The organism is Octadecabacter dasysiphoniae (assembly GCF_021532615.1).
In the GTDB taxonomy this organism is placed as follows: Bacteria; Pseudomonadota; Alphaproteobacteria; order Rhodobacterales; family Rhodobacteraceae; genus Octadecabacter; species Octadecabacter dasysiphoniae.
Window position 1 is genome coordinate 702,050 of record NZ_JAKGAQ010000002.1, and the last position, 56,858, is coordinate 758,907.

Here is a 56,858-nt window from a genome sequence, read left to right on the forward strand (position 1 = left end):
GCAGGGCTTGCAGCATCGGTTGCCCGCGATCCAAACAGGCGAGGACGTATCCGGTGAACGTATCGCCCGCGCCCGTGGTATCGACGGGGGTCACCTTGTGGGCTGGAATGTGTGCTTTGCCATCGGGGCCGAACCAAGTTGCGCCATCCGATCCGAGCGTGACGATCACGTCTTTGACGGGCAAGTCAGCGGGCCCCTGCCCCGAGGCTGATTTCAACTGATCCGCCTCGACCTCATTCAGAATCAGAAAATCGAGGTGCGGTAGCACAGTTTGAACGGCAGCAGCATCAAAGGGCGCCGCGGCATAGGCGACTGTCAAACCCATTTCGCGGGCCAGTTTGGCGCCCTCTTGCTGGAGGTTCGTTTCGTTCTGAAAAACAAAGGTATCGCCCGTTTTTGCACGGGTTAGTGCCTGTTCAAGCGTATGTTGCGGGATCGCGACGTTTGCACCCTGGTGCAAAATGATGCTGTTTTCGCCCTGCGCATCGACGGCAATGATCGCTTGTGCTGTTTCGACATCGATCTGTTCGATGTGGGTCGTGTCGACGCCGTATTCCAACAGCCGATCAACCGCCCAGCGCCCGTCATGCCCGACAGCGCCAATATGGTTCACGCGGGCCGCAGCACGCGCCGCGGCGACCGACATGTTCGCGCCCTTCCCGCCAAGGAAAACCTTGCGATCCGTACTGGCGAGCGTTTCGCCCGGTGCAGGAATGTGCGGCACGGAATAGACGAAATCCGCATTGATCGAGCCGAGATTCCAGATCGCCATGGCTACTGCGCCGAACTTGACGCGAGAACCGCCATGTTGAGGATGTCGTTGACCGTGCTGACGGTTGAACAGATTTGGATAGGGCGATCAATTCCGGCAAGGATCGGACCGATGACCGTCGCCCCCGCCATTTCCTGCATCAGCTTGACCGAAATCGAAGCGGAGTGGCGGGCCGGAACGACCAACACATTGGCGGGGCCGGTCAAACGCGAGAACGGATATGCCTCTTGTGCTTTGGTGTTCAGGGCGACGTCGACTGTCATCTCGCCCTCGTATTCGAAATCCACGCCCCGCGCTTCGAGAACGTCGGAGGCCACGTGCATTTTGGTCGCACGTTCTGACACGGGATAGCCGAACGTCGAAAACGACAGGAACGCCACGCGTGGTTCAAGACCAAGGGTGCGCGCAACCTCTGCGCCGCGTTCAGCAATATCAGCGAGGTCGTTTTCATCAGGCCATTCGTGGACCAGCGTGTCCGAAATCAAAACGATACGCCCGTTCTGGATGATCGCAGTGACGCCAACGGCGCCATCATGCGGGCCCGCGTCAAAGACGTGATTGATCAATTCAAGCACATGGGCAGATTTACGTGTCGCGCCTGTGACCATCCCGTCAGCGTGGCCGTGGGCCAACATAAGAGACGCGAAAACATGGCGATCGCGGGACGCCATGCGGTGGATATCCTGACGATCGTGGCCCTTGCGTTGCAGACGTTCATAGAGGAAATCTTTGTAGGTTTCGAGGTGGGGCGTGTTGGCGGCATTGACGATTTCAAGCTCATCCACCGCGTCCGCAAGGCCTTCCGAGGTGAGCTTTTCACGCACATCATCTTCGCGACCAACGACAAGCGCTTTGCCCAGACCGGAGCGTTGATAAAGAACGGCGGCGCGCAGCACGCGGGTGTCATCGCCTTCTGCGAATACGATTGTGTTTTGGTTGGCTTTGGCACGGGCATGAATGCCGCGCAGGATTGACGCGGTTGGGTCCATGCGGGTTTTGAGGCCCAGTTCATAGGCATCCATATCGACAATCGGGCGGCGGGCGACGCCGGTGTCCATCCCGGCGCGGGCCACGGCGGGCGGAATGACATAGATCAGGCGCGGATCGAACGGCGTCGGGATGATATAATCGCGCCCGAACGTGAGCTTTTTGCCGTATGCCATCGCGACCTCATCGGGCACGTCTTCGCGCGCGAGGTTCGCAAGCGCGTGGGCGCAGGCGATTTTCATTTCATCGTTTATCGCGCGGGCGTGGATATCGAGAGCACCACGGAACAGGTACGGAAATCCGAGGACGTTGTTCACTTGGTTAGGGTAATCAGACCGGCCTGTGGCAACGATGACATCATCGCGGACCTCGTGGACTTCTTCGGGGGTGATTTCAGGATCGGGGTTCGCCATCGCGAAAATGACGGCGTTGGGGGCCATGGAAACAACCATGTCCTGCGTCACGGCACCTTTGGCCGATACGCCGAGGAACACATCACAGCCGTTCATTGCCTCGGCCAGCGTGCGGGTGTCGGTTGCGGCGGCGTGGGCAGATTTCCATTGGTTCATGCCCTCGGTCCGGCCTTGGTAAATCACGCCTTTGGTGTCACACATGATGCAATTGTTGTGCTTGGCACCCATCGATTTGAGCAATTCAAGGCAGGCGATACCCGCGGCCCCTGCCCCGTTCAGCACGATTTTCACATCTTCGATTTTCTTGCCAGAAATTTGCAGGGCGTTCAAAAGACCCGCTGCGCAAATAACCGCCGTGCCGTGTTGGTCGTCATGGAACACCGGAATGTCCATTTCTTCCTTAAGGCGCTGTTCAATGATGAAGCATTCGGGGGCCTTGATATCTTCGAGGTTGATACCGCCAAACGTCGGACCCATCAGTTTAACGGCGTTACAAAATGCTTCCGGATCTTCGGTATCGAGTTCGATGTCGATCGAGTTCACGTCCGCAAAGCGTTTGAACAAAACCGCCTTGCCTTCCATCACGGGTTTCGACCCTAACGCGCCTAAATTACCCAATCCAAGAACGGCAGTGCCGTTGGAAATGACAGCGACCAGATTGCCCTTGTTGGTATAATCATAGGCCAGTTCAGGGTTCGCGGCGATGTCTTCGCACGGCACTGCAACACCGGGGGAATAGGCCAGCGACAGGTCGCGCTGCGTTGTCATTGGAACAGTCGCTTTTACCTCCCATTTGCCGGGGGTAGGTTCCAGATGGAACGCCAGTGCGTCTTCGCGCGTGACCTTTGTGTTCGCCATGTCGTCCTCCAATGCGTTTCGTATTGATAAGGACGTGCCAATGCGGCGGCAACCACCCGTTTTTGCACTTTCGTCGCTAACATTGGCCCATTAGGTTGCGGGGACAGCAATCGGGGGATCGCATGAGCAGCACCGTGACGCCGATGATGGCGCAATATCTTGAAATCAAGGCCGACCATCCTGACGCGTTGCTGTTCTATAGGATGGGCGATTTTTATGAGCTGTTTTTTGATGATGCAGTGGCCGCCGCCGGGGCGCTGGATATCGCGTTAACCAAACGCGGCAAACATCTGGGTGACGATATCGCCATGTGCGGCGTGCCCCATCATGCAGCCGAGGGATATTTTCTAACGCTGATCCGAAAAGGGCACCGTGTTGCGGTGTGTGAGCAGCTTGAATCCCCGGCTGAGGCGAAGAAGCGCGGGTATAAATCGGTTGTGAAGCGAGGGGTCACGCGGGTCGTGACGCCCGGGACGTTGACCGAAGATGCGTTGCTGGATGCACGGCGTCATAATTTTCTGGCGGCTTATGCAAATGTGCGCGGCGACGGGGCATTGGCGTGGGTCGACATTTCTACAGGTGCGTTTTCCGTGCTTGAATGTGACGTGGCGGGGCTGGGACCCGAACTCGCGCGGCTGGGCCCGAAAGAGGTATTGCTGAGCGATGCTGGCGAAGGCGATTTTGGCGGAATCGTCGAGGATGCGGGCGCTGCGGTTACTGTGTTGGGCAATGCAGCGTTTGACAGCACAAGCGGCGAAAAACGCCTGAACAGTGTCTATTCTGTCAAATCTCTGGATGGGTTTGGGACGTTTTCGCGGTGCGAAATTGCGGCAATGGCTGCCGTGGTCGAATACCTTGATATTACGCAGAAAGGGAAGCTGCCGCTGTTGCGCCCGCCGATGCGTGAAAAACGTGAAAGCGCGATGCAAATTGATGCGTCTACGCGTAAATCACTGGAATTGACCCATGGGGTAAATGGGGGCCGCAGCGGATCGCTGTTGTCGGTGATTGATCGCACGCTGACCGCTGCTGGTGCCCGCCTTTTGGAACGGCGCCTGTCATCGCCGTCACGGGATTTGGCGCAAATTGGTACAAGACAGGATGCGGTCGCGTGGTGTCTGGATCGCGGTGATGTTGCAGCGCTGTTAGAGGATCGATTGCGCGAAGTCCCGGATTTGGATCGTGCGTTGTCGCGCCTGTCACTGGATCGTGGCGGCCCGCGCGACATGACAGCTGTGCGCAGCGCGATTGCGCAGGCATCTTTGATTGCGGACGCATTGCCGGATGATATGCCAGATGTTTTGGCAGCGGCGGCCCGTGATTTGACCGGGCAAGAAACGCTATTGGCGCTGCTGGATGATGCATTGATCGCGGAGCCACCAATTTTGGCACGCGATGGCGGGTTTATTGCATCCGGGTATGATGCGGAGTTAGATGAATTCCGGTCCTTGCGCGACGAAGGGCGGTCCGTGATCGCCGGATTGCAAAGCCAGTATGTTGAGCGAACCGGTGTTTCAGCCCTCAAGATCAGGCACAACAATGTGTTGGGGTATTTTGTTGAAGTCACGGCGACCCATTCAGCGAAAATGCTGGCGTCGCCGCTGTCCGAGACGTTCATTCACCGCCAGACGACGGCCAATCAGGTGCGATTCACGACTGTTGAACTGTCAGAGCTGGAAACGCGTATTTTGAATGCGGGTGGGCAATGTCTTGAGATTGAAAAGCGGCTCTATTCCGCCCTGAAAGACGGAATTTTGGATCAAGCGCCTGAATTGTTCACTTTGGCACGTGCGCTGGCTGAGTTTGATTTGAGCGCTGCGTTGGCGCGTTTGGCGCGTGAAGAAAATTGGGTTCGCCCTGTGATGACGTCCGAGCGAGAATTTGTGATCACAGAGGGGCGGCATCCGGTGGTGGAGGCGGCGTTGAAACCCAGTGGAACGCCCTTTGTCGCCAATGACACAGACCTAAGCGATGAACAAATCTGGCTGCTGACTGGTCCGAACATGGCGGGTAAATCGACGTATTTGCGTCAGAATGCTTTGATCGCTGTTTTGGCGCAGATGGGCGCGTTCGTTCCTGCGAAGGCGGCGACGATTGGAATCGTCAGCCAGATTTTCAGCCGTGTCGGCGCGTCGGACGATCTGAGCAAAGGGCAGTCGACGTTTATGGTCGAGATGGTCGAAACGGCGGCGATTTTGAATCAGGCGGATGACCGTGCGCTCGTGATTTTGGATGAAATCGGGCGGGGCACGGCGACGTATGATGGTTTGTCGATTGCCTGGGCCACGTTGGAACATCTGCACGAGGTGAACCGCTGCCGCGCGCTTTTTGCCACGCATTACCATGAGATGACGGGGCTTTCGGACAAGCTCGACGGGGTGGCGAACGCGACGGTGACCGTGAAGGAGTGGGAGGGGGATGTGATTTTCCTCCACGAGGTGAAACGCGGCACGGCGGATCGGTCTTATGGTGTGCAAGTTGCGCGGTTGGCCGGATTGCCAAAGACCGTTGTTGACCGCGCGAAGGTCGTTCTTGAGGCGCTGGAAAAGGGTGAGCGCGAGGGAAAACAGAAGGCGGTGATCGACGATTTACCGCTGTTTAGTGCCAAACCAACGCCCGCCCCACAAAAAACCGCGCCGTCCGAGGTGGAGGCGCGGTTGAAAGATGTTTTGCCCGATGATCTGTCGCCCAAAGACGCGCTTGATCTGATTTACGAGCTTCGCGGTTTGGTTAAGACTTCGGAGTAGAGGACACGCCGACCTGTGCTGCGCGCAGCAAGCGGTCGTGCAGCATGAAGCCCGTTGTTGAAACCTGAATGATGTCGCCGGCCTTGGTGCCGGGCAGGGGTGCTTCGAACATTGCTTCGTGGTGCTGTGGGTCGAAACGATCACCGACTTCGGGGACAATCGGATCGATGCCGTGCTTTTTGAACACGCCGATCAAAGCGCGCATGGTGAGTTCGACACCTTCGAGCAGGGCTTTGTCGCCTTCTTTGCCGTCTTCTTTGGCCATCTGAAGCGCACGTTCGAGGTTGTCGTAAACGGGCAGCAAATCACGGGCGAGGCGGGAGCCGCCGTAATTTTCAGCCTCTCGACGGTCACGATCTGCGCGTTTGCGAGAGTTTTCCACATCCGCAAGGGCGCGCATGTATGCGTCTTTCAGATCGGCGATTTCGGCGTGAAGATCGACGACTTTTTCATCCACTTCTTCGTTCGCCAGATCTTCGAGCGTCATCTCATCCTCGGGGCCGCTGTTCACGTCCGCCATGATGTCGTCCAGAAATTCGTTGTCTTTGTCAGCCATATCAAGCGTTCCCTATCCACGATCCGTGATCAGTTTCCCGACCAGCTGCGCGGTGTAATCTACGATGGGCACAATGCGCCCGTAATTCAGGCGGGTGGGTCCGATGACACCAACCGCACCGACAATCTTTCGATCAGCGTTCATATAAGGAGAAACCACCAAAGATGAACCCGAAAGTGAGAAAAGTTTGTTTTCAGAGCCAATGAAAATGCGCACGCCTTCGCCTTCGTCGGTCAATTCAAGGAAATCAGCGATGTCGCGCTTACGTTCAAGGTCATCAAACAGGGTGCGGATGCGATCCAGATCGGCTGTGTCTTCGTCAGAGATCAGATTTCCGCGGCCACGCACGATCAATCGTTCGGTTGATTCGCCTTTGTTTTCCCACATGGCCGCACCGCTATCGATGAGTTCACGGGCGAGGACGTCAATTTCTTGACGACGGGCGCGAACCTCGTGGGCAATGGCGCTGCCCAGTTCGGACAGCGTGCGGCCTTCGGCGACGGCATTGATGAAATTCGTGGCCTCGCGCATCGACGACGGTGTTTGACCCGGGGGCGGGGTAAAGACGCGGTTTTCGACGTGGCCATCCGCAAAAACCAACACGACAAGTGCACGATCCGCAGCGAGGCTGACAAATTCAACGTGCTTGATGGGCGCTTCTTCGTGTTTCGGGGTTAGGACCAAACTTGCGCCGTGGGTGACACCGGACAGCGCAGATCCGACACGATCGAGGAGGGTGGACACATCATCGTCGTTTCCGCCCATCGTTTGATCAATCTTGGCGCGATCGCCGCCGTCCAGGTCGCCGACCTCAAGCAGTCCATCGACAAACATGCGCAGCCCGTTCTGCGTGGGAATGCGGCCTGCACTGATATGCGGGCTACCAATCAGGCCAAGTTGTTCGAGATCTTTCATCACATTGCGAATGGTCGCAGAGCTGACCTGTTCTGTCAGCGTTTGCTGCAATGTTTGCGACCCGACAGGGGTGCCTGTTTCAAGATACCCTTCGACGACACGGCGAAACACCTCGCGCGAGCGGGCGTTCATGTCTTCGAGATTTGGAGTTTGATCAGACATCACGGCCTTCGGTTGAGCGATGACAGTTATGACGCGACATGCGCAAAGGTCAATCGGGGTTGGAATTTTGGCGGCTGGCGAGTAGGGCTTGGGAAACCCTTGAAAGGATATGCGATGCGCCCCTCTGGTCGGTCTATTGATGAAATGCGGACGATTTCAATTGAAACAGGCGTGACGCGCCATGCGGAAGGGTCGTGCCTGATCAAATGCGGCGATACGCATGTTCTGTGTACGGCGTCGATTGATGAACGTGTGCCGCCCTTTCTGAAGAATTCCGGCCTTGGTTGGGTGACGGCGGAATACGGGATGCTGCCCCGTGCGACAAACACACGGATGCGCCGCGAAGCCAAAAACGGGCAGAGCGGGCGTACGCAAGAAATCCAGCGTTTGATTGGACGGTCGTTGCGTGCGGGTGTTGATCGCGTTGCGTTGGGCGAACGACAGATCGTCGTTGATTGCGATGTTATTCAGGCTGACGGTGGCACGCGCTGTGCGTCTATTACTGGCGGTTGGGTTGCGTTGAAGCTGGCCGTTCAAAAACTGATGAAGGCGGGCGATGTGATTTCTGACCCGCTGGCCATTCCGGTGGCTGCAGTGTCCTGTGGTGTTTATGCGGGGCAATCGGTTTTGGATCTGGATTACCCAGAAGATTCCGAAGCTGGTGTGGACGGTAATTTCGTCATGACTGGCGATAAGCTGATCGAAATCCAGATGTCCGCAGAAGGGTCCACGTTTTCGCGCGATCAGATGAATGCGATGATGGATTTGGCCGACAAGGGCATCGCAGAATTGACGGCGGCGCAACTGGCGGCTGTTGGCTGATGCGGACATTCGACGGTTCTGAATTGCTGATCGCGACCCACAACCAAGGGAAGCTGGAGGAGATTGCTGATTTGCTATCGCCATTTGGTGTGGCTGTGTCGAGCAATGCGGATCATGGTTTGCCGGAGCCCGAGGAAACCGAGACGACGTTTACCGGCAATGCACGGATCAAGGCACATGCGGCCGTGAAGGCGACGGGATTGCCTGCGCTATCGGACGATAGTGGCATTACGGTTGATGGCCTGAACGGTGCGCCCGGGGTTTACACATCGGATTGGGCGGAAACGCCGAATGGACGTGATTTTGTGATGGCGATGACACGCACCTGGGATGAGCTGGAGGCGGTGAAGGCGCCTGAACCCCGTTTGGCGCAATTTCGCTGTTGTCTGGTGTTGGCATGGCCGGACGGGCACGACGAAGTGTTCGAAGGGGTGATGCCGGGCCGTTTGGTTTGGCCGATGCGGGGCGATCAGGGCCATGGCTATGATCCTATCTTTCAACCGAACGGATATGACGTGACGTTCGGCGAAATGGACCGCTGGGAGAAAAACAAGATCAGCCATCGCGCGGATGCCTTCGCCAAGTTGATTGATGGTTGTTTTGCCTGAAGGGGGCTTTGGCCTTTATATCCACTGGCCGTTTTGCCAAGCGAAATGCCCGTACTGCGATTTCAATTCGCATGTCGTTGCATCTGTAGATCAGGCGAGATGGGCGGCCGCATTTGAAGCGGAACTGGACCGGATCGCGGCCATCACGGGTGAGCGTGTCTTAAATTCGGTCTTTTTTGGCGGTGGTACGCCGAGCCTGATGTCGGTTGTGACCGTCGACAGGATCATGTCGCGTATCCAGAAAAACTGGCGATTGGCCAATGATCTGGAAGTGACGCTGGAGGCCAATCCGACGTCCATCGAGGCCGAGAGATTTAGCGGATATCACAAAGCCGGTGTGAACCGTGTTTCGGTTGGTGTGCAGGCCTTGAACGATCCTGACCTTAAGGCATTGGGGCGTCTTCATTCGGCCCGTGAAGCATTGGGCGCGATTGAGATTGCACGAACGACGTTCGATCGCGTGAGCTTTGATCTGATCTATGCGCGCCAGAACCAATCGGTGGATGATTGGACGGCGGAACTGACCCAAGCGCTGTCATTGGACCCAGATCATCTGTCATTGTACCAACTGACAGTGGAAGACGGGACCGCATTTGGCGACCGGTTCAAGAGAGGGTTGTTGCGCGGGCTGCCGGATGAAGACCTTGGTGCTGATCTTTGGAATGTGACGCAAGACAAGTGCAATGCGGCTGGTCTTGCGGCCTATGAAGTGTCTAATCATGCCAAAAATGGGCAAGAAAGCCGTCACAATCTGATTTACTGGCGGTCAGGCGATTGGGCCGGCATTGGCCCGGGGGCACATGGGCGCCTAACGATCGACGGTGTACGTCACGAAACAGTGGCCCCGAAGGCACCGGGTGCGTGGCTTTCTAGAGTTGAAGACGGGAAGGGCGGGGACGACGTTATGTCTGCGATGGACGCTGAAGCCGTGTTGGAAGAGCGGGTGTTGATGGGGCTGCGCATGACTGAAGGTCTGTTGATGCCTCAACCATGGATCACCAATAACACAAGCAAGATCAATGAGTTACAGGATAACGGGTTTGTAATTCTGTCCAGCGACCGGCTTACTGTGACGGCCGCCGGGCGCCCCATCTTGAATGCTGTAATCAATCGCCTTTTGACGTCCTAACTGCCAGACAACAACCGGAGCACATCGTCGAGCTGTTCGAGATCACGGTAGTGCAACACGACTTGCCCGTTTTCTTTGCCCGCAGAATGATCGATTTTCACTTTCATCCCCAACTGCGCCGACAGATCACCTTCGATCTGAAGGGTATCTGCATCCTTTTGTGGGGTCGATTTACGAGCCTTTTGGCTTGGCGCTGCTTTCGTTGTTTTCACTAATTTCTCAGCATTGCGCACGGATAGACCCTTTTTCACGATCTCCGCGGCAAGTTTATCAGCGTCTGGATGGCCCACCAACGTACGTGCATGACCCGCGGACAGCCGACCGTCCGCCAAGAGGGACTGCACGGAATCAGGAAGGGACAAAAGACGGACAGAATTGGCAATGTGGCTGCGGCTCTTGCCGAGGGCCGTTCCCATTTCTTCTTGGGTGCGACCAAATTTTTCCATCAATTGTTTGTAGCCCGCGGCCTCATCTATCGCGTTAAGATCAGAGCGTTGGATATTCTCGATGATTGCAACCTCAAGAACCTCAACGTCGCTAAAATCACGAACGATTACAGGAACTTGATGGACTTGCGCCCGTTGCGCGGCCCGCCAGCGACGCTCACCTGCGACGATCTCGTATCGGCCGTTGGATGACGGTTTATCACGGACGATCAGCGGCTGAATGATCCCTTTTTCAGAAATCGACGCTGTGAGGTCTTCCATCGCTTGATCGTCAAAGGTGCGCCGGGGCTGATCTGGATTGGGGTATATCTGATCAACAGCGATAAGCCGGTCCGTGCCAGCTTCAGACGGTTTTGGATCAACAGGTGCTGCAACATCGGACATGAGCGACGACAGACCGCGCCCAAGGCCGCGATTTGGTGTTTTGGGCTTGGTCATGATGCTCTCCGGCTTGAGGTGGGTTGTTCGCCTTGGATTATTTCAGCCGTTAGCGCGATGTAGGCCGCTGCGCCTTTTGACGCTGGGTCATAATCGATGACGGGCATCGCGAAAGACGGTGCTTCGCTTAGTCGTACGTTCCTTGGGATGACCGTTTTAAAAACAAGATCACCGAGGTTGTCACGCGCGTCTGCTTCGACCTGCTGGCATAGGTTATTTCGCTTATCGTACATGGTTAAAACCACACCTTCGATCCGCAATGCGGCGTTTGCGGTTTGTCGAACTTCGCGGATTGTGAGCATGAGTTGGGACAATCCCTCAAGGGCGAAAAATTCGCTTTGTAAGGGAACGACCACTGAATCTGAGGCGATCATCGCATTAACCGTCAATATGTTGAGAGATGGTGGGCAATCGATCAAGATATAGTCAACCTCGAGCGCATCGATGTCTGGCTGATGCAATGCATCATGCAGCATAAAGCTGCGTTTTTCGTTCGACATCAGGTTAATATCGGCAGAGCTAAGATCCGTTGTCGCGGGAATAATCAGCAGGTTTTCAACGCTGGTTTCAATCGCAGCGGCGGAGGGCAATGCGTCCCCCGTTAAGACATCGTATGTCGTTACATCGCGGTTTCCAAAATCAATACCGAGACCCGTCGACGCGTTACCCTGTGGGTCCAGATCAATAAGAAGAACGCGACGGCCAGCCCTGGCGAGCGCGGCACCAAGATTAATTGTCGTTGTTGTTTTGCCAACCCCGCCCTTCTGATTCGCGACAGAAATAATTTTGGGGTTTGTGGTCCGGCTAAGATTCACGGCGTTGTATCCTTGAAATTTCCAGCACACAGGCATCTGGATTTGTATGGCTGGCATGCGCTTCGTATTCAAATTGCCAATTTTCCAGCGCTGCGTCGACCTCTTCTTTGTAGGTCAGACCTTTTGAAAAAAGAGCCGTTCCCGTTGGTAGCAGTAGATCTGATGCGAAGGTCATGAGATCCGTCAAAGGTGCGAGGGCGCGTGCGGTAATGACATCGGCAGGCGGCGTGTCTACGGCGTTAATTCGTTTATTCAGGACCGTGACGTTAAGATCGAGTTCTCGACGTACGGTGTTGAGAAACAAACACTTTCTTGTATCACTTTCGATAAGCGTTACTGGCCTTTCAGATTGATCAAGAATTGAAATCACGAGCCCAGGAAGGCCGCCACCACTTCCTAGATCGATCCAGTGCCCCCAAGACGACGGGGCATATTGATAAATCTGCGCGCTGTCGGTGATATGACGATCCCAGATGTCCGGAACGCTTGCTGGTGAAATCAGATTGATCGTCTTCGTCCATTTGACGATCAGATCGCTGTAAGCACGGAGCTTTTCCATTGTTTCACGTGAAACATCGACCCCACCTATGGAAAGGGAGTGATCATTCATGATGCAGCTGCCATCGCTTGTGTCTTTTTGATTTCGGCGGCGACAAGCATCAAGGCGGCGGGTGTAATTCCATCAATGCGCGCGGCCTGGGCGAGGTTGTCAGGCAGTGCGGCCTTCAATTTCGCCTTAAGTTCATTCGAAAGACCGTCAATGCCATCATAGCTGAGCGTGTTGGGGATTTTCTTATCGCTGTCGCGACGAAGTGCGGCAACATCATTCTTTTGGCGTTCAACATAATTGGAATACAACGCATCGCGTTCCAGCTGAACGGCGATTTCTGGTTTGATTTCAGAGACCTTGGGCGACAAAGAGGACAGAAGGCTCAACTCTGTTCCAGCGATTGTAAGGGCATCGTAGAGGGTTCTTTTTGGCCCATCTGCGCTGACCCGCACACCGAGACGGTTAAGTTCGCGAGACGTTGCAGTGATGCCATTCAGCTCCTCCCGACCTGCTTCGAGAGCCATGGATTTTTCGCTAAATGCTGCCCAACGCGGTTCTTCCACACAGCCGATATCATAGCCAAACTCGGTTAGACGTTGATCGGCGTTATCAGCCCTTAGGGACAGACGGTATTCAGCCCGCGACGTGAACATGCGGTAGGGTTCCGACACGCCCCGTACCGTCAGATCATCGACCATAACACCAATGTAAGATGTTGATCTTTCGAACAAAACAGGATCGGATCCGTGAACAACTGCAGCAGCATTTAGTCCGGCAACCAAACCTTGCGCGGCCGCTTCTTCGTAGCCTGTCGTTCCATTGATTTGCCCGGCCAAATACAGACCTGGCATTGATTTAAGCTCCAAGGTGACGCTGAGCCCTCTTGGGTCAATGTAGTCATATTCAATCGCGTAACCCGGTTGCAGAATTTCTGCCTTTTCCAGACCGACGATGGAATGAACGTAATCCTTTTGCACTTCGACCGGCAAAGACGTCGATATCCCGTTGGGATAAATTGTGTGGTCGTTCAAACCTTCCGGTTCTAGAAAAATCTGGTGGGAGTCTTTGTCGGCAAAACGCACGACCTTGTCTTCGATAGAGGGGCAGTATCTTGGCCCAACCCCATCGATATGCCCGCCGTACATAGCCGAGCGGGAAAGGTTTTTTTCAATGATGTCATGCGTTTGTGCATTTGTATGGGTAATACCGCAGGAAATCTGCTGTGCAAACGGTGCCTTGTGCAAAAACGAAAACATCTCTGGTTTGTCGTCCGCGGCTTGTTGATCCAAGCCAGCCCAATCAATCGTTCGACCATCCAAACGCGGCGGCGTGCCTGTTTTAAGACGACCCATTCGGAGCCCATAGGACGAAAGGCGTATTGCCAAAGCTTCGGAGGGATCATCGCCCATGCGGCCCCCGGGCTTTGCGACATCACCGATATGAATAACGCCGCGCAAAAAAGTTCCGGAGGTCAGGATAACCGCACGACTGGTGATTTTGGACCCGTCTTTCAGAACGACGCCAGCGGCACGTTCGCCATCCATGATCAAATCAACAACTTCACCCTCAAGAACGTCGAGGTTTGTCCGCGCTGATGTCTGTTTCTGCATTGAAGCACGATATAAGGAACGATCTGCTTGAGTTCGCGGACCCTGAACGGCAGGCCCCTTTTTTCGGTTCAAAAGGCGAAATTGAATTCCGGAATGGTCGGCCACCCGGCCCATAACGCCATCCAACGCATCAATTTCACGTACAAGATGCCCCTTACCCAAACCACCGATTGCGGGATTGCACGACATTACACCGATGTCGGAAGCCCTCAGAGTGATCAAAAGGGTGGATACACCCGAACGTGCGGCCGCATGCGCAGCTTCACAGCCTGCGTGACCACCCCCGATAACAATGACGTCGAACGCATGTTTCACGTGAAACAATCCTTATTTACCGATGCAGAAGCTTGAGAAAATCTCACCTAGCACGTTTTCAACATCTACGCGACCAATCAAGCTGTCGAGAGATCTAATAGCCAGATGGAGATCTTCGGCCAACAGATCAACAGGAGTCTCATCAATCGTGAGGCCCTCGGCAACCGCCTCAAGCGCCGTACCAGCCTTCAATAGCGCTGCTTCATGACGTGTTCTTGTCGCTGTACCGGCGCCGGCAACGCGTTTACCCAAGTAATCAGTTATTTTCGCCAAAAGAAGATCAACACCGAGCCCTGTCTTGCCCGAAATGCCACCTTCGCCATCAACGCCCCGGGTGTCTGATTTCGACAGGATCCAAATATCCAATCCGTCTTCTCCAGTTTCCTTTTGATTCGACAGATCATCCACCAAATGCACCCGCACGTCAGCTGCCTTAGCGCGTTCTTGACCGCGCGATATCCCGATCTCCTCCAAGACATCGTCAGAGGCCCGTAATCCGGCAGTGTCCAATATCGTGACGGGCAGGCCGTTCAGGTCCATCTTTACCTCAATGACATCCCGCGTGGTGCCTGCAATATCCGACGTGATTGCAGCATCACGACCCGCCAACCGATTGAGAAGCGTAGATTTTCCAGAATTTGGCGGCCCGACCAATGCGACCTCAAACCCGTCGCGCATTCTCTCTCGGACTTGAACACCTGCGGCCTCTTTGCGCACATCACGGCCAACAGATTCGACCAATTCGCGCACTTCCGGATATACATCTACCGGAACATCCTCATCGACAAAATCAATCGTCGCTTCCAACAACGCAGCTGCACGCACCAACTTTTGGCGCCAATCAGCCGCCAGATCGCCCAGCGCCCCATTGAACACACGAACGGCTTGGCGCCTTTGGCTTTCTGTTTCAGCTTCAATGAGATCGGCCAGCCCTTCGACCTGCGCCAAATCCAGCATTCCATTTTCCAGGGCGCGTCTGGTGAATTCACCTGGTTCAGCCAGGCGTAACCCCAACTCCCCCAGTCGGCGCAAGACTGCCGCCACGATTGCTGGCGACCCATGGGTTTGCAGTTCAACAACCTGCTCACCCGTAAAGCTACGGCCAGGCGCAAAACTGATCGCGAACGCCTGATCTATCAGGGTTCCATCTGCGTCCAACAACCGAACCAGTTTGCGGTCGTGTTCAGCCACAACTGCACCAATGCGCGCGCTGCACGCTATGGCATCGGGCCCAGATATCCGGATGATTGCAACACCGGCTTTACCAGCGGCAGACGCGAGGGCAAAAATTGTATCCATATCATTAACCCATTGTTTTAAAACAATAAGTTACGTGTTCATTGAATCGAAGAAATCTGAATTTGTCTTCGTTTGTTTCAGCTTCGAGATCAGGAATTCGATCGCATCCGTCGTCCCCATTGGATTCAAAATCCGTCGCAACACATACGTTTTCTGAAGGTCGATTTTATCAACCAAAAGATCTTCCTTACGTGTACCGGATTTCAAGATATCCATCGCCGGGAAGACACGTTTGTCCGCAATCTTACGATCAAGAACGATTTCAGAGTTACCGGTGCCTTTGAATTCTTCAAAGATAACTTCGTCCATCCGGCTACCGGTGTCGATCAGGGCCGTTGCGATAATCGTCAGCGATCCGCCTTCTTCAATGTTACGTGCCGCACCGAAGAAACGTTTCGGACGTTGCAGCGCGTTTGCATCAACACCACCTGTCAGAACCTTACCAGACGACGGCACTGTCGTGTTAAACGCCCGACCCAGACGCGTGATCGAATCCAGCAAAATCACGACATCGCGTTTATGTTCGACCAGGCGTTTGGCCTTTTCGATCACCATCTCGGACACAGCCACGTGGCGTGTTGCAGGTTCATCAAACGTCGATGATACAACTTCGCCCTTAACAGAGCGCTGCATGTCCGTAACTTCTTCAGGGCGCTCATCGATCAACAAAACGATCAAATAACACTCGGGATGATTGGCAGCGATTGAATGGGCAATATTCTGGAGCAGAACGGTCTTACCCGTCCGTGGTGGCGCAACAATCAAGGAACGCTGGCCCTTACCAATAGGTGCAACCAAATCGATGATCCGCGCGGATCGGTCTTTGGTCGTTGGATCGGCTGTTTCCATGTTCAGCCGTTCATCGGGGTATAACGGCGTCAGGTTTTCAAAGGCAACCTTATGCTTGGCACGGGCTGGTTCTTCGAAGTTGATTTTCTCAACCTTCGTCAACGCGAAATAGCGTTCGGTTTCGGATGGCTCCTGAATCACGCCTTCGACTGTGTCACCCGTCCGCAAGGAATGCTGCCTGATCATATCAGGGGACACGTAAATATCGTCAGGGCCCGGCAGGTAGTTCGCCTCGGGAGAGCGTAAAAACCCAAAACCGTCCTGCAGAACTTCAAGAACACCATCACCACCGATGACCCAGTCATCCTCGGCCCGTTCTTTCAGAATCGAGAACATCATGTCGCCCTTGCGCATCGTCGATGCGTTCTCAATCTCGAGCTCTTCGGCCAAAGACAGCAAATCCTTAGGGCTTTGCGCCTTGAGATCAGCAAGGTTCAAACGGTCAGTCGGCACAACTGTTTCGGGCATTACGTCTTCAGACATCTAGGGTCTCCGGCCACTCTGCGGCCTTTTCATATTCTGTTCTGGAAATTACCCTTCGGACGAAAGGTGTCTTTGCCTAAGCTTTCTATGCAGCTCTGTCAATTCTACACGCGCCTTGGCTTTAGGTCAGGCCAACGCCTGCCGTTTTCTTTCTTACAATAAAAAAGAATATAAAGGTGATTGTAGTAGTAGTGATGTGGATAGCTGCGCGAATGTGCTCTTTCCACAGTATTATCCAAGGACACAGGATGAAATGATCAGGTCGTGATTGCCGCATAATTTATCTAAACTATTGAAGTATAATATAAATTTATTTTCCAAGATGCTTGATCAAAACCATCCGGCGAGTCCGACTGATTTTTATCCACATCCACGATTCGTCCTTATCCCACGTGGATAACAGTGGATGAGTTTTGGACATCTCGGATAACTTTGGCCTATCGGGTGAACGGTTGCCCTTAGCCCCAATTCACCCCATGACGTGTACACGCGATCATCCACGGGGATATCCACATGACAGATCGAATAATTTTAGCGTCTACATCCGAAATTCGGTCCAACTTGCTTCGCAATGCAGGGGTGCAGCATGACGTCATCCCAGCACGAATCGATGAAGATTCGGTTAAGCGCGCGCTTGCAGCCGAGGATGCGCCGCCCCGTGATATCGCCGATACTTTGGCAGAAATGAAGGCCCGCAAAGTTTCTGAAAAGGGGAACGGTGGACTTGTGATTGGCTGTGATCAGGTTTTGTCGTTCAAAGGTCAGATCATCTCAAAGCCCGAAACGATTGAAGATGCGCGCGCGCAACTCAACCTATTGCGCGGTGAGGCCCATCAACTTTTGTCTGCCGCAGTGGTGTATGAAGATCTGAAACCTGTTTGGCGTCATGTCGGTGTTGCACGTCTTGGTATGCGGGATTTCAGTGATGCATATCGCGACGATTACCTTGATCGCAACTGGGACAGCATTCGTTGGTCTGTCGGGGGATACAAAATCGAAGAAGAAGGCATCCGCCTGTTTCGTATGGTTCAAGGCGATACCTTTACCATTCAAGGTCTGCCTCTGTTAGAACTCTTGTCATATCTCACACTTCGCGGAACACTGCCCACATGACTGATCGTAAAATTCCTCTCGCTGGTGTTCTTGGCCACCCGATCGTGCAATCTAAATCGCCGCGTCTTTTTGCACATTGGCTGAAGACCTATGATCGGCCCGGGTACTACATCCCTATCGATGTGTCCGAGGGTGATCTGGAACGGGTCATTCGCACAATGCCGCAAATGGGGTTTGTCGGGTGCAATGTCACAGCACCCCACAAAGTCGCCGTGCTTGAAATTGCTGATCTCGCCACGGATCGCGCAACGCTGATTGGCGCTGCGAATACGTTGATTTTCCGAAAAGACGGTAAGATTCACGCAGATAATACCGATGGTTACGGATTTATCGCGAACCTCAAACAGGGTGCACCCGGATGGGCGCCGTCCATTGGGCCGGCCGCTGTTCTGGGTGCCGGCGGTGCTGCGCGTGCTGTCATTGCGTCATTGATTGATGTCGGTGTGCAAGAGATTTTCCTGAGCAACCGGACGCGGCCCAACGCCGAAGCCTTGAAATCGGCGTTCGGGTCCAAAATTACTGTCGTGGATTGGGTCCAGGCGGGCAACATGATCGAAGAAGCTGCGACAGTCGTGAACACCACATCCCTTGGCATGCAGGGAAAGCCGGAGTTTCGCATTCCGCTGGATGGATTGCGGCGCGGTACCGTCGTGACTGATCTGGTTTATGCGCCGCTGAAAACGCGATTGCTGGCCGAAGCAGAGGACGCGGGCTGCGTGGTTGTTGATGGTCTTGGTATGTTGCTCCACCAGGCTGTGCCAGGGTTTGAACGCTGGTTCGGTGTGCGCCCAGAGGTCGACGTGAACACCCGCGCTGCCATTTTGTCATGACCTTTGTGATTGGCCTTACGGGGTCCATCGGGATGGGCAAGTCGACGACGGCGCAAATGTTCGCCGATGCAGATATCCCTGTTTGGGATGCGGATGCGACGGTGCGGCGGTTATACGAAAAAGACGGCAGTGCGGCGCAGGCGATTGGCGCGATTTACCCGAGCGTGATGATCGACGGGGGCGTATCGCGACCAAAACTGCGTGATCTGATTGCGACTGATCCAAGCGTTTTGGATGTGGTTCAAAACATTGTTCACCCGCTTGTGGCCAAAGACCGTGCCACGTTTTTGACGACAGAAACGGCACCGATCGTCTTGCTTGATATCCCGCTGTTGTTTGAAATTGGGGCAGATGCCGATTGCGATGGCGTCGCGGTGGTTTCCGTCCCTGCGGACGTACAAAAACAGCGCGTCATGGAACGCAGTGAAATGTCTGAGGCGGATTATGAAATGATCCTGTCCCGCCAGATGCCCGATGCAGAAAAACGAAGCCGTGCGCGCTGGGTCATCGAAACCCTGACGCTGGACGCCGCCCGCCAATCCGTGGCAAATATCTTGTCAGAGATTGAACAGGACATACCCAATGCGTGAGATCGTTCTTGATACCGAAACCACAGGTTTTGAACCCGCTGAGGGTGATCGTATCGTTGAAATCGGTGCGATTGAGCTGATCAATCACATGCCGACAGGGCGCACGTATCACCAATATATCAATCCCAAACGGTCCATGCCGCTTGGCGCTTATGAAATTCACGGGATTGGCCCAGACCTGCGTGAACCGCCCGAAGACCCAAAGCCCGGGCAAGTCACGCTGCGTGATAAACCGGTGTTCGCTGATATTGCCCAAGCGTTTGTCGATTTCGTTGGCGACGCAAGGCTGGTTATTCACAACGCGGCGTTTGATATGAAATTCCTGAACGCTGAGCTTGGCTGGTTGAACCGCAAGCTTTTGCCGATGGATCAAGCACTGGATACGTTGGCGATTGCGCGCAAAAAATTCCCTGGATCGCCTGCGTCTTTGGATGCGTTGTGCCGCCGGTTTTCAATCGACAATTCAAACCGGACATTGCACGGCGCGCTGTTGGACAGTGAAATTCTGGCAGAGGTCTATCTGGAACTGATTGGTGGGCGTCAGCCGGACCTTGTGATGGGTGGTCAGACAACTGCAAAAACGGCTTCGGCGGGTTCTGACTGGCGCCCGCAACCACGGCCCACGCCGCTTGCGCCCAAAATAAGAGCGGCGGAGGTCGATGCCCACGCCGCTTTTATCAAATCACTTGGTGATGATGTGCTTTGGAATAAATCCTAGGCGTCTGCTGTTTTTGCCGCTTCGGCCTGCTGTTGCGCACGAAGCGCGAGCTGCTGGCGGTAAATCGCAACAAAATCGATCTGTTCAAGGTTCAGTGGCGGGAAGCCACCGTCGCGTGTCACGTCGCTAACGATGCGGCGGATGAACGGGAACGTCATGCGTGGGCATTCGATCATCAAGTAGGGGTGCATCTGCTGTTCTGGCACGCCTTCGATTTCGAACACGCCGGAGTATTCCAGTTCAAGCAGGAACAACGTCTTGTCGGACCCTTGGTTGGTCGATGTGACCTTCAGCTTTGTGATGATCTCGTACTGGTTTTCTGCGCCGCGCTTGCGGGCATCAAGGTTCACCTCGACTTTGATCTCTGGCTTCACTTCGCCGTCGACGCCTTTTTGCGCCATGACGTTTTCGAAGGACAGGTCGCGAACGAACTGTGCTAAAACGCGCTGTTTGATTTGTGGTGCAGCAGCGGCTGGATCAGCAGCGCCGTTTGTCTGTGTTGGTGTCTCTTCGGCCATTTGGCCCTCCGGATTTCAGTAAATTTGGGCGTGTGTAGCAGGGCAGGGGCCGACCCTCAATGTTTTGTCCAACCAGAAGGGCCGGAATGGGGTGGATTATCGGGGTCAACTTCCTGGAATTCGCCGTCGATCACACCATCGGGGTGCCGCGTGCGTTGTTCGGGCCGCCCATCTGGCCCCATTTGAAAGCTTTGTACGTTCACCCGTTCCCGCACACGCGTGTAGACGATTTTGCGAACCGCAGGGATCAACAGGGCAAAGCCGACAAAATCGGTGAAAAATCCCGGTGTCAAAAGCAATGCGCCGGAAAACAGGATCATCGCACCGTGGGCCAGATGTTCTGTCGGATCCTGAAGTTGCGAGAACGATCCGCGCAAATTCAACATTGCCTGGGCACCTTGTGCGCGCACCATTGAAGCGCCCAAAATTGCGGTGATGATCACAATCGCGAGGGTCCAGCCGAGCCCGATTGCGCCGCCCACTTGGATGAACAGCGTGATTTCTAGTAAAGGTATGCCAATAAAGAGCAGTAAAAGCAGCATTTGGTCCTCGGATCGTGACATGAATCGTGTGTGGTAAGGTGGACTTGGCCCACCCTCACCCCTACATAAGGTCGGTAGCCAGATTTTACCACTTGCCCCAATCCCTTCGGAGAGAAACGCACATGAATTCGCCAGTTATCCAGCTTCTTGTTCTTGCCGGAATTGCGATTTTCCTGATCCTTCGCTTGCGGAGCGTTCTGGGCACACGAGAGGGTTTTGAAAAACCACGTATTCAAAACCCTGAATCGTCACGGCGCGCGACGCCTGATCTTGAAGTTATCGAAGGCGGCCCCGACCCGGATGTGGTTGATTATGTGGATGCCGACAGCGAGGCGGCCGCCGCGTTGACAGCCATGAAAGCCGCGGATCGTTCGTTTGTTGTCCGTGACTTCCTGCGCGGTGCCCGCGGCGCCTATGAGATGATCCTGAGCGGTTTCGAAAAAGGCGATTTGGCGGAGATCAAGCCGTTCCTGTCCGAAGACGTCTACGACGCCTTTGCCGGCGTCGTTGAGGACCGTGAGAAGAATGGCCTAAGCGTTGATTTCACCTTCGTCGGCATTTCCGAAACGACCTTGGTTGATGCGGATTACAACGAGGCGACGAAAGAAGCTGAAATTTCGATTAAGTTCATCGCCGAAAGCACATCAGCGGTGTACGACAAGGGCGGTGATCTGATCGAAGGGTCTGCCACCGACATCAAGAAACAGCGCGACATCTGGACGTTCGGCCGTACGATGGGCACGGGCGATCCGAACTGGTTCCTTGTCGCCACGGGCGAATGATTCTGCGTGCGGCAGCCGTTGGGCTGTCGTTGTTCGCAGCGGAGGGCGCGATGGCGAATCCAACCTATCAGTTGTTGCAGTTTGATGACCTAGAGGGTTGGGCAGACGACAACCATCAAGAAGCGATGGATGTGTTTTTGTCGACGTGCGGCGACATGCGTGACCCCGATTGGGCGTCTTTGTGTGATGTTGCCCAAAGTGGGCAGGAAGCACGTGGGTTCTTTGAACGATTCTTTACGCCAGTTCTGATCGATGACGGGAACGACGCGCTTTTTACCGGATATTATGAACCTGAACTTCGCGGATCATTGACCCGTGGCGGGCCGTACCAGTACCCGCTGTACCGTTTGCCCCCCAATCCTAGCCGGTTGTCGCGCCGCGAGATTGAAGAAACAAATGCGTTTGAGGGGCAGGGTCTTGAGATTGCCTGGATCGACGATGCGGTAGATGTGTTTTTCTTACAGGTTCAAGGATCGGGCCGCGTGAAGCTGGACGATGGCAGTGTGATCCGCGTTGGCTATGGCGGTGCGAATGGGCGTGAATATTCGTCCGTTGGCAGGGCCCTTGTTGAACGGGGGGTTTATCAGGCCCACCAAGTATCAGCCGACGTGATCCGCAATTGGGTGCGCCGAAATGGTGATGTGGGCCGGGAATTACTGTGGACCAACGAAAGCTTTGTGTTCTTTCGCGAAGTCAACGAAGTGCCGGCTGACAAAGGCCCCCTTGGCGCGATGAACCGCAGTGTGACGCCGATGCGCACGGTCGCCATTGATCCGTCTTATATTCCCTATGGTGCGCCAGTTTGGATCGAAAAGAACGGTGCAGATCCGTTGAACCGTTTGATGGTCGCGCAAGACACGGGGTCTGCCATTCGTGGATCACAGCGTGCCGATATTTTCTTTGGTACGGGTGATCGCGCTGGGCGGGATGCCGGGCGTATCAAAGATGGCGGGCGGTTGGTCGTGTTGATGCCGCTACAATCTGCTTATGCGCTTTTGCCGGACGTGATCGAATGAAGAAGCCTCGGCATGTGTCAGCTGAGGAAAAGGCGTTGTGGGATGTGGTGGTAAAACGAACAGAGCCGCTGGAAAAACCCGCCGCCAAGTTGATCCGCGCCGCGCCACGAAAGCCTGATGTGCAAGCGCCCGCCGCACCGCGCAAGATTCCGAAATTCAAAGTCGGGCAATCGGTCAATCACAGCGCTGATCATGATTTGCTGCCATCCTTGGGCCAGCAAATGCGGGCGGCTCCTGTTCAAATGGACCAAAAGGCCTTTGGTCGTTTGCGGCGCGGTAAGCTGAAACCAGAAGCGCGCATCGATTTGCATGGGATGACGCTGGCACAGGCGCATCCCGCGTTGACGGGGTTTATCCTGCGATCCGCAGGCGCGGGACATCGGTTGGTTTTGGTGATTACAGGCAAAGGTAAGAACCGTGATGATGGAAACCCTATTCCAACGCGGTTCGGCGTGTTGCGCCATCAGGTGCCGCAGTGGTTGTCGATGGCGCCTTTGGGTGGGTTGGTGTTGCAGGTCACGGAAAGCCATATCCGCCACGGCGGGCAAGGCGCGTACTACGTCTATCTACGCCGCGCGCGCTGATCTTCGCGCGACTGCAACGGGATAAAGCAGCAAAACTGCCGCGATAAAGAACGTCGCTGAATAGCCCAGCATTTGCGTTTCAAACCCAACGCCTTTGTCGATCAACCAACCGCTGAGGCCGGGGCCGATGGCGGACCCAAGAACCATCAGTGCGGTTGTCGCTGCTTTGATTGATCCCAGATGCAATGTACCGAAAAATTCAGCCCAGCATGCGTTTAGCAACGTGGCCTGACCGCCCCCTGCCGCCCCCATCAGGATAACCGCCAGCGCTGTCCAACCCAGGCTTGGCGCATACCAGTGCAGCACGAAGGCTAGGATATAAGGAATCAGGTAGAATGGCAGCAGGCGCACGGCGCCGAGGCGGTCCACAAGCCAACCGTAGACGATCGTCGAAAAGAACAATGTGATTGTTCCAAGCGGGAACACCGCAACCAGCGCGAGGTGTGACCAGCCTTTGATTTCCGCGAAATGAACCTGATGAAACCAGAACGCTGTTCCAAATCCGGAAAAGGACATGACGGCGGGGGCCATGGCCCAGAATATTGGATGACGTAGCGCGTCTGCACGGGTCCAGTGTTTGTTGAACAGGCCGGTGGATTGGTCTTCGTTCGCGACGGACTGTGGGGTTCGTTCAAGGCGCAATAGGCGGAACAGGACGGGGGCCATTGCAAAGCAGAACAGCGCGCAACCGATCCAGATGATGTGCCAATCGATGTGCGATTTGAGCCAAACCATAATGAGGGGCAGCGTTGCCTCGCCCAGCATAAACCCCATCGCCGCCACAGCAAGCGCGCGGCCCCGTGTGGCGATAAACCAGCGGGCCATCGCAACGGTCGCCACGTGGGTCGTCATGCCTTGGCCAAAAAACCGCAAGAGAAAGATCACGAGCGGAAGGAGCGCGGCAATTGGATTAAGCGCGAACAAAATGCAACTGAGACCAAGTAATAGAACAACTGCAATCCCGAGCTGTTTGACGCGGAACCGATCCGCCAATCCGCCAGCAAACACCATCACTACGGCTGATGCGCCGGTCCCGATCATATAGATCAGGCCCCAATCGCCGTTGCTGAGTCCATAGCTTTCGCGGATTTCACCGCCGAAGATCGAGATAAAATAGGTCTGCCCGAAGCTGGACAGAAACGACAACAATGCCCCCGTTGCGAGGAAGGGCGCATTTTGTTTGATAAAGCTGATGTATCCAGTGTCGGCCATGTCGCCTTATCGGACGGACTTGGCCGACTGGAAAGCGTTAAAGCACGTAACGGCTAAGGTCGGTTGAACGGCTAAGTTCGCCCAAGTGTTCCTCTACGAAGGCGGCGTTTACTTCTATTTCGTCACCACCACGGTCAGGGGCGTTAAAGGACAGGTCTTCGAACACACGTTCCATCACGGTATAAAGACGACGTGCACCGATGTTTTCGACGGCTTCGTTCACCTCAGCCGCGATATGCGCGAGGGCCTTGATGCCGTCATCGGAGAACGAAACTGTGACCTCTTCAGTCCCCATGAGGGCTGTGTATTGGCGGGTCAGCGCGTTGTCGGTTTCCGTAAGGATGCGAACGAAATCGTCTTCGGTCAGGGCGCGTAGTTCAACACGGATCGGAAGGCGGCCCTGAAGTTCCGGTAGCAAATCGGATGGTTTAGCGATGTGGAATGCACCGGATGCAATGAACAAGATATGGTCTGTCTTGACGGAACCATGTTTGGTGCTGACGGTCGTGCCTTCGATCAAGGGCAGCAAATCGCGCTGCACACCTTCGCGGGATACATCCGCACCGCGTGCGTCTGCGTTGCGACAGACTTTGTCGATCTCATCAAGGAACACGATGCCGTTTTGCTCAACAGCCTCCAGCGCCTTTTTGGTGATCGTTTCATCATCCAGCAGCTTGTCTGCCTCATCCGCGATCAGAAGGTCATAGCTATTGGCGACTGTGACTTTCTTTTTCACAGTCCGCCCACCGAATGCTTTGCCGAACATTGCGCCCAAATCCATGCCGCCCATCCCTTGGGGTTGGCCGGGGATTTCCATGCCGCCCATCGGGTTTGACGTATCGGCCAGTTCAAGTTCGATAACAGTGTTATCAAGCTCACCGGTTTTCAGTTTCTTGCGAAACATCTCGCGCGTGCCTTCACGGGCATCTTCGCCGGCAATGGCATCAATCACGCGGGCTTCTGCTGCCTCGCGTGCCTTTTGTTTGACGTCATCGCGCATGTAGTCGCGGGTTTCGATGATCGCGGCTTCGACCAGATCACGCACGATCTGTTCGACATCACGGCCCACATAGCCCACTTCGGTGAACTTTGTGGCTTCGACCTTGATAAACGGCGCACGCGCGAGTTTAGCGAGGCGACGGGATATTTCGGTTTTTCCGACACCCGTTGGCCCGATCATCAGAATGTTTTTTGGGTACACTTCATCGCGCAGATCATCGTCCAGATGTTTGCGGCGCCAGCGGTTGCGCAGGGCGACAGCAACGGCGCGTTTGGCGTCCTTCTGGCCAATGATGTGGCGGTCGAGTTCTGAAACAATTTCGCGGGGGGTCAGGTCGGTCATGCTTTGATGCTTTCGACTGTGAGGTTACCGTTGGTGTAGACACAAATGTCGGATGCGATGGCCATGGCACGGCGTGCAATGTCTTCGGCGGACAAATCCTGATCCATCAAGGCGCGCCCGGCGGCGAGGGCGTAGTTGCCCCCCGACCCGATGGCGGTGACGTCAAATTCAGGTTCTAATACATCGCCCGCACCTGTGATCACGAACAGGTCTTTGCCGTCCGTGACGATCAACATCGCCTCAAGCTTTTGAAGGTATTTGTCGGTGCGCCAGTCTTTCGCCAATTCAACAGATGCGCGCGCAAGCTGGCCTGGCGTTGCCTCAAGCTTCTTTTCAAGACGTTCAAGAAGCGTGAACGCATCTGCCGTCGATCCCGCAAATCCGCAAATGACATCGGTGCCACCCGGCGACAGGCGCCGCACCTTTGTGGCCGTGCCTTTCATGACGGTCTGACCGACAGAGACTTGTCCATCGCCTGCGATGACCACTTCGTCACCTTTGCGTACACCGATAATTGTTGTCATGCCGTATCCAATCCTTGCTTGGAAAATATATGGCGGTGCTATGCGCGCTGCACAAGGGACCAACGAAAAAGGGCGCCCCACTGGGACGCCCTCTTCACGAAATTTCAGACGCTTAGATGTTTTCTTCGATCCAACCCTGAAGCGCTGCTTTTGGGGCTGCACCGGATTTGTTAGCGACAACATCGCCACCTTTGAACAAGAACAACGCCGGAATGCCGCGCACACCCATCTGGGCGGGGGAATTTGGATTGTCGTCCACGTTCACTTTGACGATTTTGACTTTGCCGTCCATTTCAGCGGACAACTCTTCGAGAGCCGGGCCGATCTGCTTACAAGGGCCGCACCATTCTGCCCAGAAATCCACCACGACTGGAATGTCGGATTGGCGGACTTCGGCGTCAAATGTGTCGTCGGTAACTGCTACGGTGGCCATTGTTCTGCTCCTAATGGACGTGTGTTTGGAGGGCGAACGTATGGACGCAGACAGGGTGCGTCAAGGCGTGGTCACAGCATTGAGAGCAGCGTCGAGAGTGGAGTCAGCCAATTCCGTCAGGGTGTTTGTTTTCGTCCACAAAAGAAGCGTGCGAATTCTGTGGGTTGGATAAATTTGACGCAACGCATCGCGATAAGCAGCAAGTTGGCGGGCCAAACCATCGGGTGTTTCATCAGGCGTTTTGGGCACGGCGCGGTTGGTTTTGTAATCTATCGCGATGACGTCAGTGTCCGTGACGATCAAACGGTCGATGATTCCGTAGATACGTTCGTCGTTCAGGGCAGACAGCGTGGCCGAAATAGGAACCTCTGCCAAACCGCTTTGCCAGATCCATGCCAGATCAGGCGCAACCAGCGTTTCGATGGCTTCTTTTATCAGGTCATCGGGATTGGCGATCAGACCAACATCAGGTTGGTTTTCGATCAGCTTCGTCGCGGTCGTCTGCCAGGCGGAAAGGTCAATCTGTGGCAGCATTTCAAGTAGTAAATGCACCATTCGGCCCCAAGCAAGCGCCAGATCAGAGGCATCGGTATGTGTTTCCCCCGCAAGAATTTTCGCACCCCCAAGATCTGAGGGCGACAAAGTGCCGGATTTTTCCACAAGGTCCGGTAACGTCTGCCCAAAGGTTGCGGTGGGCGTTGCCATAGGTGCCGTGGCGGTGGTTGATTTCAAAGGTCCGTCTGACCAGTCATGTTGGCTAAACCGTTTGATGTCGCCAAAGGGGGCTTGGTGGGTCACACTATCAAGGTGGTCCATCGCGTCCGATATTGTTGTGTGCCAACTGCCTTCGTTCTTGGCGTCTTCGCCAGCGGCAGCCACGATCAACCAGTTTTCCGCGCGGGTCATTGCAACGTACAAAAGACGGCGGCGTTCGCGGTCTTGCGCATCCAACATATCGTCTTGAACTTCGCGAAGAGATTGCGGCATGACGTCGGATTTTGGTTTCCAGAACACATGATTTTCAGACGTCAAAAGATCACTGCGCACTTCGCGTTTGCGTTTGGTCGTGTCGGGTAGAATGACGATTGGCGCCTCAAGCCCCTTTGCGCCGTGCACCGTCATCACGCGGATACGATCACTGGCAGAATCCATTTGGCGTTTTACCGTGACGTCTTCGGTTTGCAGCCAAGACAAAAACCCGGTGAGGCTGGGAACATCGGACTGCTCATAGCCGAGAGCTTGCGACAGGAGCGCATCTATCCCGTCCTCCGCTTCGTGCCCCAACCGCGCCAGCAGGCGTTCGCGCCCGCCATGGCGGATCAGCAGTCGATTGATCAGATCGTAGGGACGCAGGAAGTCAGCGGTATTTCGCAGGTCATGCAATACGGACAGTGTTTCTTCGTGCGTACCGCACGTCCGCAAAGTTTCCCAAAGGGATTGCCCTTTTTTGCGCGGCTGCGCGAGGTCATAGAGCTGTTTTTCCGACCAGCCGAACAATGGTGATTTGAGAGCCGCCGCAAGGGACAGATCATCGTCCTGCAAAGATAGAAATTGCAAAAGGGCGGCGATGTCTTTGACGGCCAGTTCACCACCAAGCTTTAGGCGATCGGCGCCTGCAATTTCAAGGTCGGCGGATTTACAGGCCGCGATGATTTCATCGAACAGGTCTGATCGCCGCTGTACGAGGATCAAAACGTCGCCCGGCGTTATTTTGCGCCTCGACCATTGCGTTTCATCGCGGCCTTTCGTCGGCAGCGTTTCTTCGTTGATCATCCGTTTGATTTCGGACGCGATCTGTTGGGCCAAAATGACTTTGTTGTTGGTGCGCCCTTTCAGATCAACCGGATCATCCCATTCGCGTTCTTCTGGTTTATCGGATGGTTCGACCATCGGCCAAAGGTCAACCCGTCCGGGCATTTCGTCCTTGAAGGCGAGGTGTTCAATCCTGTCCCCGAGACCTTCGGACATCTCGCCGCGAAACGTCTGATCAACCAATTGCAAAATTGCCTGAGACGACCGGAAAGAATACAACAATTCGCTGTCTTGAAGCGTCTTTTTGACCTTGCCCAGTTCAGTTGCGAAATGGTCTTTCATGCGATCAAACCCTTCTGGGTCCGCGCCTTGAAATGAATAGATCGACTGTTTTTTATCACCAACGACAAAGACCGTGCGTTCACGATCAGGGTTGGCACCGATGCCTGTTGAAAATTCTTGCGTCAACAAGCGCACGATATCCCATTGATCCGGTGATGTGTCTTGTGCCTCGTCGACCAGTACGTGATCGACGCCACCATCAAGGCGGAACAACACCCACTGCGCGACGGCAGGATCTTCCAAAAGCGCTTTGGCTTTGCTGATCAAATCATCAAAATCGAGCGCGGCACGGGCAACTTTTTTCGCCTCATACGCCTTAACGAACGGGGTCGCGAAAGCGAACAACGCACGGGTTTTGTCCAGCGCATTGATACGACAAATGTAGTCGTAGGCATCCGCCGTTCGATCCATCCAAGCATGAACATCATCAACGATATGGGCGACAGCCTCGACCGCCTTCTTGTGATTTGACAGCGGCCAGTTACGCGATTTGCTGCTTTTGTCGGCTGCGTAAAGAAATAATGAAAACACCCTTTCAAGCGACGCCATATCCGGCGTCGACAGATCAAGGGATTTCAGATCGGCGGCGAAATTTTCATAGGTTTTGCTGGTGCCTTTACAGGCATCGGCCAGATCATCGGCCAGATCGTTTTCGCCCCCGACAAAGGCCACATCGACGGCATCTTGTTGGGTAACGCCAGCCGGAATTCCGAACGCTTGGGCAAGATCATCGTCATTGACGGGGTTCAAAAAGGCGGCACGCCGACCCGTAATTCTGGCCAGAAATTGGCCGACATCGGCGCCAGTGTAATATTTCGCAAACCCTGCAACGGCATCTGCATGTGGTCCTGTCGCCATTTCATCCAAGACTTCATCACGCAGAAGCGCGGCGGCACGATCTTCCATTTCTTTGAATTGCGGGCTGACTTCAGCCTCGAGAGGAAAGCGGCGTAGCACACCGGCGCAGAATGAATGGATCGTCTGAATTTTCAGTCCGCCGGGCGTTTCGATGGCCGCGGCAAACAATTTTCGCGCATTTGCCAGATAGGCATCATCAACGGATGATCGTGCGCCCATGTCTTTCAATTGATCGCGCAATTCATTTGCGGGCATCATCGCCCATTCGCCCAAACGCTGGAACAGACGGTTCTGCATCTCGGACGCGGCGGCTTTGGTGTAGGTCAGGCACAACACATTTTCTGGCTTTGTACCGTCCAGCAACAACCGCGCGACGCGGTTGGTCAAAACACGTGTTTTACCCGATCCGGCATTCGCCGACAGCCACGTGGATTGCGTCGGATCGGCGGCCTCAATCTGGCGGCGGGTCGCGTCGTTCAGGGTCATGCCATGTCCTCCACGGTTGCGGGATGCGTTTCATCCCATTCGCCGTATCGTGCGAGGTGGTCGTAATCGCCCGCAAATGTCAGCGTCTCGTTGGCGCGCCGTGACGTGTATCCCTTTTCAGGTTCCATCCATTTGGCCATGAGGTTTTCGAACTTTTCGAGGGTTTCGTCCGGTGGTGCGTCTTTCAATGGGGCGGGCACGTCTTTCAGATCGCTGCCCAGCCCGATATAAATCGCGGCCTTCGTGCGCACGACGCCAAGCGCCTTGAACGCACCGCGTTCAACCATTGCGGCTTCTAGCAGCAGCTGTTTATCGAAATGCTTTTGCTGGTCTGCGCTGGGCGGTTTGCCTGTTTTATAGTCGTAGATTATCGCCTCGCCATCGGCCGTCAGATCGATACGATCCGCCATCCCTGTGAGGGTAAATGGCACGGATTTAAGCCGTAGCTCCCCACGCATTTCAAGGCCGAAGTTTGTAGACGTCGCGCGCCGTTTTTGTTCCTCGATCAAGAAATGCGGGACAAAGGACGCGATACGGGCCCGCCATAAAATGCGCATTGCGGGCCATGGACAATGGGTCATCAGAACATCATCCGCGATATCCATCAACGCGTCCGCCGCAGTGGCATCAGACGGATCAATTCCGCGCTGCACAAATGTTTCGAGGATTTCGTGAACAATGATCCCGCGCAGGGGCGCGTCGGGGTTGTGTGAAAGCGGATCAAGCGCGTTCAAACGCAAAATTTTGCGGGCGTAGATCGCATAAGGATCGCGGATCAGGGTTTTGATTTGAGTGACCGAAAGCTGGTCTGGCCGCACGTGCGCTGGTGGCGCGGGGGACGGTCTGGGTGCTGCGGCAACAGACACCTTGGGCGCTGCGATTTCTGCGGCAAGGTTAAGCCAATGCTGCCCACGTTCGCGCATAGCCCTAAGGCAGTCCGGACCGTTCTTTTCTGTCAGTCCGCCCAGTAAATTTGTCAGGCGATTGACCCATCGGCTCGACACTGTTTCAGCTTCATCTGATCGGATTGCGCGGCTGATCACCACATGTTTGGCGCAGACGGCCTGTTGGAAATCATGCGCGCTTAACCCGATACGCCGTTCGGGCAAAAGCAATCCGGCCTGCATTCTAAAGGGGCGATTTAACCACGGATCGGGCGCAGGGGCTTCGGGCCAGGTGCCTTCGTTCATCCCGCCAAGGATCACGAGGTCAGCGGACTGCACGCGCGCCTCAAGCGTGCCCCAAATCAGAACTTGCGGATGGCCACGATCCCGATCGCGGACATCACCTGTGGCCAGAACGCTGCCAACCAATTGGCGGTAATCCCAACCCGTCATGTCACCACCTGCGTCCGCGTGGGTGCGCAGTTCTGACATAACGCGCAAGGCTTCGCGGCCTGCGGCTTCTTTCCACAACTCCCCTGATCCGTCGCTGTCAGGGCCAGCAGACAGCCGTTCGGCGATGTCGATGTGATTGGCAATATGCGTGTCTAGTCGCAGTGCATCGGTGGTGGTCAAACCTGTCAGAATGGTTCCGACCCACAGTGCCCACGCAGGCCTGTCCGGATGGCGATCTGCGGTTTGGGATGCCCATGATGTCAGGCTGTCTATCGTTGGAAAGGGCGGCCCGTTGCGGCGCAGTTCAAGTTCAAGCGCATTGGTGTGAAGGTTGTGATTGGTGCCCGTTTTCGACGTTGAATTTGTCAGCGGGTGACGCAGCAAAACCAATAGGCGTTCCGCATCCAGTGGGGCGGAAAACAGATCAACGATATGGCGCAAAAACCGCCCCGGTGCGGTCAGCTGCAAAGGCAAGCCCGCGCTGTCGTCAGGGGTAATGCCCCAGCGGTCCAGCGCGCCTGTGACTTGGCGGGTTAACATACGGTCCGGCGTGATGAGTGCCGCAGTTTGGCCGTCTTCAACGGCTTGGCGCAGACGCACGGCAATCGCGTCTGCCTCTGCGCGGGGGGTTGGGGCCTCGATCAAGGTCAGGTCTTGTGTTGCGTCTGAAAGATCACCCAGATCGGGACCGTCTTTGATCCATTGATCCGTCACCGGGGCGGGACGCAGCGACAATGACACCAATCCTGTGCGGGCAGAATTGATGTCTGTTATTGGACCCCAACGCGCAATGTCGCGGGGGTGAATATCCAACGCATCGCACAATGCCTTGAACCGGTACTGAGGATGGTCTTCGCCGCCAGATTTGGGATCAAGTCGGTCCCAAACGTCGCGCGGCATATCGTGGTCAACACCGGGCAAAATGACAGCCCCCTGAGGCAGCATTGCGACGGCCTGCATGAAAAGAGAGGTCGCGCCGCGTGAACCGGTTGATCCCGCCACGATGATGGGATGGGATGGCGGCGCATCCTGCCATCGCGCGACCTGTGTTTCGATGACGCGGCGTTGGCGGCCTTCTATGTCTGGTTGCGTGGCCATGCCAAAATACTGCTGAACAAGCTGGATGAACGAAAGCGATCGCTGCCAATGGCCCGACTGGTCCGTCACATCAAGATTGGCGATAACATCCGGATGAACACCTTCGCCCTGCATTTCGCCCATCAGCGCCACAAGGCTTTCCGCAAGATCAAAGGCTGAACTGCGCGCTGCCAGCGTTGGATCAGCCTCGATCAGACCTTTGACAAGACGTGCGACCTCTAGTCTGCGGCGCAGTGGTGCCACGGCAGGCGCCGCGCCTTCCAGGTCAGCATTTAGCGCAAGATCAGTCACCAACATGATCCTGGGTAACAACACCGCGTCGCCATCATGAAACAGCGAAAGCAAACGGCGCTGCATACGGCGCGTGTTTACGTAGATGTCGACCTGCGCCACGTCCGTCGGGGCGAGGTTCGCGAAATAAGTACGCAATCCGTCATGCAATGCGGTTGAAAAATCCGCGCCAATTGGCACGCCAAAAACGCGAGGGGCTGTCGTGGGGTTAAACATCTTGGGCGCTCTCAAGCATGGTTTCGGCAATCGCGATACTGTCGGGGCGGCCAACGTCACACCATTGGCCATCATAGGGTACGCCGTACATCGTCCCGTCTTTCAACATGTCGTTCCAAAGCGACCACATCGAAAAGGATTCGTCGGTGATTTTTGACAGCCCGTCAGTGCGGATAATTTGCAATCCGGAATAAACGTAACCGGTGCCGCGGGTCAGGCGACCGTTGGCATCGATGTCAAAATCGCCATCGCCAATATGCCCGACAGCGTCCTTGCGCGGAATCATCAGCAGCAACGCGTTCATGTCGTCCGACCATGTGGTTTGAAGTGTTGCGATAGGGTTCGGCCCGCGCCAAACCGCATCTGTGTTCATGGTGAAAACGGGGTTGGACCGAAGAAGGGGAAGGGCATGTTTCAGCCCACCGCCCGTTTCGCGCAAAAGATCGGTTTCATCGGAAAGGGCAATATTGCGCCCATCGATGTGGCGTTCGATCTGGTCTGCAAAATAATGGGTATTCACCACAATGTTGAGGCCCGCACATTGATCAATCGCGTGATCCAGTAGTGGTTTTCCGGCGACCTCAACCAGTGATTTTGGGCGGGTATCTGTTAACGGCGCCATCCGTGTTCCAAGGCCCGCTGCGAACAATAGAATTGAATTTGGTATCATGACGACGCATCCCATGTGCCGAAGGCCCGTTCAATCAATGGCGCAATATCGGCGCAGATCGGGGCTTCTAAATCGGTTCTCAGGTGCGCCCGTACTCTTGGGATAAGATCGAGGTATCCGGTTTTCCCGTTGTGTCGCGCCAGCCGATTAAAGATGCCAAGAATCCGCAAGTTTCGTTGTATTGCGATCACGTGGAATGCAGAACGTGCGGCTGTGCGATCTGTTGGGCCTGAAATCAAGCGGGGCAATAAAATATCCAGAAGTTCAGGGTTCACATCACGGCGGGCATCGCGCAGCAGTGAGGCAAGATCATAGGTAGGATGTGTGACGAAAGCGTCTTGAAAATCCAGAAGTCCAACGGTGGACAGGCCTTGATGATCAGGCCTCCAGATCAGATTTTCGGCATGGAAATCCCGCAATGACAGAACGCTCGGCGATGGATCGACCTGTTTCAAAAGATCATGAATATTGGCCTTCAGTTCCGCCGCTAGATCTGTGCTTTTCTCAATGGCGGCCCAGTCAAAGGCGATGTCGATCATATCGGCCGCGACCGCGGGCGTCATCTTGTCTAGCCTCTTGGGCGGGGCGACCGATTGAAGCGCCAGCAATGTATCAACAGCGGCTTCGTAAAGTTCGCGTTCTTCGGTGGGTGAGGATTTCAGATGTTTGGCGAAATCAGCCTCGCCAAGGTCTTCGAGGATCATAAGCCCAAGCCCATCATCCCAGTCCAGAATCTGCGGCGCGGCGAGGCCTAGGCCGCGGAGGTGTTTTGCGATCTCAACAAACCGCGATTGGCTGCCGCAGGTATCGGGCGGGGCATCCATCAAGATGACGTTCATGCCGTGACCATTGGTGAGGCGTTCATACCGCCGCGCGGATGCATCGCCTGTCATAGCGTTGCGATGCCAATTCGCCCAATCGGTTCGGGCCAGCCAGTCGGACACAATTTCACTACGCATGCTGGTCAATCGATGCCAACCGGTCGGTCCAGTTTTGATCATACGTTAGGGTCGCCAAATGCGCATCGCGACCTGCACAAAGTTCGATGTTCAACGCATTTTCAGGAACCAGATCGCCCAGGATTTCGGGCCATTCAATTAGGCAGATTTCGGTGTCGAAGGCGTCCGTCAGGCCAAGTTCAACCGCCTCTTGGGTGTCTGTTAGACGGTATAGATCAGCATGCCAAATTTCGATATGGGGAAGGTCATAGACTTGGACGAGTGTGAATGTAGGTGAGGGAACTTCGGTATCCGCACCAAGACGTTCGCGTATAAATGCGCGGGCGAGGGCAGATTTTCCGGCACCAATATGGCCGCGCAACAAAATACAATCGCCCGCCTTAGCAAACCGCGCGAGGGTCTGGCCAAGAAGGGCGGTGTCGTCTTCTGTCGACAGCCGAAGTGTGGTTGAGGATTTCGCCATGCCCCGACTGTATGCGGCGGGTGTGTGCCTGCAAGGGCAATTCGAAGCGTTTGAGTTAGCTTGCCCTGAATTCTATGGACTCAAACGGTGCTTCGGCTTCGATGACCCTTTCGGAGGGGATGAAAATAATCTGGTGGTTGCCTTCGGGAAGGGGTGCGTATTGGCACGTCAGTTCAACATGACTGTCGAGCCAGACCGACCCTTGCCACGGGCGGTCGCTGCCACCGCGTTTCAATGTCTCATTCAATTTGACCCACACCGGAGAAGGCGCTGAGGCGGTTTCCCATGATGACAGTTCGTCAGAAAAATCACGACTGGCAAGCGACCCATCAGGTTCAGTGCCCCAAAGTTCGCGGTAGGCACTGTTGGCCATGATCAAAGACCCGGAGGATGAAAATACAGACACCGCAGCGGTAAGATTGTCGATGACGGCCGCACTGGTGTCGATCTGGGATCGGAATTTGCGTGTCAGCGAAATTTCATCGCTGATGTCTTCCATCAAAAATGCAATTGCGCCGTTGGGGTGTGGTTTGCCTGTAACGCGAAATGTCTGCCCATTGGGAAGCAGCCAAGTCTCATGGTAATTGCCTTCAGCGGCGGCGGATTCCAGCGCGACCATTTGCCCGCGCCATGATGTGTAATCTTTGGGTTCGGGGATCATGTTCTGGTCGCGCAACCGGTCCAGAAACGAGAACAAGGCCGGGCGGGCGATCAGAAAATGTGCGGGCAGGCCCGTCAGATCGACAAGCGCAGGATTGAACAGGACCAACCGGCGGTCCGCATCAAAAATCGCGAGCCCAACAGACAATTGCGCGAATGTTTTGGTCAGGGTTTGCACAAAGGATTTCTGGGCCTCTTGGGAAAATACAACGGCGCTTGCGTCAACGGCAAAGTAAATCGTGTCCGTTCCACGCTTAACGCCCGTGACTTCGAACCAGATTGGTTTTTCTTCGCCGGGGATTTCTATGCGGTGCATATCGATGACAGGCGCTGATCCGGCGGGCGTTGCTGTGTCCGTGAAAATGCTTTTTGGCGGCCAAGGCAAAATGTCATCAGGACCAACCGGATTGATCGCTTCGGAGAGTTCGATGAAAGCGCGGTTGGCCCAGATCAGCACGCCCTCTGCATCATGTTTCCAAATCAATTGCGGGGAATCTTCGCCGATGCTGCGCAGCGTTTCGAGTTCGTGTTCCATGGCTGTGGCTGTAAGCGGGTCAAGCATTTCATCGGGATGATCTTTGTCTTGAACAAGCGTGATCCGCGCAAGACCGTTCCAAAACTCTGCCTCAATCCAACCGGGTTGACCGTCTTGGGGGCTGATTGTTTTCTTACCAACACTCGCGAGGTCTTGGCACTGTGAACGTAAATGTGGGAACCGCGCAGACAAAAGCGTCAGGAAGTTTTCCCAGTCAGATCGATGGCTGTCGCTTTGCTCCATCAAGGTGCGGGCCCGTGGTGTGACGTCTAGCAACACATCATTTTCAAAAAGAAACGTGATCGACCCCTCGGCCTCGTGCATGAGTGTACGCCCAACAATCGCGATGCGACTGTTCGATTTGATCCAGAACGTCAGAACAATGACTGCGGCAATTGCCCCTATCAGCAGCGCTCCGAGAACTCCAAGTAAACCAAATTGATCCAACAGACACCTCCGACTCAGCAGAAATGAGAATGCTTCGATTTAGTTAATTGCTCGTTAAGGCACGATTAATTGAAGTTAAGCCTGTGTTATCGGCGTATTGTCACCCAGCGCCCCGCGCGCCTTTTCGACTTTTGCTTCGATCACGGATCGGGGCCATTCAACGCTGACAATAGCCCCGCCCCGTTTGTCGGACAGTGCGCGCGCAGCGCCATTGGCAAATTGCAATTTTGCGCCGGATCGTTCCAGCAATGTTTTTGCGATGAACAAACCCAACCCCATGCCTTCATAACCGGGGCGCTGGGCGCGTGTTACGTCGTTCCGGCGTCGCCGCACAAAAGGATCACCAATGCGGCCCAACACCGAGGATGGGAAACCGGGCCCGTCGTCTTTGATCTGGATTAGGATATTGTCTGCGGTCCAGCTGACTTCGATCAAAACGCGGTCCATTGCGAAATCTACCGCATTCTGGACGAGGTTCCGGATACCGTGAATCACTTCCGGACGGCGGTAGATATCCGGCTGGCGAGGCGCGCCTTCGTCCGCTGGCAGAATTGAAAAGGTCACGGTCTTGCCGCGTTCGAGATGTGGTTCGCTCGCCTCGCGGATGACGGTTTCTATCGGGGCGTGGCGCATGAGGTGGTCTTCTTTGCCGACGCGCCCCATTGATCGTAAAATATCGCGACATCGATCCGCCTGTGCACGGATCAGCATCGCGTCTTCTTTCATTTCGTCATTGTCATCAAGCTCGTCGATCAGTTCACTGCTGACCAGTTTGATTGTTGCCAACGGTGTCCCCAATTCATGGGCGGCGGCGGCAACGACCCCACCAAGATCTGTCAGCTTTTGTTCCCGCGCGAGGGCGATTTGCGTGGCGACCAAAGCTTCGCCCATGGATAGGGTTTCTTGGGTTACTTGGCGGGCATAGATTCCCACAAAAACGACGCCGATCACCAGCGATAACCAAAACCCGAAAACGAACAGTTCCGGCAGGATAAGAGGAACACCAGAAGCTGTCAGGATCGGCAGGCTTTGGAACCGCAACAGGGTAACAACTGCCAAAGCAATCGCACCTAGAATGAGGGTACTGCGCAGCGGCAGGATGGTCGACGCAACAGTAATCGGCGCGAGGATCAGCAATGCGAACGGATTGTTCAACCCCCCCGTCAGATATAGCAGCATGCCAAGTTGAAGGAGGTCAAAACCGATCATCAGGTCCGCTTCGCCTTCGGACAGGCGGCGGTTTTCCGGGAACAGAAATACAGAGATCACATTCGCCAGAACAGGCATGCCGATCACGATTGCGATCAGCCCGATTTCAAGTGTGAACTGATAGATATAGACTGCTGCCAGCACCGCACCGATCTGGCCGACCACTGCGAACCAGCGCAGCATGACCAGCGTACGCAGACGGACCCAATTGCTGCGTTGGTCGTTCAAAAATAGATCATGTTCGATCTGCGCCATAATGTCCTGTGACCCGATTGTGACTTTACCTTTTACATGGTGCGCATATTCAGACGTCAACCGCGACCAATTTTGTGGAGAACATCATGTCGAAGACCTACGCAATCGCTGCAGGAGCCGTTGTTGTTGCCCTTTTGGGGGGTACGTTTGCAGCAACCCAGATGGGTAAGTCCGATGATATTTTTGCCGGATGCCGTGCCAGCCAGGCCGCAGGGGGCGCCATTGGTGGCCCGTTCGAGCTTGTTGATGAAACGGGCGCGACTGTCACGGATGCTGATGTGATTACGGGCCCGACGCTGATTTATTTCGGCTACACCTTCTGCCCTGATGTCTGCCCGCTGGACAACATGCGGAACGCGCAAGCGGTCGATATTCTGGACGATGCAGGGGTAGAGGTGACGCCTGTTTTCATCTCGATCGATCCGGAACGCGATACGGTTGATGTGGTGCGCGACTTTACCGATAATTTCCATGACAGAATGCTTGGCCTGACGGGTTCACCCGAACAGGTGCGTGCCGCGTCACAAGCGTACCGGACCTATTACGCCAAGCAGGACGCAGAGGATGAATACTACCTCGTGGATCATACGACGATGTCCTACCTTGTCTTCCCTGAGCATGGTTTCCAGGAGTTCTATCGCCGCGACGTCACACCAGAGCAAATGGCCGAAAGCCTGAGCTGTTTTGTTGACGCTGCAAGTTAGTTTGTTAGATGCAAAATTTGACCGACCCCCCAATGAGCACTACCTTTTGCTACGAATATTAAGGGGAAGACACGATGGAACTGCATGATCTTGGCGAAGACCCGTCCCTTTTGTTGGTGGATGACGATGAACCGTTTTTACGTCGTCTGGCAAAGGCGATGGAGAAACGTGGATTCAGTGTTGAAACAGCCGATAGCGTTGCTGCGGGTAAGGCCATCGCAACGGCCCGCCCGCCGGCCTACGCGGTGGTTGATCTGCGGCTAGAAGACGGCACCGGGCTCGATGTGGTTGAGACGCTGCGCGAACGCCGCCCCGAGGCGCGGATCGTTGTGCTGACCGGTTATGGTGCCATCGCGACAGCCGTTGCTGCCGTCAAGATTGGCGCGACAGATTATCTGTCAAAACCTGCCGATGCGACGGACGTGACCAACGCGCTTTTGGCGACAGGGGACGAGCTTCCTCCGCCGCCTGAAAACCCGATGAGCGCGGATCGCGTGCGGTGGGAACACATCCAGCGTGTGTATGAATTATGCGATCGCAACGTGTCTGAAACGGCGCGGCGTTTGAACATGCACCGCCGGACGTTGCAGCGCATTCTGGCGAAGCGCAGCCCGCGTTAACACTTTCCGAAACCCAAGAAATCCGGCGTATGGGTTCAGTATGGTTCCGGTATGGGTTTGATATGGGTCAGGATGTGGCTTCGGACCTTAACCATTTGACGAATATGTCCCTTGTCGGGGATATAACCTCTGGTCGGGTGAGGATGTGATAGGCGATGTCACTGTCCTGTTCGGCGCAGAGTTCGACGAATGCGCCTGACGCGATATAGGGGGCCGCAATCGGGGCGGGCTGGACAGTGATGCCGAGGCCCGCGCGCGCGGCTTCGCGCGAAAGCTGGCCGGTGGGAAACATGGTGACGCATTCTTCGTCCAGATCGATGCCGTTGGCGCAAATCCAGAACCGTTCTTCTGAGCGAGTCCCGTCCATGAGCCAGCGCAACCCCTTGAGGTCTGACAGGCAATCGATTTTGCGTCCTTCGACATAGCTTGGCGCGGCGACGGCAACGTGTCCGGCGGGCATCAGCGGCGTGGAAGACACGCCAGCCCAGCCGCCTTTGCCGTAGCGAATTGCGACGTCGATATTATCGCGGCGCAGATCGACGAGGGTCATGGCTGGTACAAGTTCGACTTCTATTTCGGGGTGCTGATTCCAAAAACTACCGATGCGGGGCATCAGCCAGTTGGCGGCCAGCGATGGTGTCACCGCAACACGGATCGCGCGGGTTTGGGATTGATCCAGCAGATCATGGGACGCTGTGGCGATAAGGCCAAAGGCCTCGGAGAGGGAATCGGATAATGCGCGGCCTTCCGGTGTGACGGACATGCCGCGCCCGTCGCGTTGCATCAAGGATTGCCCGAAGTGGTCTTCGAGGGCGCGAACGTGTTGGGCGATGGCCGCATGGGTGACGTTCAAATCACGTGCAGCGGCCGAAAAGCTGCCGTGACGGGCGGCGGCCTCAAATGCGCGCAGGGCCGCGAGGGAGGGGATATCGTTCCAATTCATTTGAAAGCTAGGCTAACACATCGAAATTCTTCCTGACTAGGGGGAATCGGTATGAGCGTTTATCTGTTGGCTATCAACATAACCAATGGAGGCGAATATGTTCACTTTACTAGCAGATGCCATGTATACCGCGACACTTGCCCGACGCGGCAACAAGATTCCCGAGCACCTGAAAACCCATGCGGATCGTCATGTGCCGGAACATGAACGCAAGCGGCATCCCCACAACCCTTATCGCGATCTTTGGTAGGGGTGTGGACGGGGCGGCAATCATCCCTGTGCGCCGCCCCGTTCGTTAAAGAGTGTAACGTTTCACAATGCGATCAACCGTCGTGCCGTCGCGGCGGGTGTGGTCGTCTTTCCAGATGGTGTCGGGTTCGAACCCCATTTTGGAATAATACGCGAGGCCGCCTGTATTATCAGACGTGATTTTCGCAAGGATCGCCGTGCCGCCATGGGCGCGACAATCAGCCAGCGTTTTGGCGAAGATCGCATGGCCCGCACCACGGGCCGGATTTTGCTGATCGGTAAAGCTGCCGATGGAATAGAGGCCATCCCCGATATCGAACGCCGCCTGAAACCCCACAAGACGGGTGCCCAGTAGCACTACGTTCGTCACCGGCGGTTCATCAAGATAATGATCGGCGAAGTGGGGTTCTGTGTAGGGGTCTTCGTACGCCGTTGACCCGCCAAGGGCGATAATATGATTGATGATTTCGACGCAAGCGGGGACGTCGTTGCGGTGCATATCGCGGACATCGAATGTCATAAAAGCTCCATCAGAGTGGCGTGTCGTGTGGTGAAATCCTGACGCACGTCTAGCGGTGGGCGCAGCTGGATTTTGGCGTTTTTGGCTAAGTTAGGGTCTGGTTTTCCGAAAAATTTGTCCGCTTCGGCGACGGTGAAGCCTGCGATTTGCACAGCCTCAAGCCAAGCGCTGATTTTGTCGGCTTTCTTGATTTGTTTCTTGATGGCGGGGGGCACTTGCGCGGGGAGGCCAAAGCGGATGTGGATCGCGGCCATGAGCCTATCGTCCAGCGTTTCATAGCCGGGACCAACGGCGGCCTTAACCGGGCTGATCATATCGCCAATCACATATTCGGGCGCATCGTGCAGCAGCGCGGCAAGCTGCCATTTGACCGGTGCCTTGGGGTTCATCGCGGTGAAAATCTGTTCCACCAACAGCGAATGTTCGGCGACGGAATAGGCGAAATCCCCCATCGTCTGACCATTCCAGCGCGCCACAAACGCAAGGCCGTGCGCGATGTCTTCGATTTCGACATCCATCGGGGTGGGGTCAAGCAGATCCAATCTGCGACCCGACAGCATCCGCTGCCATGCACGGGGTTGTTTCATCGATGTGACCTTTCAAATGAGCCGCGACCCTATGGCCTGACCCAGTCCATTGTCGAGACCCCACGGCGGTGCTATGTGCATCGCAAATGACATCCCGAGGAGAGCGGCTTATGGCCAAGGATTACATCGTTAAAGACATCGCGCTTGCCAGCTTTGGCCGCAAGGAACTGGACATTGCAGAAACAGAAATGCCGGGCCTGATGGCGTGCCGCGCCGAGTTCGGTGAAAGCAAGCCGTTGAAAGGTGCGCGGATTGTCGGATCGTTGCATATGACGATCCAGACGGCTGTTCTGATTGAAACACTGGTTGAGCTGGGCGCCGATGTGCGCTGGGCGTCGTGCAACATCTTTTCCACGCAAGACCACGCGGCGGCGGCGATTGCCGAAGGCGGCACGCCAGTATTCGCGATCAAGGGTCAGAGCCTTGAGGAGCATTGGGATTATCTTGATAAATCCTTTGCGTTCCCCGATGGCGCGAACATGATTTTGGACGATGGCGGCGACGCGACGCTGTACATTCTTTTGGGTGCGCGCATGGAAGCCGGCGAAGACGTGCTGGCCGTTCCGACATCCGAAGAAGAAGCCGTGATCAAAGAGCAGATCAAAAAGCGCATGGCGCTGTCGCCCGGTTGGTTCACCAAAACACGTGGTGATATTCAGGGCGTTTCCGAGGAAACAACAACGGGCGTTCACCGCCTGTATGATCTGCACAAGAACGGCCAGCTGCCCTTCCCTGCGATCAACGTGAACGATTCTGTGACCAAGTCGAAGTTTGACAACAAATACGGCTGTAAAGAGAGCCTTGTGGACGGTATCCGCCGCGCGACGGACACCATGATGGCCGGTAAAGTTGCGGTTGTGATGGGGTACGGCGATGTGGGCAAAGGATCTGCTGCGTCATTGGCGGGGGCCGGTGCGCGTGTGATCGTGACCGAAGTTGACCCCATCTGCGCGCTTCAGGCGGCGATGGACGGTTTTCAGGTGACGACGCTTGAAGATGTTATCGAAACGGCCGATCTGTTCATCACGACGACGGGCAACAAAGACGTGATCCGCATCGAACACATGCGCCGCATGAAAGACATGGCGATTGTTGGCAACATCGGCCACTTCGACAATGAAATTCAGGTTGCCGCGCTGAAGAACCACAAGTGGACGAACATCAAAGAACAGGTCGACATGATCGAGATGCCCAACGGGCACCGTTTGATCCTGCTGTCCGAGGGTCGTTTGTTGAACCTTGGTAACGCAACGGGCCACCCGTCTTTCGTGATGTCTGCATCGTTCACGAACCAGGTTTTGGCGCAGATTGAATTGTGGACGAAGGGCGATGAATACCAGCCCGGCGTTTATATTCTGCCCAAGCATCTGGACGAAAAAGTTGCGCGTCTGCATCTGGACCGCATCGGTGTGAAACTGTCCAAGCTTGATCCTGAACAGGCGGCATACATTGGCGTAACACCTGAAGGCCCGTTCAAGCCAGAGCATTACCGCTACTAAGGGCGCGGCGTGACGCACGACCCCGAACATTCTGAGGAACGCGAGGCCGCCAAACGGCCTCGCGTTTCGCGTTGGGCGGTCTTTCGTTCTGTTGGCGGGGCGGTTTTATCGCTTGGTGTTATCGGGGCAATTGTGGGTGGGCTTTTGGCACTGTTTCACCCTGAGACGCCCCTGCCCGATCATTGGAACCCGACGACGCCGCTGGCCGTGGCAGCACCCGTTACACCGCTGACCACGTGGAAAATGCGCTTGGCGCTGGCCGATCCGGCACAGTGTGTTGCTGTGTTGGATGCCTCCGCGCAGGCCCGTTCCATGACCCCGCTTGAGGTGACGGACAACTGCCATGTGCGCAACCGCGTGCGGCTGTCCCAAATTGGTGCGGCGCGCATTGATCCGATTGAAACATCTTGTGCCACGGCGTTGCGATTAGCCATGTGGGAACGCCACGGTGTCCAGCCTGCTGCGCGTGATATTCTGGGCACCGACGTTACCGTGTTTCGCCAGATTGGCAGTTATAATTGCCGCCCCATTCGGACAAGCAACGGGAACAGCACGCGGTGGAGCACCCATTCCACGGCCGATGCCATCGACATCACCGGATTTGATTTTGCCGATGGTCGCCGCGTTCGTTTAATCCGTGATTGGGATGGTGCCGGACCCGAAGCGGCGTTTCTGCGGGCAGCGAAGGACAGTGCGTGCACGTGGTTCGCAACGACCCTTAGCCCCGAATACAACGCCCTGCATGCGGACCATTTTCATTTGCAGGCGCGCGGCTGGGGCACGTGCCGATAAAGTGGCGGGGAACTTGGGCGTAGAATTTCCCTTTGAGATGGCGGGTTAAGGCATTAACCTATGCCACAGCGCCGAAATAACCGGCCAAATCTAGGTGGGAGAATACCATGAGCAAGCGTGATGACCTGATCGCAACCTATGCAGACGATTTGAAGAACAAGTGCGGCATGACGCCGGATATGGACCTTTTGACGAAAGTGACGATTGGCTGCGGCCCTTCGATTTATAACGCTGATGCGTCCACGGTTGCCGGCAGCCAAGCGTCCGAGCTTGAGACAGTTAAGAACAACTTTTTGATCAAGAAACTGGGCCTTGCGGACGGTCCACAGCTGATGGAAGCCATCAATTCTGTGATCGAAACATACGGCAAATCCGAGCGTAACAAGTACCGTGCCGTCGTTTATTACATGCTGACCAAGCATTTCGGCAAAGAATCCGTCTACGGCTAAATCGGCCCGATGACATCGCAACGCCCGCCTTTACCGGCGGGCGTTTTGCATTTTATATGTATCTTACGGGCTATTTGTTTGCGTGAAACCGATGCGGTCGGGTATCAGGTTCATGCGGCCAGGATGGCCCGGAACCAGTTTCAGATACACGTGTGGTGGCTTTGCGGAGTAACACGTGGGTGAGAGAAAGGGTCTGGGCGGGGTGCCCGGGCCCTTTCGCTATTTTCGCTACAGAAGTGTCAGGATCGCACCCATCAGCGCGCAACCGATCGTCGCATATCCGCCGTTGATCAGCGTAAGCCGCTGGGAATGCATCGAATATCCGTTAAACAGCGCGACCCAAGGTGTGACGAAGAACAAACCGATTCCTGCGCCCGACATCAAACCCTTTCCGAGTGTATCAATGCCCGCCGTCGCAAAGCTGTGGCGCATCATACCTGCGACCAGAAGCAAGGAAATCGCGCAGGTGATGTAGGGCACCGGACTGCGCATGTTCTTGGGGTTGTTGTCGTCGTCCAGCGGCACTTTGCTGTCCGTTTTCCACGCATTCGAGAACACACCGTACCAAAACGCGCCGAACGCAAAACTTGCTGCGGCGCCAACGACGACTGCTAGAAATCCCATAAGACCCTCCCTTATTATTTGGCTATGGTGGGGGCAGTTTGGGCATTTTCAGGGTCTAACGCTAGGGTTTTGTGTTGCCCATTGCACAAATGGCCAGCCATTCGGCGTCTGTGACGGGTTGGACGGACAGGCGGGAATTGCGCACGAGGATCATGTCGGCTAGGCGTTCATCCGCTTTGATTTGATCAAGGGTGACGGGGGTTTCAAAGGCGCGAACGGCTTTGATATCCACGCAGTCCCACCGTTCATCGTCGGTCGTGCTGTCGGGGTGCGCGGCGGCGCAGACTTCGACGATTCCCACCACGGATTTCTCTTTCTGGGAATGATAGAAGAACCCGAGATCGCCGACTGTCATGTCGCGCATGAAATTGCGGGCCTGGTAGTTGCGCACGCCGTCCCATTCTTCGCCCACGTCGCCCTTTGCCACCTGATCGGCCCAGCCCCAGACGGAGGGTTCGGATTTGAACAACCAGTAGCGCATCAGCCGATCACCTTTTTCCATTCCTCGATACGGACCTTTTCGAACAAATCGGCCTTTGCATAAGGATCATTGTCCGCCCAGCTTTGTGCCGCGTCGAGGGAGTCGACATCCATGATGATGAGAGACCCGCACATGGTGCCATTCGGATCAAGAAACGGGCCCGCCATTTCAACCACGCCAGTGTCGGCAATATAGGCGAGGTGGGCATCGCGATTGTCGAGGCGGATTTGAAGGGCATCGGGTTTGTCGCGGGTGATGAGGGTAAAACGCATGGTCATTCCTTTCGAAGGGGACGTGAGAGAAGGGTTGCGAGGGCTGTTTCAGGATCAATTTTGCCCGACGACAGATCGGCCACGACACGGCAAATGGGAAGGTCCAAATCGTGGTTTTTGGCAAGGTTAGTGACTGAAAGTGCGGTAGCTGCGCCTTCGACGGTTGTGTTTGGATCGAAGTCTTGGCCCGACCCGATGGACTGGCCGAACCGATAATTGCGCGACCCGTCTGAAGTGCATGTCAGCGCTAGATCACCAAAGCCCGAAAGGCCTGTCAGGGTTTCCGGATCCGCACCAAGGGCGCTGCCGATCCGGCGCATTTCTGCAAACCCGCGTGTGATCACCGCAGCGCGCGCGCTTTCGCCAAATCCGGCGCCCATGCAGACGCCACAGGCAATCGCGATGACGTTTTTCAACGCGCCGCCAAGTTCTGCGCCAATCACATCATGGCTGAGATAGAGGCGCAGATTGGGGGTCGAAAGGCTGGCCTGTAGATAGGGGCCTTCGACGGTGTCTTTGCACGCGAGTGTCAGGGCGGTCGGCAGATGGGCCGCGATGTCGGCAGCAAAGCTTGGCCCGGTGAGCATCGCGGCGATGGCGGATGGAACGTGGGCCTCAATCTGGGCGACGGGGCCGCGCAATGTGGATTGATCAATGCCCTTGCAGCACGCAACGAGCCGTTTTCCTGCCAGATGCGCGGCGTGTTCTTCCAGCCAGCCGCCCAGTTTTTGCGCCGGAATGGCGAGCAGAATTGTGTCGGCGTCAAAAACGTCGGCCACGCTGGATGTGACGAGGAGATTGGCGGGCAATGTGTGACCCGGCAGGCGCGCCGCGTTTTCACGGGTTTGCGCCATGTCGGCCGCGGCGGTTTCATCGCGCGCCCAAAGCGTTACGGGGCCATTTGCAGCAAGAGCGATGGCCAAGCCCGTACCGAATGCGCCAGCGCCAGCAACTGTGATCTTCATGATTTGGCCCCCTTCTTTCCACTACCTGACAGTGTCGGGCTGGTCTGATCAAGGGGCCAACGCGGGCGGGCCGTTAATGACATGTCGTCAATTTGACCGTGCTGCAACCGGATCAGCCCCGCATAGGCGATCATCGCAGCATTGTCGGTGCACAAGGAGAGGGGTGGTGCCACAAAAGTAGTGTCTGTTTCAGCGCAAAACGCTTCTAACGCTGATCTGATCGTGCCGTTTGCTGCAACGCCACCTGCGACGGCAAATGAACGAATCTCGGGTGTCAGCGCCCGCGCTGCGGCCATTGCTTTGCGTGATTTTGCGACAAGAACATCGCGCACGGCGGCCTGAAAGCTGGCGCATAAATCTGATCGGATCGATGACGGAAGCCCGCCGTGCTGGTCGATGACATCGTCACGCGCCCGCAGGATGGCCGTTTTCAAACCGGAAAAGGACATGTTGCAATCGTCGCGGTTCAGCAGGGGGCGGGGCAAGGCAAAGGCGCGATCGTTGCCCGCCTTTGCGTGCCGTTCAACAGATGGGCCGCCGGGCTGTGGGAGCGCGAGGATGCGTGCGGTTTTGTCGAAGGCTTCGCCGGGTGCGTCGTCGATAGTGCCGCCAAGGCGGGTGTAGTCGTCGTGCCCCTGAACCAGCAGGAATTGGCAATGGCCGCCCGATACCAGAAGCATAACGTATGGAAATGCGATCCCGTCTGTCAGTTGCGGCGTTAAGGCGTGCCCCGCGAGGTGGTTGACCCCGATCAACGGCAACCCCGTCGCGGCACTTAGGCCCTTGGCGCACATCACGCCTGATAATACCCCGCCCACAAGCCCGGGGCCCGCGGTGACGGCGATGGCGTCGATCTTATCCAACCCCAAACCGGCCTGCGATAGTGCACCTTCGATGGCGAGGTCGATCTTTTCGGCGTGGGCGCGTGCGGCGATTTCGGGCACGACACCGCCAAAAGCAGCGTGGGCGTCGGTTTGGCCAAAGACCACATTTGACAAAACATGCGCATTGGATGGCACCCCGCGCACGACGGCGGCCGCGGTGTCGTCGCAGCTGCTTTCGATGCCGAGGATGGTCATGGGAACGGACATGCGAGTGGGTCGCCTAGCTTGCGTCTGGGTGGTGTGCAGGTAACACTTGCCCGCAATCGCCACAATGGCCGGAGAGGTTTGACCCTGCCCCCATATGTTCATCCCACCGTCCTGATCACGCGGCCCCGTGTTGCATCTGAAAGGTTTTCGGTTGCGCTGGCGCGGGTTGCTGGCCCGTTCCGGCCCTTGATTGTGCCCGCGTTCGAGCTTGTCGCGACGGGTGCGCGTATTCCTGATTTTGAGGCGGCGGTGTTTACGTCGCGAGCCGGTGTTGCCTTTGCGCCCAAGGGAAACGGGCGCGTGGCCTATTGTGTTGGGGACGCCACGGCGGATGCAGCCAGACAAGCGGGGTACACGGCGATCAGCGCGGGTGGGTCTGCACAGGATTTATGCGCGGTGATTCTCGCGCGGGGGGCGTTGGAAAAGCTGGTTCACATTAGGGGGGAAGTTTCGATCGGAGACGTCAGCACGGTTTTGACCTCAGGTGGTTTGGTGTGCGCGGAAATTGTTGCCTATCGCAAAGATGTTGTGCCTGTAGACGGGTCCGTTCTGGGCATCTTGCAGTCTGTCGAACATTTGATCTTTCCGGTGTTTTCCGCAGAAACAGTGTCGATTCTAATCGATTGGCAGTTTGATTTTAGTGGCGCACATGTTGTTACGATCAGCGATTCTGTTGGCGAGGCTGCGGTGGGAATGTCCCCCGCGTCCATCACCGTTTCTGACCATCCGAACCTGCAATCAATGGTCGCACAAACGGCTGGTTTGATCGCTTGAGGGTCGTTGGCCCCCGCGATAGAGTGTTTGGGTGGGCGTTCGGGCTCAGGGCGATGTGAGCAGGTATCAGACGTGGCTAAGTCTACCAAAACCAAGACCGGAAAATCCAAGATCGACACGTCAGTTGATGACGCGGTTGAGGTGACGTCGACGGAAGAAGCGGTGTCTGTCGTGACGGACGAAGACGTTGCGCAGGCGCAGGCCGACGACACAGCCTATACAGATGTGGATTCCGTGGAAGACAGCGAAACAACGGATACCGATCTGGACATCGAAATCGTTGAAGAGCCGGTTGACGATATTCGTGAAGAAATCGCGCCTTCTGAACCCCAGCGACAGCCGGATCCATGGCCGACGGCAGGGTTTTTGCCATTGCTGCTGGGCGGTGTTGTTGCCGGCGCGATTGGATATGGCATCGCGACCTACTACCCGATGAATGGCGATTCAGATGATTTGGCGGCGCAGGTGAGCGCGCAGTCCGATCAGATTGCAGCGCTTGAGGCGCAGTTGGCCGAGGCACCGAGCGTTGATTTGTCAGGTATCGAGGCAGAGATTTCTGGATTGGGTGAACAGACAGCGGCGCAAACCAGTGCGTTGTCCGACACCATTGATGCTGGATTGGCGGCGCTGGATGATCGGCTGACAGAAGTTGAAAAGCGGCCCGGTTCGGATGGGACGTTATCGGACACGGCCCTGGCAGCGTATCAGCGCGAGCTTGAGGAATTGCGCGCCGATCTTGATGCGCAGCAAGAAAATGTCATGTCGGCGGCGGCCCAAGCCGAGGCGGATTTGGCGGCAGCCCGCGCCGAGGCTGAACAGCTTGAGCAAGAGGCGATTGCGTCTGCGCAGGCGGCGGCATTCCGTGCCGCGTTGAACCGCGTCGCGACGGCTGTTGAAACTGGCGCGCCGTTTGCGGATGCGGTGGGTGATCTGGGCGATGTGGATTTGCCACTGGCGCTGACGTCGGCGGCTGAAACAGGTGTGGCGACGACGGCTGAACTGACCAGTGATTTCCCTGCTGCGGCGCGTGCTGCGTTGGCGACGGCCCGTGCCGAGGGTGTATCGGGCGAAAGCGGAGGAATTGGTGGATTCCTGCGCAACCAGTTTGATGTGCGATCAACTGCACCCCAAGAAGGCGCAGGGCCGGACGCTGTTTTGTCCCGCGCTGAAGCTGCAATAAAAGAAGGCCGTGTGGCGGATGCCTTGGCCGAAATCGAAGCGCTGCCCGAAGTGGCGCGCGCTGAAATGACCGACTGGACCGCACAGGCAACCGAACGCGCAGACGTTCTGGACGCCATTGCGACCCTTTCCGAAACCTATAATTAGAACTGAGGCTGCCCCCTGATGATCTGGTCCCTTGTAAAGATTTTGGCCTTCGTCGCTGTCGTTATGGCCGCAACTTTTGGCGCAACGATGCTGTTGGATATGGAAGGCAGCGCGACGATTGATGTCGGCGGGCAGGCGGCGACGTTTTCTGTGATTGAAATGGTCATTGGATTGATCGTGCTGGTTGTCCTCGTGTGGGTGACGCTGAAACTGATCGGTCTGGCGATTGCGACGTTCAAGTTTTTGAATGGGGATGAAACCGCGATTTCGCGCTACTTTTCGCGCAACCGTGAACGCAAAGGTTTTGAGGCCTTGTCCGAAGGGATGATGGCGCTGGCATCCGGTGAAGGGCGCCTTGCGATGGCCAAGGCTAACCGTGCTGAAAAATTCCTTGAGCGGCCCGAATTGACGAACCTTTTGACGGCGCAAGCGGCAGAGCTTGCGGGTGATCGCAGAACGGCTGAACAGACCTACCGTAAGCTGTTGGAAGACGACAAAACGCGGTTCGTTGGTGTGCGCGGGATCATGAAACAAAAGCTTGAGGACGGGGATACCGACACCGCGCTGCTTTTGGCGGAAAAGGCGTTCGCGATTAAGCCAAAGCATGTCGAAACCCAAGACACGTTGCTGCGCCTGCAAGCCGGAAAATCTGATTGGAAGGGCGCGCGCGAAACGCTGACGGCCAAGTTGAAGACCGGCCAGTTGCCGCGCAATGTGCATCGGCGTCGCGATGCGGTTTTGGCGTTGTCCGAAGCCAAGGGAATTTTTGCAGAGGGCCAGACACCGGAAGCGCAGGACGCCGCGATTGAGGCGAACCGTATGTCGCCCGATCTTGTTCCTGCGGCCGTTCTGGCGGCGGAAACCTACATTGAGAAAAACAATGCACGTGCCGCGGCGCGCGTGATCAAAAAGGCATGGGATGTTGCGCCGCATTCCGATCTGGCCGCTGCGTTTGCCGCTATTATTCCCGACGAAGACCCGGCTGCGCGGATCAAGCGGTTCCGCAATTTGACAAAGGCGCATCCCAATGATGCAGAGACCAAAATGCTGGTCGCCGAGCTGAACATCGCCGCTGAGGATTTCCCGGAAGCCCGCCGCACCATCACAGAGCTTGTGGCTGAAAACCCGACAGCGCGTAGCCTGACGATTATGGCCGCAATTGAACGGGGCGAAGGATCAGCGGATGCGGTTGTGCGTGGGTGGTTGGCCAAGGCGCTGACGGCCCCGCGTGGCCCGCAGTGGATTTGCGATAACTGCCAGCACATCCATGCGGTTTGGGAACCTGTTTGCGTCAATTGTTCCGGCTTTGACACGTTGTCCTGGCGCGAACCGCCAAAAGGCGAGGTGGCGATGCCTGCGGGCGTTGAAATGCTGCCGCTTATTGTGGGCCCGACGGATGCACCGCAAGGCACCGACATTGTCGAGGCGGAAATCGTCGATGATGTGGTTGAGACCGAAGACGCGAAATAGGACTTTTCCACGGTTCTGCGCGGTGATAAATTCTGCACGAATGCCGCTGTAGCTCATCAGGTAGAGCACATCATTCGTAATGATGGGGTAGTAGGTTCGAGTCCTATCAGCGGCACCAATTTCTGTAATTTACGCCAGTAGACGGTGCGCCAAGGTTTCCGCGCGCGCGAGGGCGCCTTCGAGGAAGCCACCAAAGTCGGTCGCGGTTTCCGTGGAGCCAAAATGCAGCGCGCCGTCCCACAAGTTTTCCAACGCACGTGGCAGCCCGTAGGCGGGATGGGATGTGAGAGGGGCTTGATCCTCACTGCTCGCGGTTTCGGGTTGTGTGGCCCAATCTTCGAGATAGGCGGCGCGGGGCGTTTTGTCGTCGTCCCCGAACAGTCGCGCAAGCTGGTTGATAGACGCGGCAATGATTGCGTCAGCGTTTTGAGCGCGGTGATTTGGCGGGACACCGACGAACCCGAACAGCGCACCCAAAGACGTATCGGACGGGGAGGCGTCGTGGATTTCAACCAGTGGTCCACGGCGGCTCATGGCGTCACCGGACAGCCCGGCGGTGCGCCAGAATGGCGTGTCATAGGTGGCAACGAATTTGGCCTGCCCGCCCATCCATGTCGGAATGCGAGAGAGGGCATTAATATCGATCTGAGGGGTGAACGCCAGGCCCGCTGCGACGCGCGGCGGACAGGTTATCACCACACGGTTTGCAGTGATTTTCGTGCCGTCGGAAAGTGTGATTCCGTCGTGTTGATCCACGGTTGCCGCCTGCGCATTCATGGTGATCCGATTTTCGGGAAGGCGGGCGGCGAGGCCGTTAATCAGGGCGATCATGCCGCCGTTGATCCGCAAAGATCCTTCCATTGAGGCGAACCCGACACCGCGTTGAACATCGCCCTGTTCGGGTTCAAACATAAGATCGCCAGTGGCGTGTTGTTTGAATGTCGCGAGGCCAAGATCAGCGGTAAGGCGGGCCATGCGCGGCTGACCGGGCCAGTACCACGACGGGCCAAGATCGAAGATATGATCGGCGTCTTTTACGCCCTTGATGCGCCCACCAAGCCGCGTACGGGATTCTAGCAGGTGCCAATCTGCGCCCGCACGTTCAAGGTGCTGCGCAAGCGCGAGGCCGGACAGACCACCGCCGACGATAACAATGTCAGCCATTCAAACTGCCGGAGCTTTTGCAAACGGAAGGTGGCCGGATTTCATCCAGAATGTCGCGCCGTTCGGGCCAGCGGTGGCTGTCAGATCAACCCCGTCGGGCAGGCGCAGCCACGACCCTTCGCTCAAGGTGTCACCGCCTTCGATCAAAGACCCGCTGAGCACGAGAATTTCGATGCCACCGATTGCGGCCATAGTTACGTCAGCGTCCTGCGCTGCCTGAACATAGGTGACGATTTCGCGGTCATCGCGGTGCAATTCGGCCTGCGATATCCCGTTTTCGGCAGGGCCGAGGCCAGCGGCCATATCGCGGCGGAACTGGGTGCGATCGTCCTTATCAAATTGCCAGAGCTTGACGAAAATCACGCAGCCGTCCTGCGCGCCCGGCGTGTGGCTGGTGGTGGGGGGATTGCGCACATAGGTGCCCGCCGGATAATCGCCGTGTTCATCTTGAAACGTACCGCTGAGCACGATGAATTCTTCGCCGCCTGTGTGCGTGTGAGCGGAAAATTTACTGCCCGGCGCGTAGCGGACAATCGTCGTCGCGCGGGCCACTTCATCCCCGATACGGTCTAGCATCCGGCGATCAACGCCCGCCATGGGGGAAGCCACCCAGGGAATTTCCGCCGCGTGAACAACGACGCGAGAAGAAAAGTCAGCGTTAAGATCCATGGGGCAGCCCTTTGCGATAGTGACATCCCGCGATATGCTGGAATGACGCCGCTGAACAAGACACAAGGTTGTCACCACTTGCAACTTCGCAAGGCACGGGCGACACCTGTGGCATCAAAAAAGGATCTGACGTCATGACATTTCAGCCAGCCAAATGGCCACGAAAACTGCGGTCTCAAGAATGGTTCGGGGGCACCGGTAAGGATGCGATTTATCACCGTGGCTGGATGAAGAATCAGGGCTATCCGGATGATTTGTTCGACGGGCGCCCAGTGATTGGCATTTGCAACACGTGGTCCGATTTGACGCCGTGCAACGGGCATTTGCGAGAGCTCGCTGAGAAGGTGAAGAACGGTGTTTGGGAGGCGGGTGGTTTCCCTGTGGAATTTCCCGTGTTCAGCCCGTCTGAATCCGCGTTGCGCCCCACCGCGATGATGTTTCGCAACCTGTGTGCGATGGATGTTGAAGAGGCTCTGCGCGGTAAACCCATTGATGGTGTCGTGTTGATGGCAGGGTGTGACAAGACCACGCCCGCGCTTTTGATGGGGGCGGCTTCGGTTGATCTTCCGGCGATTGTTGTGTCCGGTGGGCCGATGTTGAACGGGCATTTCCGTGGTGAGCGGGTTGGGTCCGGGACGCATATCAGGCGGTTCAATGAGGTCGTGAAAGCGGGCGAAATGACGCCGGACGAATTCGTTGAGGCAGAGGCATCGATGTCGCGCAGTGCCGGTGGCTGCAACACCATGGGCACGGCCAGCACGATGGCGAGCATGGCCGAGGCGCTGGGCATGGCGCTGTCTGGCAACGCGGCGATCCCAGCGGTGGATTCGCGGCGCCGGATGATGAGCCAGCTGACAGGCCGACGCATTGTGCAGATGGTAAAGGATGATCTGAAACCGTCCGACATCATGACCAAAGAGGCGTTTGAAAACGCGATCCGCACGAACGGCGCGATTGGTGGGTCGACGAATGCGGTGGTGCATTTGCAGGCGCTGGCCGGGCGGTGCGAAGTGCCTTTGTCGCTGGAAGACTGGGATCGCTGCGGCAAGGATGTGCCGACGATTGTGAACCTGTTGCCGTCTGGCAAATGGTTGATGGAAGAATTTTTCTATGCCGGTGGATTGCCTGTTGTGATCAAGCGCCTTGGTGAAACCGGATTGTTGCACAAAGACGCTTTGACGGTGTCGGGTGGTTCGATCTGGGATGAGGTGAAGGACGTTCAGAACTGGAACGAGGACGTGATTGTTCCGACGGAAAAGGCGCTGCGTAAATCAGGTGGGATCGCGGTGTTGCGCGGGAACCTCGCGCCGAACGGGGCGATTTTGAAACCATCAGCGGCGTCGCCTGAATTGATGGTGCACCGTGGGCGTGCCGTCGTGTTTGAAGATATCGATGATTACAAAGCGCGGGTTGATTTGCCCGATCTGGATATTGATGCGAGCTGCGTGATGGTGCTGAAAAACTGCGGCCCCAAGGGGTATCCCGGTATGGCAGAGGTTGGTGATATGGCATTGCCCGCCAAGCTGTTGAAGGCGGGCGTGCGCGATATGGTGCGGATTTCGGATGCGCGGATGTCGGGCACGGCCTATGGCACGGTCGTGCTGCATACCGCACCGGAGGCTGCGGCGGGCGGGCCTTTGGCGGTCGTGCAGACCGGCGATATGATTGAGTTGAATGTCGAGGAACGCCGTATCCATCTTGATATTTCTGACGATGAATTGGCGGCGCGTTTGGCGGATTGGACACCGCCTGTCGCGCGCCCGGGTGGCGGTTATGCGCAGCTTTATCATGATAAGGTGAACCGCGCGGATGAGGGGGCCGATTTTGATTTCCTTGTCGGACGGCGGGGCAATGACGTCGCAAGGGAGTCGCACTGATGAGCGGACCAATTAAAGTTGCACTGGTCGGCATCGGTAAGATTGCCGTTGATCAGCACGTACCATCCATTGCCGCATCTGAGGATTGGGAACTGGCCGCAACCGTAAGCCGCGCTGGCACTGTCGATGGTGTTCCGTCCTACACAGAAATAGACACTATGCTGGCGGAAAACCCCGATATTGGGGTGGTTAGCCTATGCCTGCCGCCTGTTCCACGATTTGATTATGCGGCGACGTGTTTGCGGGCCGGACGGCATGTGATGCTGGAAAAACCACCCGGTGCAACGCTGGCGGAGGTTCATGCGCTTGAGGACATGGCGCAGGACGCGGGCAAGACGTTGTTTGCCACGTGGCACAGCCGGATGGCCAAGGGCGTTGCGGCGGCCAAGGCGGCGCTGTCGGGCAAAACCGTTGAGAGCGCGCATATCGATTGGAAAGAAAATGTGCGCCAATGGCACCCCGGCCAAGACTGGGTGTTTGAACCCGGTGGCATGGGTGTGCTTGATCCCGGCATCAATGCGCTGTCGATCCTGACGGAGGTTCTGCCGGACCCTGTCCATTTAAAGAAAGGCGTTCTGCACACACCGGAAAACCGTCAAACGCCAATCAAGGCGAATTTGACGTTTACGGGTGGCATCACCGCCGAGTTCGACTGGCTCAAAGAAGGTGAGCAAATGTGGGAGATGACATTCAGAACCACGGATGGCGATTTGGTTTATCTTATGGAGGGCGGCAACGCCTGTGTGGTCAACGATCAGGATATGGCTGTGTCGGAACTCGGGGAATATCCGGCTCTCTATGCGCGGATGGCGGATCTTGTGAAGGCTGGCGCCAGGGATGTTGATTTGGCACCGATGGTGCACGTGTCCGATATCATGACGCTCAGCCGCCGGATCATTGCGCCCGCGTTCGAGTGGTGATTACCCCAGCAGCCTGACCAGCCAGAGCGAAATGGCCGGAAAGGCCGCAAGGATCACGATGCGGAAGATGTCCGAGGCCACGAACGGCAGGATGCCTTTGTAGGTTTGCCCGATCGGCACGTCTTTTGACATGGCGTTTATGACGAACAGGTTGAGGCCGACAGGCGGTGTGATCAGCCCGACTTCGGCGGCCATGAGGATGAGGATGCCGAACCAGATGCCGATTTCTTCGGGGGTCAGGCCGAAGTCCAACTGTGTGACGATGGGGATGAAAATCGGCACGGTGAGGAAGATCATCGCGAGTGA

General features: G+C 56.0%; 56 protein-coding genes and 1 tRNA gene (2 of these 57 running past the window's edge). 23 read left to right on the forward strand and 34 right to left on the reverse strand.

What is annotated here, in order from left to right; genetic code table 11:
* Positions 1-772: the 5' portion of a ribokinase gene (locus L0664_RS10390; protein WP_235225732.1), read on the reverse strand. The gene continues 95 nt to the left of window position 1, outside the view; only the first 772 of its 867 coding nucleotides appear in the window; it begins with the start codon at positions 770-772; the stop codon falls past the left edge of the window.
* A gap of 2 nt (positions 773-774) precedes the next feature.
* The gene (locus L0664_RS10395) at positions 775-3,030 is read right to left on the reverse strand and encodes an NADP-dependent malic enzyme (protein ID WP_235225733.1); all 2,256 of its coding nucleotides are present in this window, start codon (positions 3,028-3,030) and stop codon (positions 775-777) included.
* 122 nt (positions 3,031-3,152) lie between these two features.
* Here L0664_RS10395 and mutS point away from each other — a divergent pair, with 122 nt between their 5' ends.
* The gene (mutS, locus tag L0664_RS10400; RefSeq protein ID WP_235225734.1) at positions 3,153-5,777 is read left to right on the forward strand and encodes a DNA mismatch repair protein MutS; all 2,625 of its coding nucleotides are present in this window, start codon (positions 3,153-3,155) and stop codon (positions 5,775-5,777) included.
* Here the strand turns inward: mutS and L0664_RS10405 are convergent.
* Both L0664_RS10405 and hrcA read right to left on the reverse strand, forming a co-directional pair.
* Positions 5,761-6,333 (reverse strand): nucleotide exchange factor GrpE, encoded by a 573-nt coding sequence (locus L0664_RS10405; protein WP_235225735.1) that lies wholly within the window; start codon positions 6,331-6,333, stop codon positions 5,761-5,763. The genes mutS and L0664_RS10405 overlap by 17 nt on opposite strands.
* Positions 6,334-6,345: 12 nt before the next feature.
* Entirely contained in the window at positions 6,346-7,410 is a 1,065-nt protein-coding gene (hrcA, locus tag L0664_RS10410) for a heat-inducible transcriptional repressor HrcA (RefSeq protein WP_235225736.1), read from the reverse strand.
* 114 nt (positions 7,411-7,524) lie between these two features.
* On the opposite strand from hrcA, the gene rph reads away from it, so the two are divergent.
* The 3 genes from rph to hemW are packed head-to-tail and all read left to right on the forward strand — an operon-like array spanning position 7,525 to position 9,969.
* Positions 7,525-8,232, forward strand: coding sequence for a ribonuclease PH (rph, locus tag L0664_RS10415; RefSeq protein ID WP_235225737.1), 708 nt, complete (start codon positions 7,525-7,527; stop codon positions 8,230-8,232).
* Entirely contained in the window at positions 8,232-8,840 is a 609-nt protein-coding gene (gene rdgB / locus L0664_RS10420; protein WP_235225738.1) for an RdgB/HAM1 family non-canonical purine NTP pyrophosphatase, read from the forward strand. The genes rph and rdgB overlap by 1 nt, the downstream gene beginning before the upstream one ends.
* The gene (gene hemW, locus L0664_RS10425; RefSeq protein ID WP_235225739.1) at positions 8,824-9,969 is read left to right on the forward strand and encodes a radical SAM family heme chaperone HemW; all 1,146 of its coding nucleotides are present in this window, start codon (positions 8,824-8,826) and stop codon (positions 9,967-9,969) included. Before rdgB ends, hemW begins: the two co-directional genes overlap by 17 nt.
* On the opposite strand, the gene L0664_RS10430 is transcribed toward hemW, so the two are convergent.
* Genes L0664_RS10430 through rho form a run of 6 tightly spaced genes read right to left on the reverse strand, consistent with a single transcriptional unit; the run spans position 9,966 to position 16,744 of the window.
* Positions 9,966-10,853, reverse strand: coding sequence for a ParB/RepB/Spo0J family partition protein (locus L0664_RS10430; RefSeq protein WP_235225740.1), 888 nt, complete (start codon positions 10,851-10,853; stop codon positions 9,966-9,968). The two genes, hemW and L0664_RS10430, sit on opposite strands and share 4 nt — an antisense overlap.
* The gene (locus L0664_RS10435) at positions 10,850-11,668 is read right to left on the reverse strand and encodes a ParA family protein (RefSeq protein WP_418888026.1); all 819 of its coding nucleotides are present in this window, start codon (positions 11,666-11,668) and stop codon (positions 10,850-10,852) included. The genes L0664_RS10430 and L0664_RS10435 overlap by 4 nt, the downstream gene beginning before the upstream one ends.
* Complete coding sequence (gene rsmG / locus L0664_RS10440) at positions 11,658-12,278, reverse strand: 16S rRNA (guanine(527)-N(7))-methyltransferase RsmG (RefSeq protein ID WP_235225741.1); 621 nt, start codon at positions 12,276-12,278, stop codon at positions 11,658-11,660. Before rsmG ends, L0664_RS10435 begins: the two co-directional genes overlap by 11 nt.
* A complete protein-coding gene (mnmG, locus tag L0664_RS10445; protein ID WP_235225742.1) occupies positions 12,275-14,152 on the reverse strand; it encodes a tRNA uridine-5-carboxymethylaminomethyl(34) synthesis enzyme MnmG in 1,878 nt (625 codons plus the stop codon). Before mnmG ends, rsmG begins: the two co-directional genes overlap by 4 nt.
* Positions 14,153-14,155: 3 nt before the next feature.
* Positions 14,156-15,442, reverse strand: a complete 1,287-nt coding sequence (mnmE, locus tag L0664_RS10450; protein WP_235225743.1) for a tRNA uridine-5-carboxymethylaminomethyl(34) synthesis GTPase MnmE — start codon at positions 15,440-15,442, stop codon at positions 14,156-14,158.
* A gap of 30 nt (positions 15,443-15,472) precedes the next feature.
* Positions 15,473-16,744 carry a transcription termination factor Rho gene (rho, locus tag L0664_RS10455; protein WP_235226178.1) on the reverse strand — a complete coding sequence of 424 codons (1,272 nt, stop codon included), beginning with the start codon at positions 16,742-16,744 and terminating at the stop codon, positions 15,473-15,475.
* Between the two features lie 543 nt (positions 16,745-17,287).
* Between rho and L0664_RS10460 the strand changes: the two genes are divergently transcribed.
* Genes L0664_RS10460 through dnaQ form a run of 4 tightly spaced genes read left to right on the forward strand, consistent with a single transcriptional unit; the run spans position 17,288 to position 20,025 of the window.
* A complete protein-coding gene (locus tag L0664_RS10460) occupies positions 17,288-17,887 on the forward strand; it encodes a Maf family protein (protein ID WP_235225744.1) in 600 nt (199 codons plus the stop codon).
* Positions 17,884-18,717, forward strand: coding sequence for a shikimate dehydrogenase (locus L0664_RS10465; protein WP_235225745.1), 834 nt, complete (start codon positions 17,884-17,886; stop codon positions 18,715-18,717). Before L0664_RS10460 ends, L0664_RS10465 begins: the two co-directional genes overlap by 4 nt.
* A complete protein-coding gene (coaE, locus tag L0664_RS10470) occupies positions 18,714-19,307 on the forward strand; it encodes a dephospho-CoA kinase (RefSeq protein ID WP_235225746.1) in 594 nt (197 codons plus the stop codon). The genes L0664_RS10465 and coaE overlap by 4 nt, the downstream gene beginning before the upstream one ends.
* Positions 19,300-20,025: a DNA polymerase III subunit epsilon gene (dnaQ, locus tag L0664_RS10475; protein WP_235225747.1), complete on the forward strand. Its 726-nt coding sequence runs from the start codon at positions 19,300-19,302 to the stop codon at positions 20,023-20,025. The genes coaE and dnaQ overlap by 8 nt, the downstream gene beginning before the upstream one ends.
* Here the strand turns inward: dnaQ and secB are convergent.
* Together secB and L0664_RS10485 are read right to left on the reverse strand one after the other, a co-directional pair.
* Positions 20,022-20,543, reverse strand: a complete 522-nt coding sequence (gene secB, locus L0664_RS10480) for a protein-export chaperone SecB (RefSeq protein ID WP_235225748.1) — start codon at positions 20,541-20,543, stop codon at positions 20,022-20,024. The two genes, dnaQ and secB, sit on opposite strands and share 4 nt — an antisense overlap.
* Positions 20,544-20,599: 56 nt before the next feature.
* On the reverse strand, positions 20,600-21,085 hold the full coding sequence (locus L0664_RS10485) for an FxsA family protein (protein WP_235226179.1): 486 nt from the start codon (positions 21,083-21,085) through the stop codon (positions 20,600-20,602).
* 122 nt (positions 21,086-21,207) lie between these two features.
* Here L0664_RS10485 and L0664_RS10490 point away from each other — a divergent pair, with 122 nt between their 5' ends.
* The 3 genes from L0664_RS10490 to L0664_RS10500 are packed head-to-tail and all read left to right on the forward strand — an operon-like array spanning position 21,208 to position 23,467.
* Complete coding sequence (locus tag L0664_RS10490) at positions 21,208-21,867, forward strand: Tim44/TimA family putative adaptor protein (RefSeq protein ID WP_235225749.1); 660 nt, start codon at positions 21,208-21,210, stop codon at positions 21,865-21,867.
* Entirely contained in the window at positions 21,864-22,883 is a 1,020-nt protein-coding gene (gene mltA, locus L0664_RS10495; protein WP_418888027.1) for a murein transglycosylase A, read from the forward strand. Before L0664_RS10490 ends, mltA begins: the two co-directional genes overlap by 4 nt.
* Positions 22,880-23,467, forward strand: coding sequence for a Smr/MutS family protein (locus L0664_RS10500; RefSeq protein WP_235225750.1), 588 nt, complete (start codon positions 22,880-22,882; stop codon positions 23,465-23,467). Before mltA ends, L0664_RS10500 begins: the two co-directional genes overlap by 4 nt.
* On the opposite strand, the gene L0664_RS10505 is transcribed toward L0664_RS10500, so the two are convergent.
* The 11 genes from L0664_RS10505 to regB form a co-directional block, all read right to left on the reverse strand.
* Positions 23,450-24,679: an MFS transporter gene (locus L0664_RS10505; protein ID WP_235225751.1), complete on the reverse strand. Its 1,230-nt coding sequence runs from the start codon at positions 24,677-24,679 to the stop codon at positions 23,450-23,452. The genes L0664_RS10500 and L0664_RS10505 overlap by 18 nt on opposite strands.
* A 37-nt stretch (positions 24,680-24,716) precedes the next feature.
* Positions 24,717-26,021 (reverse strand): ATP-dependent protease ATPase subunit HslU, encoded by a 1,305-nt coding sequence (gene hslU, locus L0664_RS10510; RefSeq protein ID WP_235225752.1) that lies wholly within the window; start codon positions 26,019-26,021, stop codon positions 24,717-24,719.
* Positions 26,018-26,545: an ATP-dependent protease subunit HslV gene (gene hslV / locus L0664_RS10515; RefSeq protein ID WP_235225753.1), complete on the reverse strand. Its 528-nt coding sequence runs from the start codon at positions 26,543-26,545 to the stop codon at positions 26,018-26,020. The genes hslU and hslV overlap by 4 nt, the downstream gene beginning before the upstream one ends.
* 112 nt (positions 26,546-26,657) lie before the next feature.
* Positions 26,658-26,978: a thioredoxin gene (gene trxA, locus L0664_RS10520; RefSeq protein WP_235225754.1), complete on the reverse strand. Its 321-nt coding sequence runs from the start codon at positions 26,976-26,978 to the stop codon at positions 26,658-26,660.
* A 60-nt stretch (positions 26,979-27,038) separates the two neighbouring features.
* A complete protein-coding gene (gene addA / locus L0664_RS10525; protein ID WP_235225755.1) occupies positions 27,039-30,416 on the reverse strand; it encodes a double-strand break repair helicase AddA in 3,378 nt (1,125 codons plus the stop codon).
* Positions 30,413-33,358, reverse strand: coding sequence for a double-strand break repair protein AddB (gene addB / locus L0664_RS10530; protein WP_235225756.1), 2,946 nt, complete (start codon positions 33,356-33,358; stop codon positions 30,413-30,415). Before addB ends, addA begins: the two co-directional genes overlap by 4 nt.
* Entirely contained in the window at positions 33,351-34,043 is a 693-nt protein-coding gene (locus L0664_RS10535; protein ID WP_268821637.1) for a nucleotidyltransferase family protein, read from the reverse strand. Before L0664_RS10535 ends, addB begins: the two co-directional genes overlap by 8 nt.
* On the reverse strand, positions 34,025-34,987 hold the full coding sequence (locus L0664_RS10540) for an aminoglycoside phosphotransferase family protein (protein WP_235225758.1): 963 nt from the start codon (positions 34,985-34,987) through the stop codon (positions 34,025-34,027). Before L0664_RS10540 ends, L0664_RS10535 begins: the two co-directional genes overlap by 19 nt.
* On the reverse strand, positions 34,980-35,450 hold the full coding sequence (gene tsaE / locus L0664_RS10545; RefSeq protein WP_235225759.1) for a tRNA (adenosine(37)-N6)-threonylcarbamoyltransferase complex ATPase subunit type 1 TsaE: 471 nt from the start codon (positions 35,448-35,450) through the stop codon (positions 34,980-34,982). Before tsaE ends, L0664_RS10540 begins: the two co-directional genes overlap by 8 nt.
* Before the next feature lie 55 nt (positions 35,451-35,505).
* Positions 35,506-36,969 carry a PAS-domain containing protein gene (locus tag L0664_RS10550; protein ID WP_235225760.1) on the reverse strand — a complete coding sequence of 488 codons (1,464 nt, stop codon included), beginning with the start codon at positions 36,967-36,969 and terminating at the stop codon, positions 35,506-35,508.
* A 198-nt stretch (positions 36,970-37,167) separates the two neighbouring features.
* Positions 37,168-38,556 (reverse strand): sensor histidine kinase RegB, encoded by a 1,389-nt coding sequence (regB, locus tag L0664_RS10555; RefSeq protein ID WP_235225761.1) that lies wholly within the window; start codon positions 38,554-38,556, stop codon positions 37,168-37,170.
* Between the two features lie 86 nt (positions 38,557-38,642).
* Between regB and L0664_RS10560 the strand changes: the two genes are divergently transcribed.
* Both L0664_RS10560 and L0664_RS10565 read left to right on the forward strand, forming a co-directional pair.
* A complete protein-coding gene (locus tag L0664_RS10560; RefSeq protein ID WP_235225762.1) occupies positions 38,643-39,260 on the forward strand; it encodes an SCO family protein in 618 nt (205 codons plus the stop codon).
* Positions 39,261-39,334: 74 nt separating this feature from the next.
* Positions 39,335-39,880, forward strand: a complete 546-nt coding sequence (locus tag L0664_RS10565) for an ActR/PrrA/RegA family redox response regulator transcription factor (RefSeq protein WP_235225763.1) — start codon at positions 39,335-39,337, stop codon at positions 39,878-39,880.
* A gap of 67 nt (positions 39,881-39,947) precedes the next feature.
* Here the strand turns inward: L0664_RS10565 and L0664_RS10570 are convergent, their stop codons facing one another.
* Positions 39,948-40,823, reverse strand: coding sequence for a LysR family transcriptional regulator (locus L0664_RS10570; protein WP_235225764.1), 876 nt, complete (start codon positions 40,821-40,823; stop codon positions 39,948-39,950).
* Positions 40,824-40,920: 97 nt separating this feature from the next.
* On the opposite strand from L0664_RS10570, the gene L0664_RS10575 reads away from it, so the two are divergent.
* Positions 40,921-41,073 (forward strand): hypothetical protein, encoded by a 153-nt coding sequence (locus tag L0664_RS10575; protein WP_235225765.1) that lies wholly within the window; start codon positions 40,921-40,923, stop codon positions 41,071-41,073.
* Positions 41,074-41,118: 45 nt separating this feature from the next.
* Here L0664_RS10575 and L0664_RS10580 read toward each other — a convergent pair whose 3' ends face one another.
* Positions 41,119-41,592, reverse strand: coding sequence for a GNAT family N-acetyltransferase (locus L0664_RS10580; protein ID WP_235225766.1), 474 nt, complete (start codon positions 41,590-41,592; stop codon positions 41,119-41,121).
* Positions 41,589-42,179, reverse strand: a complete 591-nt coding sequence (locus L0664_RS10585) for an HD family hydrolase (protein WP_235225767.1) — start codon at positions 42,177-42,179, stop codon at positions 41,589-41,591. The genes L0664_RS10580 and L0664_RS10585 overlap by 4 nt, the downstream gene beginning before the upstream one ends.
* 110 nt (positions 42,180-42,289) lie before the next feature.
* Between L0664_RS10585 and ahcY the strand changes: the two genes are divergently transcribed.
* From ahcY to L0664_RS10600, 3 genes are all read left to right on the forward strand, one after another.
* Positions 42,290-43,678, forward strand: a complete 1,389-nt coding sequence (gene ahcY / locus L0664_RS10590; RefSeq protein ID WP_235225768.1) for an adenosylhomocysteinase — start codon at positions 42,290-42,292, stop codon at positions 43,676-43,678.
* A gap of 9 nt (positions 43,679-43,687) precedes the next feature.
* Complete coding sequence (locus tag L0664_RS10595) at positions 43,688-44,470, forward strand: extensin-like domain-containing protein (RefSeq protein ID WP_235225769.1); 783 nt, start codon at positions 43,688-43,690, stop codon at positions 44,468-44,470.
* A 107-nt stretch (positions 44,471-44,577) separates the two neighbouring features.
* On the forward strand, positions 44,578-44,919 hold the full coding sequence (locus tag L0664_RS10600) for a DUF2853 family protein (RefSeq protein ID WP_235225770.1): 342 nt from the start codon (positions 44,578-44,580) through the stop codon (positions 44,917-44,919).
* A 228-nt stretch (positions 44,920-45,147) separates the two neighbouring features.
* Here the strand turns inward: L0664_RS10600 and L0664_RS10605 are convergent, their stop codons facing one another.
* The 5 genes from L0664_RS10605 to tsaD all read right to left on the reverse strand — a co-directional run bounded on the left by L0664_RS10605 (position 45,148) and on the right by tsaD (position 48,352).
* Positions 45,148-45,543, reverse strand: coding sequence for a DUF1761 domain-containing protein (locus tag L0664_RS10605; RefSeq protein ID WP_235225771.1), 396 nt, complete (start codon positions 45,541-45,543; stop codon positions 45,148-45,150).
* A 61-nt stretch (positions 45,544-45,604) separates the two neighbouring features.
* Entirely contained in the window at positions 45,605-46,024 is a 420-nt protein-coding gene (locus L0664_RS10610) for an EVE domain-containing protein (RefSeq protein ID WP_235225772.1), read from the reverse strand.
* On the reverse strand, positions 46,024-46,296 hold the full coding sequence (locus L0664_RS10615) for a YciI family protein (RefSeq protein WP_235225773.1): 273 nt from the start codon (positions 46,294-46,296) through the stop codon (positions 46,024-46,026). The genes L0664_RS10610 and L0664_RS10615 overlap by 1 nt, the downstream gene beginning before the upstream one ends.
* A 2-nt stretch (positions 46,297-46,298) precedes the next feature.
* Positions 46,299-47,261, reverse strand: coding sequence for an NAD(P)H-dependent glycerol-3-phosphate dehydrogenase (locus tag L0664_RS10620; protein WP_235225774.1), 963 nt, complete (start codon positions 47,259-47,261; stop codon positions 46,299-46,301).
* Positions 47,258-48,352: a tRNA (adenosine(37)-N6)-threonylcarbamoyltransferase complex transferase subunit TsaD gene (gene tsaD / locus L0664_RS10625; RefSeq protein WP_235225775.1), complete on the reverse strand. Its 1,095-nt coding sequence runs from the start codon at positions 48,350-48,352 to the stop codon at positions 47,258-47,260. Before tsaD ends, L0664_RS10620 begins: the two co-directional genes overlap by 4 nt.
* Before the next feature lie 78 nt (positions 48,353-48,430).
* Here tsaD and L0664_RS10630 point away from each other — a divergent pair, with 78 nt between their 5' ends.
* From L0664_RS10630 to L0664_RS10645, 4 genes are all read left to right on the forward strand, one after another.
* A complete protein-coding gene (locus L0664_RS10630; RefSeq protein WP_235225777.1) occupies positions 48,431-49,126 on the forward strand; it encodes a uroporphyrinogen-III synthase in 696 nt (231 codons plus the stop codon).
* Positions 49,127-49,198: 72 nt separating this feature from the next.
* A complete protein-coding gene (locus L0664_RS10635; RefSeq protein WP_235225779.1) occupies positions 49,199-50,452 on the forward strand; it encodes a COG4223 family protein in 1,254 nt (417 codons plus the stop codon).
* A gap of 18 nt (positions 50,453-50,470) precedes the next feature.
* A complete protein-coding gene (locus L0664_RS10640; protein ID WP_235225781.1) occupies positions 50,471-51,922 on the forward strand; it encodes a heme biosynthesis protein HemY in 1,452 nt (483 codons plus the stop codon).
* Positions 51,923-51,964: 42 nt separating this feature from the next.
* Positions 51,965-52,040, forward strand: a tRNA-Thr gene (locus L0664_RS10645).
* Between the two features lie 11 nt (positions 52,041-52,051).
* Here the strand turns inward: L0664_RS10645 and L0664_RS10650 are convergent.
* Both L0664_RS10650 and L0664_RS10655 read right to left on the reverse strand, forming a co-directional pair.
* Positions 52,052-53,086, reverse strand: coding sequence for a flavin monoamine oxidase family protein (locus L0664_RS10650; RefSeq protein WP_235225782.1), 1,035 nt, complete (start codon positions 53,084-53,086; stop codon positions 52,052-52,054).
* Positions 53,087-53,755, reverse strand: a complete 669-nt coding sequence (locus L0664_RS10655; protein WP_235225784.1) for a cupin domain-containing protein — start codon at positions 53,753-53,755, stop codon at positions 53,087-53,089.
* 134 nt (positions 53,756-53,889) lie between these two features.
* Here L0664_RS10655 and araD point away from each other — a divergent pair, with 134 nt between their 5' ends.
* Both araD and L0664_RS10665 read left to right on the forward strand, forming a co-directional pair.
* Complete coding sequence (gene araD, locus L0664_RS10660; RefSeq protein ID WP_235225785.1) at positions 53,890-55,632, forward strand: L-arabinonate dehydratase; 1,743 nt, start codon at positions 53,890-53,892, stop codon at positions 55,630-55,632.
* Positions 55,632-56,552 (forward strand): Gfo/Idh/MocA family protein, encoded by a 921-nt coding sequence (locus tag L0664_RS10665; RefSeq protein WP_235225787.1) that lies wholly within the window; start codon positions 55,632-55,634, stop codon positions 56,550-56,552. Before araD ends, L0664_RS10665 begins: the two co-directional genes overlap by 1 nt.
* Here L0664_RS10665 and L0664_RS10670 read toward each other — a convergent pair whose 3' ends face one another.
* Positions 56,553-56,858, reverse strand: partial view of a TRAP transporter large permease gene (locus L0664_RS10670; protein WP_235226181.1) — the end only. Its footprint extends 1,017 nt past the window's final position; only the last 306 of its 1,323 coding nucleotides appear in the window; its start codon lies beyond the right edge, outside the window; it ends in the stop codon at positions 56,553-56,555.

Bases quoted from the DNA above. Each gene is read 5' to 3' on its own strand.
- L0664_RS10395 (WP_235225733.1), bottom strand. From the start codon at position 3,030: ATGGCGAACACAAAGGTCACGCGCGAAGACGCACTGGCGTTCCATCTG.
- mutS (WP_235225734.1), top strand. From the start codon at position 3,153: ATGAGCAGCACCGTGACGCCGATGATGGCGCAATATCTTGAAATCAAG.
- L0664_RS10405 (WP_235225735.1), bottom strand. From the start codon at position 6,333: ATGGCTGACAAAGACAACGAATTTCTGGACGACATCATGGCGGACGTG.
- hrcA (WP_235225736.1), bottom strand. From the start codon at position 7,410: ATGTCTGATCAAACTCCAAATCTCGAAGACATGAACGCCCGCTCGCGC.
- rph (WP_235225737.1), top strand. From the start codon at position 7,525: ATGCGCCCCTCTGGTCGGTCTATTGATGAAATGCGGACGATTTCAATT.
- rdgB (WP_235225738.1), top strand. From the start codon at position 8,232: ATGCGGACATTCGACGGTTCTGAATTGCTGATCGCGACCCACAACCAA.
- hemW (WP_235225739.1), top strand. From the start codon at position 8,824: ATGGTTGTTTTGCCTGAAGGGGGCTTTGGCCTTTATATCCACTGGCCG.
- L0664_RS10430 (WP_235225740.1), bottom strand. From the start codon at position 10,853: ATGACCAAGCCCAAAACACCAAATCGCGGCCTTGGGCGCGGTCTGTCG.
- rsmG (WP_235225741.1), bottom strand. From the start codon at position 12,278: ATGAATGATCACTCCCTTTCCATAGGTGGGGTCGATGTTTCACGTGAA.
- mnmE (WP_235225743.1), bottom strand. From the start codon at position 15,442: ATGGATACAATTTTTGCCCTCGCGTCTGCCGCTGGTAAAGCCGGTGTT.
- L0664_RS10460 (WP_235225744.1), top strand. From the start codon at position 17,288: ATGACAGATCGAATAATTTTAGCGTCTACATCCGAAATTCGGTCCAAC.
- L0664_RS10465 (WP_235225745.1), top strand. From the start codon at position 17,884: ATGACTGATCGTAAAATTCCTCTCGCTGGTGTTCTTGGCCACCCGATC.
- coaE (WP_235225746.1), top strand. From the start codon at position 18,714: ATGACCTTTGTGATTGGCCTTACGGGGTCCATCGGGATGGGCAAGTCG.
- dnaQ (WP_235225747.1), top strand. From the start codon at position 19,300: ATGCGTGAGATCGTTCTTGATACCGAAACCACAGGTTTTGAACCCGCT.
- secB (WP_235225748.1), bottom strand. From the start codon at position 20,543: ATGGCCGAAGAGACACCAACACAGACAAACGGCGCTGCTGATCCAGCC.
- L0664_RS10485 (WP_235226179.1), bottom strand. From the start codon at position 21,085: ATGCTGCTTTTACTGCTCTTTATTGGCATACCTTTACTAGAAATCACG.
- L0664_RS10490 (WP_235225749.1), top strand. From the start codon at position 21,208: ATGAATTCGCCAGTTATCCAGCTTCTTGTTCTTGCCGGAATTGCGATT.
- mltA (WP_418888027.1), top strand. From the start codon at position 21,864: ATGATTCTGCGTGCGGCAGCCGTTGGGCTGTCGTTGTTCGCAGCGGAG.
- L0664_RS10500 (WP_235225750.1), top strand. From the start codon at position 22,880: ATGAAGAAGCCTCGGCATGTGTCAGCTGAGGAAAAGGCGTTGTGGGAT.
- L0664_RS10505 (WP_235225751.1), bottom strand. From the start codon at position 24,679: ATGGCCGACACTGGATACATCAGCTTTATCAAACAAAATGCGCCCTTC.
- hslU (WP_235225752.1), bottom strand. From the start codon at position 26,021: ATGACCGACCTGACCCCCCGCGAAATTGTTTCAGAACTCGACCGCCAC.
- hslV (WP_235225753.1), bottom strand. From the start codon at position 26,545: ATGACAACAATTATCGGTGTACGCAAAGGTGACGAAGTGGTCATCGCA.
- trxA (WP_235225754.1), bottom strand. From the start codon at position 26,978: ATGGCCACCGTAGCAGTTACCGACGACACATTTGACGCCGAAGTCCGC.
- addA (WP_235225755.1), bottom strand. From the start codon at position 30,416: ATGACCCTGAACGACGCGACCCGCCGCCAGATTGAGGCCGCCGATCCG.
- addB (WP_235225756.1), bottom strand. From the start codon at position 33,358: ATGTTTAACCCCACGACAGCCCCTCGCGTTTTTGGCGTGCCAATTGGC.
- L0664_RS10535 (WP_268821637.1), bottom strand. From the start codon at position 34,043: ATGGGATGCGTCGTCATGATACCAAATTCAATTCTATTGTTCGCAGCG.
- L0664_RS10540 (WP_235225758.1), bottom strand. From the start codon at position 34,987: ATGCGTAGTGAAATTGTGTCCGACTGGCTGGCCCGAACCGATTGGGCG.
- tsaE (WP_235225759.1), bottom strand. From the start codon at position 35,450: ATGGCGAAATCCTCAACCACACTTCGGCTGTCGACAGAAGACGACACC.
- L0664_RS10550 (WP_235225760.1), bottom strand. From the start codon at position 36,969: ATGCACGAGGCCGAGGGGTCGATCACGTTTCTTTTTGAAAATGATGTG.
- regB (WP_235225761.1), bottom strand. From the start codon at position 38,556: ATGGCGCAGATCGAACATGATCTATTTTTGAACGACCAACGCAGCAAT.
- L0664_RS10560 (WP_235225762.1), top strand. From the start codon at position 38,643: ATGTCGAAGACCTACGCAATCGCTGCAGGAGCCGTTGTTGTTGCCCTT.
- L0664_RS10565 (WP_235225763.1), top strand. From the start codon at position 39,335: ATGGAACTGCATGATCTTGGCGAAGACCCGTCCCTTTTGTTGGTGGAT.
- L0664_RS10570 (WP_235225764.1), bottom strand. From the start codon at position 40,823: ATGAATTGGAACGATATCCCCTCCCTCGCGGCCCTGCGCGCATTTGAG.
- L0664_RS10575 (WP_235225765.1), top strand. From the start codon at position 40,921: ATGTTCACTTTACTAGCAGATGCCATGTATACCGCGACACTTGCCCGA.
- L0664_RS10580 (WP_235225766.1), bottom strand. From the start codon at position 41,592: ATGACATTCGATGTCCGCGATATGCACCGCAACGACGTCCCCGCTTGC.
- L0664_RS10585 (WP_235225767.1), bottom strand. From the start codon at position 42,179: ATGAAACAACCCCGTGCATGGCAGCGGATGCTGTCGGGTCGCAGATTG.
- ahcY (WP_235225768.1), top strand. From the start codon at position 42,290: ATGGCCAAGGATTACATCGTTAAAGACATCGCGCTTGCCAGCTTTGGC.
- L0664_RS10600 (WP_235225770.1), top strand. From the start codon at position 44,578: ATGAGCAAGCGTGATGACCTGATCGCAACCTATGCAGACGATTTGAAG.
- L0664_RS10605 (WP_235225771.1), bottom strand. From the start codon at position 45,543: ATGGGATTTCTAGCAGTCGTCGTTGGCGCCGCAGCAAGTTTTGCGTTC.
- L0664_RS10610 (WP_235225772.1), bottom strand. From the start codon at position 46,024: ATGCGCTACTGGTTGTTCAAATCCGAACCCTCCGTCTGGGGCTGGGCC.
- L0664_RS10615 (WP_235225773.1), bottom strand. From the start codon at position 46,296: ATGCGTTTTACCCTCATCACCCGCGACAAACCCGATGCCCTTCAAATC.
- L0664_RS10620 (WP_235225774.1), bottom strand. From the start codon at position 47,261: ATGAAGATCACAGTTGCTGGCGCTGGCGCATTCGGTACGGGCTTGGCC.
- tsaD (WP_235225775.1), bottom strand. From the start codon at position 48,352: ATGTCCGTTCCCATGACCATCCTCGGCATCGAAAGCAGCTGCGACGAC.
- L0664_RS10640 (WP_235225781.1), top strand. From the start codon at position 50,471: ATGATCTGGTCCCTTGTAAAGATTTTGGCCTTCGTCGCTGTCGTTATG.
- L0664_RS10650 (WP_235225782.1), bottom strand. From the start codon at position 53,086: ATGGCTGACATTGTTATCGTCGGCGGTGGTCTGTCCGGCCTCGCGCTT.
- L0664_RS10655 (WP_235225784.1), bottom strand. From the start codon at position 53,755: ATGGATCTTAACGCTGACTTTTCTTCTCGCGTCGTTGTTCACGCGGCG.
- araD (WP_235225785.1), top strand. From the start codon at position 53,890: ATGACATTTCAGCCAGCCAAATGGCCACGAAAACTGCGGTCTCAAGAA.
- L0664_RS10665 (WP_235225787.1), top strand. From the start codon at position 55,632: ATGAGCGGACCAATTAAAGTTGCACTGGTCGGCATCGGTAAGATTGCC.